57 protein-coding genes, 1 tRNA gene, 1 rRNA gene and 1 pseudogene (1 of these 60 running past the window's edge) are annotated in these 55,424 nt (G+C 60.0%); 20 read left to right on the top strand and 40 right to left on the bottom strand.

Annotation, left to right across the window (positions count from 1 at the left end; genetic code table 11):
* The first annotated feature begins 28 nt into the window (after positions 1-28).
* Positions 29-144: ribosomal RNA gene (gene rrf, locus ACWKV4_RS09015) — 5S ribosomal RNA — on the top strand.
* 181 nt (positions 145-325) lie between these two features.
* Here the strand turns inward: rrf and queD are convergent.
* Entirely contained in the window at positions 326-682 is a 357-nt protein-coding gene (gene queD / locus ACWKV4_RS09020; protein ID WP_483831738.1) for a 6-carboxytetrahydropterin synthase QueD, read from the bottom strand.
* Between the two features lie 167 nt (positions 683-849).
* On the opposite strand from queD, the gene ACWKV4_RS09025 reads away from it, so the two are divergent.
* The 9 genes and pseudogenes from ACWKV4_RS09025 to ACWKV4_RS09065 all read left to right on the top strand — a co-directional run bounded on the left by ACWKV4_RS09025 (position 850) and on the right by ACWKV4_RS09065 (position 9,185).
* A complete protein-coding gene (locus ACWKV4_RS09025; protein WP_483831739.1) occupies positions 850-1,155 on the top strand; it encodes a PepSY domain-containing protein in 306 nt (101 codons plus the stop codon).
* Positions 1,156-1,824 (top strand): response regulator transcription factor, encoded by a 669-nt coding sequence (locus tag ACWKV4_RS09030; RefSeq protein WP_483831740.1) that lies wholly within the window; start codon positions 1,156-1,158, stop codon positions 1,822-1,824. It begins immediately after the preceding gene.
* A complete protein-coding gene (locus ACWKV4_RS09035) occupies positions 1,821-3,134 on the top strand; it encodes an ATP-binding protein (RefSeq protein WP_483831741.1) in 1,314 nt (437 codons plus the stop codon). The genes ACWKV4_RS09030 and ACWKV4_RS09035 overlap by 4 nt, the downstream gene beginning before the upstream one ends.
* Before the next feature lie 75 nt (positions 3,135-3,209).
* A pseudogene (locus tag ACWKV4_RS09040) lies at positions 3,210-4,031 on the top strand (cache domain-containing protein); the annotation flags it as partial.
* A 102-nt stretch (positions 4,032-4,133) separates the two neighbouring features.
* On the top strand, positions 4,134-4,889 hold the full coding sequence (locus tag ACWKV4_RS09045; protein ID WP_483831924.1) for a methyl-accepting chemotaxis protein: 756 nt from the start codon (positions 4,134-4,136) through the stop codon (positions 4,887-4,889).
* Between the two features lie 93 nt (positions 4,890-4,982).
* Entirely contained in the window at positions 4,983-6,059 is a 1,077-nt protein-coding gene (locus ACWKV4_RS09050) for an AI-2E family transporter (protein WP_483831742.1), read from the top strand.
* A 68-nt stretch (positions 6,060-6,127) separates the two neighbouring features.
* Complete coding sequence (gene mrdA, locus ACWKV4_RS09055; RefSeq protein ID WP_483831743.1) at positions 6,128-8,020, top strand: penicillin-binding protein 2; 1,893 nt, start codon at positions 6,128-6,130, stop codon at positions 8,018-8,020.
* Positions 8,021-8,167: 147 nt separating this feature from the next.
* Positions 8,168-8,767: an NAD(P)H:quinone oxidoreductase gene (wrbA, locus tag ACWKV4_RS09060; RefSeq protein ID WP_483831744.1), complete on the top strand. Its 600-nt coding sequence runs from the start codon at positions 8,168-8,170 to the stop codon at positions 8,765-8,767.
* Positions 8,768-8,786: 19 nt separating this feature from the next.
* Positions 8,787-9,185 carry a VOC family protein gene (locus tag ACWKV4_RS09065; RefSeq protein WP_483831745.1) on the top strand — a complete coding sequence of 133 codons (399 nt, stop codon included), beginning with the start codon at positions 8,787-8,789 and terminating at the stop codon, positions 9,183-9,185.
* 103 nt (positions 9,186-9,288) lie between these two features.
* On the opposite strand, the gene nuoN is transcribed toward ACWKV4_RS09065, so the two are convergent.
* The 22 genes from nuoN to cspD form a co-directional block, all read right to left on the bottom strand.
* Complete coding sequence (gene nuoN / locus ACWKV4_RS09070) at positions 9,289-10,758, bottom strand: NADH-quinone oxidoreductase subunit NuoN (protein ID WP_483831746.1); 1,470 nt, start codon at positions 10,756-10,758, stop codon at positions 9,289-9,291.
* 6 nt (positions 10,759-10,764) lie between these two features.
* Positions 10,765-12,297: an NADH-quinone oxidoreductase subunit M gene (gene nuoM / locus ACWKV4_RS09075; protein ID WP_483831747.1), complete on the bottom strand. Its 1,533-nt coding sequence runs from the start codon at positions 12,295-12,297 to the stop codon at positions 10,765-10,767.
* Positions 12,298-12,337: 40 nt separating this feature from the next.
* Positions 12,338-14,188, bottom strand: coding sequence for an NADH-quinone oxidoreductase subunit L (nuoL, locus tag ACWKV4_RS09080; RefSeq protein WP_483831748.1), 1,851 nt, complete (start codon positions 14,186-14,188; stop codon positions 12,338-12,340).
* Positions 14,185-14,493 carry an NADH-quinone oxidoreductase subunit NuoK gene (nuoK, locus tag ACWKV4_RS09085; RefSeq protein ID WP_483831749.1) on the bottom strand — a complete coding sequence of 103 codons (309 nt, stop codon included), beginning with the start codon at positions 14,491-14,493 and terminating at the stop codon, positions 14,185-14,187. Before nuoK ends, nuoL begins: the two co-directional genes overlap by 4 nt.
* 3 nt (positions 14,494-14,496) lie before the next feature.
* On the bottom strand, positions 14,497-14,997 hold the full coding sequence (gene nuoJ / locus ACWKV4_RS09090; RefSeq protein ID WP_483831750.1) for an NADH-quinone oxidoreductase subunit J: 501 nt from the start codon (positions 14,995-14,997) through the stop codon (positions 14,497-14,499).
* A gap of 9 nt (positions 14,998-15,006) precedes the next feature.
* Positions 15,007-15,555, bottom strand: a complete 549-nt coding sequence (gene nuoI / locus ACWKV4_RS09095; RefSeq protein ID WP_483831751.1) for an NADH-quinone oxidoreductase subunit NuoI — start codon at positions 15,553-15,555, stop codon at positions 15,007-15,009.
* Positions 15,556-15,565: 10 nt separating this feature from the next.
* Entirely contained in the window at positions 15,566-16,567 is a 1,002-nt protein-coding gene (nuoH, locus tag ACWKV4_RS09100; protein ID WP_483831752.1) for an NADH-quinone oxidoreductase subunit NuoH, read from the bottom strand.
* Positions 16,564-19,281 carry an NADH-quinone oxidoreductase subunit NuoG gene (gene nuoG, locus ACWKV4_RS09105; RefSeq protein WP_483831753.1) on the bottom strand — a complete coding sequence of 906 codons (2,718 nt, stop codon included), beginning with the start codon at positions 19,279-19,281 and terminating at the stop codon, positions 16,564-16,566. The genes nuoH and nuoG overlap by 4 nt, the downstream gene beginning before the upstream one ends.
* Positions 19,282-19,391: 110 nt before the next feature.
* The gene (gene nuoF / locus ACWKV4_RS09110; RefSeq protein ID WP_483831754.1) at positions 19,392-20,759 is read right to left on the bottom strand and encodes an NADH-quinone oxidoreductase subunit NuoF; all 1,368 of its coding nucleotides are present in this window, start codon (positions 20,757-20,759) and stop codon (positions 19,392-19,394) included.
* Positions 20,756-21,253 carry an NADH-quinone oxidoreductase subunit NuoE gene (gene nuoE, locus ACWKV4_RS09115; RefSeq protein ID WP_483831755.1) on the bottom strand — a complete coding sequence of 166 codons (498 nt, stop codon included), beginning with the start codon at positions 21,251-21,253 and terminating at the stop codon, positions 20,756-20,758. Before nuoE ends, nuoF begins: the two co-directional genes overlap by 4 nt.
* Before the next feature lie 2 nt (positions 21,254-21,255).
* A complete protein-coding gene (nuoC, locus tag ACWKV4_RS09120; protein ID WP_483831756.1) occupies positions 21,256-23,040 on the bottom strand; it encodes an NADH-quinone oxidoreductase subunit C/D in 1,785 nt (594 codons plus the stop codon).
* Between the two features lie 86 nt (positions 23,041-23,126).
* Positions 23,127-23,813, bottom strand: coding sequence for an NADH-quinone oxidoreductase subunit B (locus ACWKV4_RS09125; protein WP_040263806.1), 687 nt, complete (start codon positions 23,811-23,813; stop codon positions 23,127-23,129).
* Between the two features lie 10 nt (positions 23,814-23,823).
* A complete protein-coding gene (locus tag ACWKV4_RS09130) occupies positions 23,824-24,237 on the bottom strand; it encodes an NADH-quinone oxidoreductase subunit A (RefSeq protein ID WP_483831757.1) in 414 nt (137 codons plus the stop codon).
* 514 nt (positions 24,238-24,751) lie between these two features.
* Complete coding sequence (locus tag ACWKV4_RS09135) at positions 24,752-25,492, bottom strand: secretin N-terminal domain-containing protein (protein ID WP_483831758.1); 741 nt, start codon at positions 25,490-25,492, stop codon at positions 24,752-24,754.
* 162 nt (positions 25,493-25,654) lie between these two features.
* Positions 25,655-26,080: a GNAT family N-acetyltransferase gene (locus tag ACWKV4_RS09140; protein WP_483831759.1), complete on the bottom strand. Its 426-nt coding sequence runs from the start codon at positions 26,078-26,080 to the stop codon at positions 25,655-25,657.
* A complete protein-coding gene (locus ACWKV4_RS09145) occupies positions 26,073-27,239 on the bottom strand; it encodes a ribosomal protein uL16 3-hydroxylase (protein WP_483831760.1) in 1,167 nt (388 codons plus the stop codon). The genes ACWKV4_RS09140 and ACWKV4_RS09145 overlap by 8 nt, the downstream gene beginning before the upstream one ends.
* A 76-nt stretch (positions 27,240-27,315) precedes the next feature.
* Entirely contained in the window at positions 27,316-28,686 is a 1,371-nt protein-coding gene (gene purB, locus ACWKV4_RS09150; RefSeq protein WP_483831761.1) for an adenylosuccinate lyase, read from the bottom strand.
* A 65-nt stretch (positions 28,687-28,751) separates the two neighbouring features.
* Positions 28,752-29,372 carry a high frequency lysogenization protein HflD gene (gene hflD, locus ACWKV4_RS09155; RefSeq protein WP_483831762.1) on the bottom strand — a complete coding sequence of 207 codons (621 nt, stop codon included), beginning with the start codon at positions 29,370-29,372 and terminating at the stop codon, positions 28,752-28,754.
* On the bottom strand, positions 29,369-30,517 hold the full coding sequence (gene mnmA, locus ACWKV4_RS09160) for a tRNA 2-thiouridine(34) synthase MnmA (RefSeq protein WP_483831763.1): 1,149 nt from the start codon (positions 30,515-30,517) through the stop codon (positions 29,369-29,371). Before mnmA ends, hflD begins: the two co-directional genes overlap by 4 nt.
* A gap of 68 nt (positions 30,518-30,585) precedes the next feature.
* Positions 30,586-31,023: an NUDIX hydrolase gene (locus ACWKV4_RS09165; protein ID WP_483831764.1), complete on the bottom strand. Its 438-nt coding sequence runs from the start codon at positions 31,021-31,023 to the stop codon at positions 30,586-30,588.
* 54 nt (positions 31,024-31,077) lie between these two features.
* Complete coding sequence (locus ACWKV4_RS09170) at positions 31,078-33,303, bottom strand: NADP-dependent isocitrate dehydrogenase (protein ID WP_483831765.1); 2,226 nt, start codon at positions 33,301-33,303, stop codon at positions 31,078-31,080.
* Between the two features lie 387 nt (positions 33,304-33,690).
* Positions 33,691-33,954: a cold shock domain-containing protein CspD gene (gene cspD, locus ACWKV4_RS09175; protein WP_483831766.1), complete on the bottom strand. Its 264-nt coding sequence runs from the start codon at positions 33,952-33,954 to the stop codon at positions 33,691-33,693.
* 220 nt (positions 33,955-34,174) lie between these two features.
* Here cspD and clpS point away from each other — a divergent pair, with 220 nt between their 5' ends.
* Together clpS and clpA are read left to right on the top strand one after the other, a co-directional pair.
* A complete protein-coding gene (gene clpS / locus ACWKV4_RS09180) occupies positions 34,175-34,582 on the top strand; it encodes an ATP-dependent Clp protease adapter ClpS (protein ID WP_483831925.1) in 408 nt (135 codons plus the stop codon).
* 31 nt (positions 34,583-34,613) lie between these two features.
* Complete coding sequence (clpA, locus tag ACWKV4_RS09185) at positions 34,614-36,884, top strand: ATP-dependent Clp protease ATP-binding subunit ClpA (RefSeq protein ID WP_483831767.1); 2,271 nt, start codon at positions 34,614-34,616, stop codon at positions 36,882-36,884.
* Between the two features lie 96 nt (positions 36,885-36,980).
* On the opposite strand, the gene infA is transcribed toward clpA, so the two are convergent.
* The 3 genes from infA to aat all read right to left on the bottom strand — a co-directional run bounded on the left by infA (position 36,981) and on the right by aat (position 38,744).
* Entirely contained in the window at positions 36,981-37,199 is a 219-nt protein-coding gene (gene infA, locus ACWKV4_RS09190) for a translation initiation factor IF-1 (protein WP_002553999.1), read from the bottom strand.
* A gap of 99 nt (positions 37,200-37,298) precedes the next feature.
* A complete protein-coding gene (locus tag ACWKV4_RS09195) occupies positions 37,299-38,006 on the bottom strand; it encodes an arginyltransferase (protein WP_483831768.1) in 708 nt (235 codons plus the stop codon).
* Between the two features lie 57 nt (positions 38,007-38,063).
* Positions 38,064-38,744, bottom strand: a complete 681-nt coding sequence (aat, locus tag ACWKV4_RS09200; RefSeq protein ID WP_483831769.1) for a leucyl/phenylalanyl-tRNA--protein transferase — start codon at positions 38,742-38,744, stop codon at positions 38,064-38,066.
* A 441-nt stretch (positions 38,745-39,185) separates the two neighbouring features.
* On the opposite strand from aat, the gene ACWKV4_RS09205 reads away from it, so the two are divergent.
* From ACWKV4_RS09205 to cysG, 6 genes are read left to right on the top strand one after another with little or no spacing between them, the layout of a single operon-like run.
* Positions 39,186-41,828 carry a DNA translocase FtsK gene (locus ACWKV4_RS09205; RefSeq protein WP_483831770.1) on the top strand — a complete coding sequence of 881 codons (2,643 nt, stop codon included), beginning with the start codon at positions 39,186-39,188 and terminating at the stop codon, positions 41,826-41,828.
* Between the two features lie 50 nt (positions 41,829-41,878).
* Positions 41,879-42,502 carry an outer membrane lipoprotein periplasmic chaperone LolA gene (lolA, locus tag ACWKV4_RS09210; RefSeq protein ID WP_483831771.1) on the top strand — a complete coding sequence of 208 codons (624 nt, stop codon included), beginning with the start codon at positions 41,879-41,881 and terminating at the stop codon, positions 42,500-42,502.
* A 15-nt stretch (positions 42,503-42,517) separates the two neighbouring features.
* Positions 42,518-43,843 (top strand): replication-associated recombination protein A, encoded by a 1,326-nt coding sequence (locus tag ACWKV4_RS09215; protein WP_483831772.1) that lies wholly within the window; start codon positions 42,518-42,520, stop codon positions 43,841-43,843.
* Positions 43,840-44,214: a fluoride efflux transporter CrcB gene (crcB, locus tag ACWKV4_RS09220; protein ID WP_483831773.1), complete on the top strand. Its 375-nt coding sequence runs from the start codon at positions 43,840-43,842 to the stop codon at positions 44,212-44,214. The genes ACWKV4_RS09215 and crcB overlap by 4 nt, the downstream gene beginning before the upstream one ends.
* A gap of 16 nt (positions 44,215-44,230) precedes the next feature.
* Entirely contained in the window at positions 44,231-45,511 is a 1,281-nt protein-coding gene (gene serS, locus ACWKV4_RS09225; RefSeq protein ID WP_483831774.1) for a serine--tRNA ligase, read from the top strand.
* The gene (cysG, locus tag ACWKV4_RS09230) at positions 45,512-46,897 is read left to right on the top strand and encodes a siroheme synthase CysG (RefSeq protein WP_483831775.1); all 1,386 of its coding nucleotides are present in this window, start codon (positions 45,512-45,514) and stop codon (positions 46,895-46,897) included.
* Here cysG and ACWKV4_RS09235 read toward each other — a convergent pair.
* The 6 genes from ACWKV4_RS09235 to ACWKV4_RS09260 form a co-directional block, all read right to left on the bottom strand.
* Positions 46,894-47,895 carry a glycosyl transferase family protein gene (locus ACWKV4_RS09235; RefSeq protein WP_483831926.1) on the bottom strand — a complete coding sequence of 334 codons (1,002 nt, stop codon included), beginning with the start codon at positions 47,893-47,895 and terminating at the stop codon, positions 46,894-46,896. The two genes, cysG and ACWKV4_RS09235, sit on opposite strands and share 4 nt — an antisense overlap.
* A complete protein-coding gene (locus ACWKV4_RS09240; protein WP_483831776.1) occupies positions 47,895-48,236 on the bottom strand; it encodes a TusE/DsrC/DsvC family sulfur relay protein in 342 nt (113 codons plus the stop codon). The genes ACWKV4_RS09235 and ACWKV4_RS09240 overlap by 1 nt, the downstream gene beginning before the upstream one ends.
* Entirely contained in the window at positions 48,227-48,520 is a 294-nt protein-coding gene (gene tusB, locus ACWKV4_RS09245; RefSeq protein WP_483831777.1) for a sulfurtransferase complex subunit TusB, read from the bottom strand. Before tusB ends, ACWKV4_RS09240 begins: the two co-directional genes overlap by 10 nt.
* Entirely contained in the window at positions 48,520-48,879 is a 360-nt protein-coding gene (gene tusC, locus ACWKV4_RS09250) for a sulfurtransferase complex subunit TusC (RefSeq protein ID WP_483831778.1), read from the bottom strand. The genes tusB and tusC overlap by 1 nt, the downstream gene beginning before the upstream one ends.
* A gap of 1 nt (position 48,880) precedes the next feature.
* Positions 48,881-49,273, bottom strand: coding sequence for a sulfurtransferase complex subunit TusD (tusD, locus tag ACWKV4_RS09255; protein WP_483831779.1), 393 nt, complete (start codon positions 49,271-49,273; stop codon positions 48,881-48,883).
* 86 nt (positions 49,274-49,359) lie between these two features.
* On the bottom strand, positions 49,360-50,028 hold the full coding sequence (locus ACWKV4_RS09260) for a Bax inhibitor-1/YccA family protein (protein ID WP_483831780.1): 669 nt from the start codon (positions 50,026-50,028) through the stop codon (positions 49,360-49,362).
* A gap of 181 nt (positions 50,029-50,209) precedes the next feature.
* On the opposite strand from ACWKV4_RS09260, the gene ACWKV4_RS09265 reads away from it, so the two are divergent.
* Positions 50,210-50,297: transfer RNA gene (locus tag ACWKV4_RS09265), tRNA-Ser, on the top strand.
* 431 nt (positions 50,298-50,728) lie between these two features.
* Here the strand turns inward: ACWKV4_RS09265 and ACWKV4_RS09270 are convergent.
* From ACWKV4_RS09270 to ACWKV4_RS09305, 8 genes are all read right to left on the bottom strand, one after another.
* Positions 50,729-51,643: an Abi family protein gene (locus ACWKV4_RS09270; RefSeq protein WP_483831781.1), complete on the bottom strand. Its 915-nt coding sequence runs from the start codon at positions 51,641-51,643 to the stop codon at positions 50,729-50,731.
* 214 nt (positions 51,644-51,857) lie between these two features.
* On the bottom strand, positions 51,858-52,910 hold the full coding sequence (locus ACWKV4_RS09275; RefSeq protein ID WP_483831782.1) for a tyrosine-type recombinase/integrase: 1,053 nt from the start codon (positions 52,908-52,910) through the stop codon (positions 51,858-51,860).
* A 2-nt stretch (positions 52,911-52,912) separates the two neighbouring features.
* Positions 52,913-53,155, bottom strand: a complete 243-nt coding sequence (locus tag ACWKV4_RS09280) for a DUF4224 domain-containing protein (RefSeq protein ID WP_483831783.1) — start codon at positions 53,153-53,155, stop codon at positions 52,913-52,915.
* Positions 53,156-53,322: 167 nt separating this feature from the next.
* Entirely contained in the window at positions 53,323-53,898 is a 576-nt protein-coding gene (locus ACWKV4_RS09285; protein WP_483831784.1) for a phosphohydrolase, read from the bottom strand.
* A 77-nt stretch (positions 53,899-53,975) separates the two neighbouring features.
* Positions 53,976-54,221 carry a pyocin activator PrtN family protein gene (locus tag ACWKV4_RS09290; RefSeq protein WP_483831785.1) on the bottom strand — a complete coding sequence of 82 codons (246 nt, stop codon included), beginning with the start codon at positions 54,219-54,221 and terminating at the stop codon, positions 53,976-53,978.
* Positions 54,218-54,601 (bottom strand): hypothetical protein, encoded by a 384-nt coding sequence (locus ACWKV4_RS09295; protein WP_483831786.1) that lies wholly within the window; start codon positions 54,599-54,601, stop codon positions 54,218-54,220. The genes ACWKV4_RS09290 and ACWKV4_RS09295 overlap by 4 nt, the downstream gene beginning before the upstream one ends.
* Positions 54,598-54,873 carry a hypothetical protein gene (locus tag ACWKV4_RS09300; RefSeq protein WP_483831787.1) on the bottom strand — a complete coding sequence of 92 codons (276 nt, stop codon included), beginning with the start codon at positions 54,871-54,873 and terminating at the stop codon, positions 54,598-54,600. The genes ACWKV4_RS09295 and ACWKV4_RS09300 overlap by 4 nt, the downstream gene beginning before the upstream one ends.
* Before the next feature lie 10 nt (positions 54,874-54,883).
* Positions 54,884-55,207 carry a deoxynucleotide monophosphate kinase family protein gene (locus ACWKV4_RS09305; protein WP_483831788.1) on the bottom strand — a complete coding sequence of 108 codons (324 nt, stop codon included), beginning with the start codon at positions 55,205-55,207 and terminating at the stop codon, positions 54,884-54,886.
* Between the two features lie 56 nt (positions 55,208-55,263).
* Here ACWKV4_RS09305 and ACWKV4_RS09310 point away from each other — a divergent pair, with 56 nt between their 5' ends.
* A protein-coding gene (locus ACWKV4_RS09310) for a hypothetical protein (RefSeq protein WP_483831789.1) crosses the window boundary here: on the top strand, positions 55,264-55,424 show its 5' portion. It continues 796 nt past the right edge of the window; 161 of the gene's 957 nt are visible here — the first part of the coding sequence; the start codon lies at positions 55,264-55,266; its stop codon lies beyond the right edge, outside the window.

Raw genomic sequence — 55,424 nt, forward strand, 5'->3', positions numbered from 1 at the left:
TGTGTGACACGAGGCGGCTACCGAATTTCTTGACGACCATAGAGCATTGGAACCACCTGATCCCTTCCCGAACTCAGTAGTGAAACGATGCATCGCCGATGGTAGTGTGGGGTTTCCCCATGTGAGAGTAGGTCATCGTCAAGATTCAAACCCCAAAACCCCTGATCGCTCCGCGGTCAGGGGTTTTGTCTGTGTGGCCTGAAAACACTCGAGCCCCTGTGTAGGAGCCAGCGGAGCTGGCGAACATTCGCGAGCTTGCGCTCGCTCCTACAGTAATCCCACTTATGCGGTGAAGATTAAAACGGTGTCCACGAAGCGGTTTCCCTTAGTCTCCTTCGTACTCACACCCACTGGTGCAGGTTTCGTGAATCCTCACCTTGCTTAGCTCTGGCAACAGCGGTTTAAGCGCTCCCCAAATCCACACTGCAAGGTTTTCGCTGGTGGGGTTCTCCAGCCCTGGGATGTCATTCAGGTAATTGTGGTCCAGGCGCTCATAGATCGGCTTGAAGATGGCTTTGATCTCTGAAAAATCACGTATCCAGCCCGTATGAGGATCTACTGCTCCGGTCAGGTGCAAACCTACCCTGAAGGAGTGCCCATGAAGCCGCCCACATTTGTGGCCCTCGGGTACGTTCGGCAGTTTATGTGCCGATTCAAACGTAAACTCTTTGAAAATTTCCACGCTGCAAATACTCATTCATAAGGCAAAGAGGAATGTTACCAGCATCGTTATTGTCAGGCGCGCCTGAAGGCTTCAGGTTCACTTAAGGGCATGTCGTTAACATGCCAGGCAAATGGCATATGCCCGCTATACCACTGGCAAAGGCCCACACCGACGGAGGTGCCTCAATGATTACGGTGCGTGCTTTGTGCCTGCTCCTAGCGATGTTCACTGTCGACCTTAGCAGTGCCCATGACCTCACCCAGGACGAAGCCCTTCGCCTGCGTCAACAAGGTGTGATTTTGCCGCTGGAGCAACTGACTGCCAAGGCCCTGGCGCGCTATGAGGCAGCGCAGTTTCTAGAGGCGGAGCTGGAACGCGAAGACAACCGTTATGTCTACGAAATCGAAATCTTGCTGCCAAGCGGGCAGGTGCGTGAATTAGAGTTCGACGCGGCTACAGGCGACCTGCTGGAAGACAAGGAAGACGATTGAATGCGTTTGTTATTGGTTGAAGACTCAGTTCCGCTGGCAGATGAATTGATGACGTTGCTGGCTACCCACAGCTATGCGGTGGACTGGCGCAGCGACGGTCGCGATGGGTTGACCCAAGGGCAGATCGAACCTTACGACTGCTTTATCCTGGACCTGGGTCTACCAGGCCTACCTGGCCTAGAGGTATTGGCACAATGGCGCGCGTCCGGGGTGAACACACCCGTATTGGTGCTTACGGCCCGTGGCTCTTGGGCAGAGCGTATCGAAGGGCTCAAGGCTGGCGCGGACGACTACCTGAGCAAACCGTTCCACCCTGAAGAACTGGTACTGCGTATCCAGTCACTGCTGCGCCGGTCCAAAGGGCTACCTAATCAACCGCATTTGCAAGCCGGCGGGCTGACATTGGATGAAGCTACGCAAACGGTCCAGAACGATGGGCAGTCCATTGCCCTGACCGCCGTGGAGTTTCGCCTGTTGCGCTACTTTATGCTGCATCCAGGCCAGATTCTGTCCAAAGGGCACCTGGCGGACCACGTGTACGATGGTGAAACCGAGCGAGACTCCAATGTACTGGAAGTGCACGTTAACCATTTGAGAAGAAAACTGGGCAAAACGGTAATTGAAACACGGCGCGGGCAGGGTTACTGCTTTGGCGTAACAGCCGCGTGAAGTCTCTACAGGCACGGTTGAGCGTAGGCCTGCTCAGTGTTCTCTTACTAGGGGGGCTGGCATTTGCTCAGGCAGGCCTATGGCTGTTTGAAAGCGGCGTAAAGCGTTACCTGGAGAGCAATCTGCGCAGTCAAAGCGAGACTCTACTACTGGCGCTGGCCCGTACGCCTACCGGCATCGAACTGCTCCCTGATCGCGTACTGCCCGCTTACGACCGCGCATTTTCAGGGTACTACTATCAAATTGATCTGCCTGAACGCCACCTACGTTCGCGCTCTTTATGGGATGTAGAGCTTCCCTCGCTGGCCACCCCTGGAAGGGCAGAGGTACAGGCGACCGGCCTGGATGGGCAAGAAGTCATCCTGTTGCGCGCCGACTACCGCCGGTTGGGTAACGTAATATCCATCACCGTCGCCCAAGACTACACTCCCATTCACCAAAGCTTTGCCAGGCTTCGCCGGTGGGGGTTGGCTTTTGGGGCACTCTTGCTGTTGGCAGTGCTTGCGCTGCAGCGGTTGATCGTCACCCGTGCCTTGCGCCCCTTGGAGGCCGCTCGGGTGCAGCTGACACAGCTTCAGCAAGGCAAGCGAGAGCAACTGCAACTAGAAGTGCCTTTGGAGCTTGAGCCGCTGATTACGCAGATCAATCATCTGCAGGCCCATACCGAAGACAGCCTGAAAAAGGCACGTACTGCGCTGGGTAACCTGGGGCACGCCTTGAAAACCCCTTTGGCAGTGCTCTTCAGCCAGGTCAAAGGCCCGCGCCTGGAAGGTAACCCAGCGTTACGCGCCGCGCTGCTGGAGCAACTGGGTCAGATACAGGCCAGGCTTGATAAAGAACTGGCACGGGCACGCTTGGCGGGCGACGCCATGACCGGTACCCGCTTCAACTGCGCAAGTGAAGTGCCTAACTTGCTGGCGACCCTGACCACCCTCCATGGCACGCACCTTGAGCTCGATGCGCACTGCCCTCCAGGTTTGGTATTGCCTTGGGACCGGGAGGACATGCTCGAGCTGCTGGGCAACCTGTTGGATAACGCTTGCAAGTGGGCTGATAGCCACGTGCGCTTGAGCATCGGCACGTCTGACGCGGGCTACCAGATAGAGGTGGAAGATGATGGTCCAGGTATCCCGATGCAGGCCCGACAGCAAGTATTTACTCGGGGGGAGCGGCTGGACGAGCAGACTCAAGGGCATGGGCTAGGCTTGGGAATAGTGCGAGATATCATCGAGGCCTGTCACGGGACCATGGCCCTGGCCGATAGCCCGCTGGGAGGATTGCGGATCAGCATCGCACTCCCTCGCCGCTGATGTCAGCCCGTCGCTCAACTTCACGGCAAGAAGGCCGATAACCGGGCATTACTTTTCTGCCAATGAGAATTTTCTATGCGCCTTAGCTTGAAGAGCAAGGTCCTATCCCTCGCCATCGTGCCTGTAGTGCTATTTGCGCTGGTCATCAGCCTCTTCTCCCTGTGGCTGCTGCATCAGCAGGCAGATCAGGAGATCCGGGATACCCGCGAACGCTTCATGTCTGCCGCCAAGGCCTCCTTACAGGATTACGTGGCGGTGGCCCTGGGTACGGTGAAGCCGATCTACGACGCCGCTGGCGCCGACGATGACGTTGCACGCGCGCAAGTGATTAAAATGCTGTCCCAAGTCACCTATGGCAAGGACGGCTATTTCTTCGGCTATGACTCCAAAGCGGTGCGGCTATTTAAAGGCAATAGCAGCGAAGGCGTAGGTAAAAGCTTTATCGATGCGCGGGACCCTAATGGCGTATACGTGAACCGGGACTTGGTAAGCGTGGGCAAAGATGGCACCCACTACGTCAGCTACTCCTCCAGCCTGCCAGGTACGCAAACACTGGTGCCTAAGCTTGCGTACACCGAATACCTACCGAAATGGGACATGGTCATAGGCACTGCGGTCAACCTCGACGGTATCGATGCTCAGTTGGCCCAAGTACGCGAGGCGGTTCATGCACGTACTGTAGACATGCTTACCAGCATCATTGGCATCGCCACTGCCGTGCTGGTGGTGATCGCATTGCTGGGCTGGGCGCTGGCACGCAATATCGTGCGGCCGCTAGAGTTGATGAAGCACAGCCTGGACGACATCGCCGCTGGTGAAGGCGACCTGACCCGTCGCCTGCCGGTGACCAGCCAGGACGAACTGGGTCAACTGGCCGGTTCCTTTAACCGCTTTGCCGATAAGATCCACGGGCTGGTTCGGCAGATCGCCAATATGACGGGCGAGCTGACCGGGTTGGTCAGTGAAGTGGCTGACCAGGCCCAGCGTTCCGAGCAGGCCATGGAACGTCAACGCCAGGAAACCGACCAGGTAGCCACGGCGGTCAACGAAATGTCTGGCGCCGCTCAAGAAGTGGCCCGTAGTGCCCAAGGCGCCGCCACCGCGGCTCAAGAAACGGACGAAGAAGGCAGGCAGGCTAAACAGGTGGTCGACGGCAGCGTGGCGCAGATCCACTCGCTGGTGGCCGATATTCGCCTGAGCGGCAACTCCCTGGATACACTGCAAAATGATGTGCGCGCTATCGTCGGTGTGCTGGGTGTGATTCGCTCCATCGCCGAACAAACCAACCTATTGGCGCTTAACGCCGCTATTGAAGCCGCGCGAGCCGGTGAAGCGGGTCGGGGCTTTGCGGTAGTCGCCGATGAGGTACGCGCGCTGGCCAGCCGTACCCAGCAGAGCACCCAGGAAATCCAGGGTATGATTGCTCGCTTGGAAAACGGCACCCGCGATGCTGTGGAAGCCATGCGCCGCTCCAGCGAGGCAGGCGAGGGTACTAGCGTACGGGCCAACGAAGCCGGCCGTTCCCTAGACGCCATTGGCCAGTTGATCGAGACTATTCGTAACATGAACGCCCAGATCGCCACCGCCGCCGAGGAACAAACCGCTGTGGTGGAAGAGATCAACCGTAGCGTGCACCACATTGCCAGTGCCGTGGATCAAGTGGCCGATGAAACCCGTCATGGCGCCGAGACCTCCCGCAAGCTCGCGGCACTGGGGCAAGGCCTGGGGCGGCTGGTGGCACAATTCAAAATCTGACCAATCGCTCAGGGCACTTTAGCGCCTCGCTGTCGGACTAAGCATCAGGCACCCCACCAGGGGTGTCGAAGGCCTAGCTGACATGGAATGCGCATGAACGAAAATAACCTCCATTACAAGTGCCTTCTGGTGTTACTTGTATTGGTAACAGTGGCATTTATCTGGATTCTTTTGCCGTATTACGGTGCTGTGTTCTGGGCGGTGATCCTGAGCATTCTGTTTACCCCGCTGCAACGCAAGATGATCCAGCGCTACAAGTGGTCCCGCAATACCACCTCGGTGGTCACCCTGTCCATCTGCATTCTGGTGGCTGTGCTGCCGGTGATTATCATCAGTGGGCTGCTGGTGCAGGAAGGCACGACTGTCTATAAAAACATTCAAAGCGGGCAGTTGGATGTGGCGGCCTATGCCAGCCACTTCAAGCACGCCTTGCCCGACCCCCTGCAACACCTGCTCGACCGCCTGGGCATGGGTAACCTGGATGGGCTGCGGGAGAAGGTGACAGCACGCGCCATGCAGGGTAGCGAGGCCTTGACGTCTCAAGCGTTCAGCTTTGGCCAGGGTACCCTGGACTTTATTGTCAGCTTTGGCGTGATGCTCTACCTGGTGTTCTTCTTTTTGCGTGACGGGCCGGAACTGGTGCGTAAAATGCGCATGGCCGTGCCTTTGGCCGAGCAACAAAAGCGCCGCTTGCAGTTAAAGTTCACCCGTGTGGTACGAGCAACGGTGAAGGGCAATATGCTGGTAGCCATTTCCCAAGGTGCGTTGGGCGGCTTCATCTTTTGGGCACTGGATATCCCCAGCGCGCTGCTTTGGGCCGTGTTGATGGCATTTCTTTCATTATTGCCCGCGGTAGGGGCCGGGGTAGTATGGGCGCCGGTGGCGGCGTACTTCTTCCTCGATGACCAGATGTGGCGTGGCGTGATACTTACCCTGTTCGGCATTTTCGTGATCGGGCTGGTAGACAACGTGTTGCGGCCCATCCTGGTAGGCAAGGACACCAAATTGCCGGACTACTTGGTGTTGATTTCTACCCTGGGTGGCTTAGCGGTGTTTGGCCTCAACGGTTTCGTCATAGGGCCCTTGGTAGCGGCATTGTTCGTTTCCAGTTGGAGCATCTTTGCCAGTAACCGCCCCACCATACAACTGCCCCCAGACCTACAGCGTTGACCGCGTGATTTACGGATCGAGCGCTTCGCCCCTGGCGGGCGCTTCGATCTGTAGACACGAGCGGTGCCATGCCAGAACCCATTCCTCTTAAAGACCACGATAAGGAACAGGGCCTGGTCAATGGGCGGCTGGTGGCCTGTGCACTCTTAGTGGTGGGGCTGGCGCTGGCATTGGTTGGGCGGCTGTATTTCCTCCAAGTGATTCAGTACGCGTACCACTCCACCATTTCTGAAAACAACCGCGTGCACGTGCTGCCCATTGCACCGGAGCGCGGGCTGATCTACGACCGCAATGGAGTGGTACTGGCTAATAACCGACCCAGTTTCAACCTCACGCTTACCCGCGAGCGCGCCGGGGATACCGCCCAGGTGCTCGATACCTTGGCCCGGCTGTTGCAACTGCCCGAAGAGCAGCGGCACCAGTTCGACAAAGACTTGCGTCGCGCCCGCCACCCCTTTGAGCCTGTAACCCTGATGTATGAGCTGAGCGAGGAGCAGATCGCCCTGATCGCGGTGAACCAGTTCTTGCTGCCGGGGTTGGACGTAGAGGCACAATTTGTTCGTGAATACCCCCTGGGCGAGCAGTTCGCCCATTCACTGGGCTATGTAGGGCGGATCAACGAAAGCGAAGCCAAGGTGCTGGACCCTATCGAGTACCGCGGTACGCAGTCGGTGGGCAAGACCGGGGTGGAGCGTTTTTATGAAGGTGCCTTGCATGGCCACGTGGGCTTCGAAGAGGTGGAAACCAATGCCCAGGGCCGGGTGATGCGCGTGCTGCGCCATACCGACCCAGTAGCAGGCAAGAACATTACGCTTACCCTGGATGCCAACCTGCAGCAGGCGGCAGAAAAAGCCCTGGCCGGCCGGCGGGGCGCGATCGTGGCCTTGGACCCGCAAACCGGGGAAGTGCTGGCCATGGTCAGTGAGCCGAGCTTTGACCCGAATCTGTTCGTGACTGGCATCAGCTACAAGGAATACACAGCCCTGCGTGACTCCATCGACCGGCCGCTATTTAATCGGGTGCTGCGCGGGCTCTACGCACCTGGCTCCACCATCAAGCCAGAAGTTGCCGTAGCGGGCTTGGACAGCGGGGTTATCACTGGCGGCACGCGGGTGTTCGACCCTGGCTACTATGAGCTGCCCAACTATGATCATAAATACCGTAACTGGAACCGCAGTGGCGACGGCTGGGTAGACCTGTACGCGGCCATCATGCGCTCCAACGATACCTACTTCTACGAAACCGCTCACCGCCTGGGCATTGACCGCTTGCACGATTACCTGAGCCGTTTCGGCATCGGCCAAAAAGTGTCTTTGGACATGTTCGAAGAGGCCCCAGGGCTGATGCCCTCAGAGCAATGGAAGCGGGCAACCCGTCGCCAGCCCTGGTTCCCAGGGGAAACCCTGATTCTTGGTATCGGCCAGGGTTATATGCAGGTCACCCCGCTGCAACTGGCGCAGGCCACTTCGCTGATTGCCAGCAAAGGCGTATGGCACCGGCCGCGCCTGGCCGAATCCGTGGGCGGGCAGCCGCCAGTGGACACCAACCCCATGCCGAACATCGTATTGCGCGATGCCGGGGAGTGGGAGCAAGTCAACCGTGGAATGCAGGCTGTGATGCACGACGCCCGGGGCATCGCTCGACAGTCCGCCGCTGGCGCGCAGTACCGCATCGCGGGCAAAAGCGGTACCGCTCAGGTGGTCGCCATTCGCCAGGGTGAGCGCTACAACCGCGCAAAGACCCTGGAGCGAAATCGAGATAACGCGTTGTTCGTGGGCTTTGCTCCAGCGGAAAACCCGAAGATCGTGGTGGCGGTGATGATCGAGAATGGGGAGGCCGGTGGCAGGGTCGCCGGCCCGGTGGTGCGAGAGGTCCTCGATGCCTGGCTGCTGGACCCGGATGGGCATCTTAAACCCCAATACGCCAGCCCGTCGGCTTCGCCAAAGGCCCCGGCAACCTGAGGCTGCCCAGGCATTGGCTACACTGGTAAAAGGTTACATCTGGCGGATCGATGAAACCGTTCGAATCCCCGCGTTATCTTCGTGCTTCAAGGTATGCGAACTTCATGGGCTCGCGCCCTTCTGGCGTGACCTTTCAAGGAGCGTTCTATGGCTAAAGTTCTTGTTCTCTATTACTCCTCCTACGGGCATATCGAAACCATGGCTGATGCGGTCGCCGAAGGCGCGCGCGCCGCCGGTGCCACTGTGGATGTTAAACGTGTGCCGGAAACCGCCCCTCTAGAAGTAGCGCAGGCCGCGCATTTCAAGCTCGATCAGGCCGCGCCTGTTGCCACCGTGCAAGACCTGGCCGAATACGACGCCATCATCCTGGGCAGCCCGACTCGTTTCGGCAGGGTAAGCAGCCAAATGGCCGCCTTCCTGGACCAAGCCGGTGGCCTGTGGGCCAAGGGCGTGCTCAACGGCAAGGTAGGCGCGGCTTTCACGTCCACCGCCTCCCAGCACGGCGGCCAGGAAACCACGCTGTTCTCTTTGATCACCAACCTGCTGCACTTTGGGATGGTCATCGTGGGCCTGCCCTACAGCCACCAAGGCATGATGAGCATGGACGAGATCGTCGGCGGCACGCCTTACGGCGCCAGTACCCTGGCCGGCGGTGACGGCTCTCGTCAACCTAGTGAAATCGACCTGGCAGGCGCCCGTCACCAAGGCGAGCTGGTGGCCAAAACCGCGGCTAAGCTGTTTAGCTGATCGAAGCCGAGGGGGCCTTATGTATTCGCATATCATCGTAGGCGCGCGGGACCTGGCCGTTATGGCCGGGTTCTATGAAAAGGTACTGGCCGAACTGGGCTTGGAGCTGATGCCCGACGAGAATGATGGCGGGCCTCCCGGCAAAGGCTGGCAACGCCCAGGGCAGCGTTGGCCGCAGTTCTTCGTGCAGGCGCCATTCAACGGCGAGCCTGCGGCGCCTGGCAATGGCAATCAGGTCAGCTTTGCCTGTGCATCCAACGAGCAGGTGGATGCCGCTTGGGCCATTGCCATGGCCAATGGAGGTAGCGACGAGGGTAGGCCAGGCATACGTGCCCACTACGCGCCGGATTACTACGGTGCCTACTGCCGGGACCCAGAGGGCAATAAGCTGTGTTTCGTCCACGCGCAAGGGATGTAGGCTAAAACCGCTTATAGCTGTGCATGGTCTGCCAAACTATCGGCAATAAAAAACCCCCGCTTGGCAATGCGCCAAGCGGGGGTTTTTTATTAGCGGTGGGCCATTAGCCCATCAGTTGCAGCCCCGCGTGTTGCACCAAGTCTATCAGTGGCTGCGGGTATACCCCAAGCACGAAAGCCAGGATGGCGATGGCCAGCAGCATCACGCCACCAGTACGCTGCTCCCAGTTCAACGGCGCGTCCTGGCGAGGAATGCTCGATTCCATCAGGTAAAGGGTAACCATCACCCGCAGGTAGTAGAACAGGCCAATGGCGCTGCCCAATACCAAGGCACCGACCAGCCACCACAGCCCAGATTCCACGCCAGCGGCCATGATGTAGAACTTGCCGATAAAGCCTGCGGTAAGCGGAATCCCGGCCAAGGACAGCATCATCACCGTCAGTACGGCCGTAAGGTATGGCCTGCGCCAGAATAGCCCACGGTATTCGAACATCGCATCGGCGTCGCGGCCTTTGAAAGGCGAGGACATCAAGGTGATAACGCCAAAGGCACCCAGGCTGGTGATCACGTAGGTCGCGAGGTAAACACCGATGGCTTCTACCGCCAGGCCCTTGCTGGCCACCAGGGCGATTAGCAGGTAACCAAAGTGGGCAATGGACGAATACCCCAGCAAGCGCTTGAGGTTGGTCTGGTTCAACGCCAGTAGGTTACCTACCAAGATGGACGCGACGGCAATCACGCTCAGAACAGTGTTCAATGCGCCGCTGCTAGCCACTGGTGAAAGCTGGAACAAGCGCACGATCACCGCAAACACCGCCACCTTGCTTGCAGTGGCCAGGAACGCCGCTACCGGTGCCGGGGCGCCTTCGTATACGTCTGGGGTCCAGAGGTGGAAGGGCACCAGGGACAGTTTGAACGCCAGGCCTACCAACATCATGCCCAAGCCCAATTGCGCCAGCTGGCTCGGCATGCCAGTGGCCGCCAAGGCCGCGCCGATGCCACTGAAACTCAGGGTACCAGCGTCGGCGTACAGCAAGGCCATGCCGAACAGCAAGAAGGCAGAGCCAGCGGCTGACAGCACCATGTACTTGATACCGGCTTCCAACGACCGTTTGTTGAAGTAGGCATAAGCCACCAGCCCGTAGACCGGTACGGATAGCAGCTCCAGGCCGATGAACAGTGCGGCCAGTTGCTGTGCGCACACCAATACCATGCCGCCCGCCGCTGCCAACAGGATCAACAGGTACAGCTCTTCACGGTTGCCTGGGTAGCCGGAGCCAGCATCCCCCAGGTAGGCATGGGCCAGGGTCACGCAGGCCAGGGTGGCAATCAGGATCAGCGCCATGTACAGGCAGGCAAAGTTGTCCACCTGCAACAGGCTGGTCACGCTTAAGGGGGTGATCTTGAGCACCGGCAGGATTGACAGCAACGCCAGGTTCAAACCCGCGCAGGACAACAAAAAGGTTTGGGAGTGATTACGGCGCCAAGCGATGGCCAGCATCACCACCACGATGGTGACGCTGGTAATCAGCAACGGCGCCAATGCCAGAAAGTGTGTAGAGGTCAGTTCCATTGCAGGTTACCGGGCCGATGCAAGTTGAGAGAAAGCCGAGCCTAACCAGCTTTGAACGCCAGCCATGGTAGCGGCCGAGGTGTCCAAAATCGGTTGGGGATACACGCCCAGCAATACCAGCAGTACGCCCAGCAGCAGAATCATCGCAAGCTCGCGGCCGTCCATGCCATGCAGCACGGCATCGGATTTGGCCGGGCCAAAGTAGGCGCGGTGGATCATGATCAGCGAGTACACCGAACCTACTACCAACCCGAAGGTGGCAATGCTGGTGACCCAAGGCGCGGAAGCGAAGCTGCCCAGCAGGATCAGAAACTCACCCACGAAGTTACCCGTACCTGGCAAGCCTAGAGACGCGGCGGCAAAGAACAGGCTAATCGCCGGCAGGTAAGCGATGCGCGACCATAGGCCACCCATTTCGCGCATGTCCCGAGTATGCAGGCGTTCGTACAACTGGCCGCTCAGGATGAACAGCGCGGCCGCCGACAAACCGTGAGCCACCATTTGCACCACGGCGCCTTGTAGGGCCTGCAGGCTGCCGGAGTAAATGCCGATCAACACGAAGCCCATGTGGGACACGCTCGAATAGGCGATCAGGCGCTTGATGTCAGTCTGTGCGAACGCCAGGAAGGCACCGTAGAAGATCCCGACCAACCCAAGGCCCATGGCGATGGGTGCAAACTCGGCCGAAGCATTGGGGAACAGCGGCAAGGCGAAGCGCAGCAGCCCATAGGCAGCGGTTTTCAGCAGGATACCGGCCAGGTCCACGGAACCTGCGGTAGGCGCCTGTGCGTGGGCATCTGGCAGCCAGGAGTGTACCGGCACTACAGGAAGCTTCACGGCGAAAGCCACGAAGAAGCCCAGCATCAGCAGGTACTCGGTACCGGCAGGCAGGTTGGCCTTGAGCAGGTCGCTATAGTTGAAGGTAATGACCCCGGTCGCATTGAAGTTCACCAGCACCAGGCCAAGGATGGCCACCAGCATGATCAGGCCGCTGGCTTGGGTGAAGATAAAGAACTTGGTCGCGGCGTAGATACGGGTCCGTTTGCCGTCTGCCGAGCTGTGACCCCAGAGTGCGATGAGGAAGTACATCGGCACCAGCATCATTTCCCAGAAGAAGAAGAACAGGAACAGGTCCAGCGCCAGGAACACGCCGATCACCCCGCCCAGAATCCACATCAGGTTCAGGTGGAAGAAGCCCACATGGCGCTGGATTTCTTTCCACGAGCACAGCACCGAGAGTACGCCCAACAGGCCGGTGAGCAGGATCATCAGCAAGGACAGGCCATCGAGCGCCAAATGCACGCTGATGCCGAAGCGCTGAATCCAGGCCAGCTTGAATTCAACAGCCCAAACCGGGTCCGCGCCTGGGGCCGGTGCCAGTGAGTAATCGCCCTGGGACCAGAGCCAAAGCCCCAGTGCCAATTCCAGGGACATGGTCAGCAATGCGATCCAGCGGGGAAGGGTGGCGCTTGAGCGCTCAGCCATCCAGCACAGAAGGCCGCCGATGAAGGGAATCAGGATCAGCCAAGGCAGAATCATGACGGGTTCGTTTCCTTTCGCAAATTCGCAAGGTTCATGATCAGGCAGCCATTATCACAGCGCCCAGCACCAGTACGGCGCCGAAAGCAATGGATGCGGCATACCAGCGCAGCTGGCCGTTCTCGGTCCGGCTCATGACGGTGTTGCCGCCTTTCACCAGCCGAGGCACCAGGCCGATGCCGCGATCCATCGGATCCTTGCGCAGCATATGGCTGATCCACAGATAAGGTTTGACGAAGAGCTTGTCATAGATCCAGTCAAAGCCCCAGGCCGCATACCACCAGGCCGACAGCAACCGCCCTGGGCCACTGTTGGCGATCGCGGTCGCGACCCGACGCTTGCCCAGGAACAACAGCGCCGACAGCAAAATGCCCGCCAAGGCGATGGCGCTGGAGGCGATTTCCAGGCTGTGCTTGGCTTCGCCACCCGCATGGCCCGCGCTTTCTGGCAGTACACCAGCCAGCGGTGGATGAATCCAGGCGCCGATGAAGGTGGACAGCACCAGCAGCACACCCAAGGGCAGCCAATGGGCAATGCCGTGGCCTGCATGAGCTTCGGTCTTGGCTTCGCCGTGGAAGGCAATGAAGATCAAGCGGAAGGTGTACAGCGAGGTCATGAAGGCCCCTGCCAGGCCTGCGTACAGCAAGCCGGTATGACCACTGGCGAAGGCTTCCCAGAGGATCTCATCCTTGGAGTAGAAGCCGGCGGTGAGAATCGGCAAGGCTGACAGCGCCGCGCCGCCCACGATGAAGCTGGCATAGGCCAGCGGTAGCTTCTTCCACAAACCGCCCATCTTGAAGATGTTCTGTTCGTGATGGCAGGCCACGATCACTGCCCCCGATGCCAGGAACAGCAGCGCCTTGAAGAAGGCGTGAGTCATCAGGTGGAAGATCGCGCCGTCCCACGCGCCCACGCCCAGGGCCAGAAACATATAGCCGATCTGGCTCATGGTGGAGTAGGCCAGAATGCGCTTGATGTCTGTTTGCACCAGGGCCGCGAAGCCTGCCAGCACCAGGGTCACGCCACCGACGATGCCCACCAGGTGCAGGATGTCCGGCGCCAGGGTGAACAGGCCGTGGGTACGGGCAATCAGGTAAACGCCCGCGGTCACCATGGTAGCGGCGTGGATCAATGCCGATACCGGAGTGGGGCCGGCCATGGCGTCAGCCAGCCAGGTTTGCAACGGCAACTGGGCCGATTTACCCACCGCGCCACCGAGCAGCATCAGGGTCGCCAGCACAATCCAGAAATCACCTACCTTGAAATGCTCCGGCGCGCGTACCAGCAACTCTTGCACGTTCAACGTGCCCAGTTGGTGGAACAGGATGAACATGCCAATGGCCATGAACACGTCACCGATACGGGTAACGATAAAGGCCTTGAGTGCGGCGTTACCGTTGTTGCGATTGCCGTAGTAGAAGCCGATCAGCAGGTAGCTGCACAGCCCCACGCCTTCCCAACCAAAGTAAATGAACAGCAGGTTGTCACCCAGGATCAGGAACAACATGCTGGCAATAAACAGGTTGGTGTAGGAGAAGAAGCGCGAGTAGCCCTCTTCACCCCGCATGTACCAACTGGCGAACAGGTGAATCAAGAAGCCCACACCCACGACCACACCCAACATGGTGACCGACAGGCCGTCCAGGTACAGGGTGAAGCTTGGGGTAAAGCCATCCACTGACATCCAGGTCCAGAGTACCTGGGTGAACACCCCACCCGCGGGCGGCGCGACGTTGAACTGCCAGATGGCGAAGGCCGCCACCAGGGCCGCCAGCCCGATGGAGCCCACACCGATCAGCGCCGAGGTATTCTCTGAAAGGCGGCCCCGCGAGAACGACAGCAGAAAGTACCCCAATAGGGGAAAGACGAAAGTCAGAAAGAGTAGGTTCATCCGCGCATCTCACTGGCAGCGTCGATATCGAGCGTATGGAAGCGGCGATACAACTGGATCAGAATCGCCAGGCCAATGCTGGCCTCCGCGGCAGCCAGGGTGATCACCAGAATGAACATGATCTGCCCATCCGGTTGCGCCCAACGGCTGCCGGCCACCACGAACGCCAAGGCCGAGGCGTTCATCATGATTTCCAGGCTCATCAGCACGAAAAGAATGTTGCGGCGAACCAACAGGCCCACCAGGCCGAGCACGAACAGCACGCCCGCGACGGCCAAGCCGTGTTCTAGAGGAATGGCAGGCATGGGTTACTCCTTCGCCTCGTTGCGGCCAATATGGAAGGCCGTGATGGCCGCTGCCAGCAACAGCATCGACGCCAGCTCCACCGCCAGCAGGTACGGGCCGAACAGGCTGATACCCACGGCCTTGGGGCCGATGCTGGTGTGGCCGACAGGAATGTCGCCAGGGCCAGAGAACAGCACGTACATCAGCTCCAGCAGCAGCAGGGCGGCGAGCAACATGGGGCCAGCCCAAATGCCCGGCTTGAACCATTCCCGCTCCTGATGGGACGACTCGGTGCCCAGGTTGAGCATCATCACCACGAACACGAACAGCACCATAATGGCACCGGCGTAGGCGATGACCTCCAGAATGCCCGCGAAGGGCGCTCCCAGGGCGAAGAAGGTCATGGCCACGGCGATCAACGAGATGATCAGGTACAGCAGGGCATGGACCGGGTTGGTGCCGGTGATAACCCGGAGGGTTGCCAGCACCGCGACGCCAGAGGCGAAATAGAACGCGAATTCCATTGTTGTTCCTTAGGGCAGCAGGCTCTTCACGTTGATCGGCTCGGCTTCGTTCTGCGCGGCGCCCTTGGGCTTGCCGGCGACCGCCATGCCTGCAACGCGATAGAAGTTGTAGTCCGGGTTCTTGCCGGGGCCCGAGATCAGCAGGTCATGCTTCTCGTACACCAGGTCCTGACGCTTGTAGTCCGCCATCTCGAAATCCGGCGTGAGCTGGATCGCCGTAGTGGGGCAGGCTTCCTCGCACAGGCCGCAGAAGATGCAACGCGAGAAGTTGATCCGGAAGAACTCCGGGTACCAGCGACCGTCGTCGGTTTCAGCTTTTTGCAAGGAGATGCAGCCCACTGGGCAAGCGACCGCGCACAGGTTGCAGGCCACGCAGCGCTCTTCGCCGTCAGGGTCCCGGGTGAGTACGATGCGGCCGCGGAAGCGCGGCGTCAGGTACACCGGCTCTTCCGGGTACTGGAGGGTGTCACGCTTGCGGAAGCCATGACCGAACACCATGATCAGGCTGCGCAACTGGGTATAGGTGCCATGGGCGATATGGCCGATATATTTGAACATCACGCGTTCCTCAAGCACCCGCCGGCGTGTTCAACAACACGATGGCGGCGGTTACCAGCAAATTGATCAGGGTCAGCGGGAGGCAGAACTTCCAGCTGAAGTCCATCACCTGGTCATAACGCGGCCGTGGGATCGAGGCCCGCAGCAAGATGAACAGCATGATGAAGAAGGCGGTCTTGAGGGCGAACCACAGGAACGGTACTTGCGGCAAGATATCGAACGGGCCATGCCAGCCGCCAAAGAACAGGGTCACCAGCAGCGCGGAAATCAGCACAATGCCGATGTACTCGCCCACGAAGAACATGCCCCATTTCATGCCGGCATACTCGATGTGGTAACCGTCGGCCAGTTCCTGTTCCGCTTCGGGCTGGTCGAAGGGATGACGATGGGTCACCGCTACGCCGGCGATAAAGAAGGTACAGAAGCCGAAGAACTGCGGAATGATGAACCACAGGTGCTGGGCCTGGTACTCAACAATATCGCGCATGTTGAACGAGCCGGCCTGCACGATGATGCCCATCAGCGCCAGGCCCATGAACACCTCGTAAGACACGGTCTGGGCAGACGCCCGCAGGCTACCGAGCAACGCGTACTTGTTGTTGCTGGACCAGCCGGCGAATAGCACCGCGTACACCGACAACCCCGCCATGGCGAAGAAGAACAGCACGCCGATGTTCAGATCCGCCACACCCCAGGTAGGGGTGATCGGGATGACCGAGAAGGCGATCAGCAGGGCGCTCATGGCCACCACCGGCGCCAGGGTAAAGATCACCCGGTCCACGAAAGGTGGGTTCCAGTCTTCCTTGAAGAACATCTTCAGCATGTCGGCTGCGATCTGGAACATGCCGAACGGGCCCACGCGGTTGGGGCCGTACCGGTCCTGCCACCAACCCAGCAGACGCCGCTCGACGAAACTGAGTAGCGCGCCGCACACCACCACGGCCAGCAGGATGACGATGGACTTGACCACCGACACGATCACGTCGATCACTTCAGGGGTGAACCAAGTCATAGCGCGGCCTCCTGCAAGCGTTCCACGGCCTGCCCACCAAAGGCTGGAGGAATGCCCGCCAGCCCCTTGGGCAGTGCCACCAGGCCAGCGGCCAGTTGTTCATCGACCCGTAACGGCAAGCGCAGCTCAACGCCGCCAAGGCTTACGCTCAGTAGCGCGCCATCGTTGACGCCCAGGCGGTCAGCCTCGGCTTTGGCCAAGGCCACATAAGGCGCGGGGATGCGAGTGTGTACCGGTGCGGCCTTGGACGAGGTTTCTTCACTACCGAACAGGTGGTAGTAGGGCACCGCCGTCCAAGTACCCTGGGCCGGGGCGAAGGCCGCGGGGATGCCGGTGAACCAGCCCAAGCTGTCGCCACGGGGCTCGATCAGGCGCACGCCAGGGTCGCCCGCGCGCAAGTGACCGCCTACTTCGTCTTGGAATTTGTTCCACGCTTGGGGTGAGTTCCAGCCTGGGGACCACGCGAATGGCACCTGTTGGCGGGGCTCTTTGCTGCCCGAATAGCCTTCCATGGAGAAGGCGAAGGGGCTGTCCACGTCCTGGCTGGTGCGCGGCTCATGTACGCTGATGTTGGCGCGCATGGAAGTACGCCCTGAATAACGCAGTGGTTCGCGAGCCATTTTCTGACCCTTGATGCGGAAGGCCGCCGAGGGGGCGGCTTCAACGATACCCGTCAGTTGCGCGGTGCTTGCGGCGCAGGCAGCGGTAACCTGGTCCAGTTGGGTCCAGTCCACCTTGCGTTCGAGCAGGGTCGCGCGCAGGGCGTGCAGCCAGCGCCAGCCTTCATGGGTGAAGTTCTGCGGGTCAAGGTAGTGCGGGTCGAACACTTGGAAGAAGCGCTGGGCGCGGCCTTCCTGGCTCACCAGCGTGCCATCGCCTTCGGCGAAGCTGGCCGCCGGCAGAATCAAATCAGCGCGTTCGGTGGTGGCAGTGTGTTGATGGTCGGCGACGATCAATACCTTGGCCGCGGCCAGGGCGGCATCCACCTTGGCTTTCGGCAAACGGGTATACAGGTCGTTTTCCAGCACCACGATAGCGTCGGCGCGGCCTTCGATCACCGCATCCAGCGCGGCATCCAGAGAACCGCCGCCGAGCATGGCCAGGCCCAGGCTGTTGGCCTCGGGCACGATCAGGCTCAGCGAACCGGCCTTGGCGCGCAGGGCCAGGGCCTTGGCGATGTTGGCGGCGGCTTCGATCAGCGCGTTGCAGCCCAGGGACGTGCCGGACACCACCAGTGGCCGCTTGGCCTCGACCAAGGCATCGGCGATGCGCTGCACCAAGCCCTGGGTTTCTTCATCCAGGCCGGTGACCGCAGGGGCGCTGGCGTCGATGGCGTGAGCCACGGCGAAACCCAGGCGAGCCAGGTCTTCAGGGGCGGCGTGCACGCATTCCTCGGCCACGTCGTCCAGGCGAGTGTCGGTCAGGCTGGCGATAAACAGCGGGTACATTTCATGTTGCCCGATGTTCTTCACCGCCGCGTCCAGCCACGGCTGTACCCGCATGGCTTCGGCCATGGCTTCGGCCTTGCCCTTGACCGACTGGCGCAGCGACAAGGCCATGCGCGCGGCGGTCTGGGTCAGGTCTTCACCCAGCACGAACACGGCGTCATGGTCTTCGATGTCACGCAGGGTAGGGATGGGCAGCGGGCTGTTATTGAGTACGTCCAGCGCCAGGCGGATACGGGCCCACTCACCGGCTTCAATACCGGTGTAGTACCACTCGCTGCCTACCAGCTCACGCAGCGCGTAGTTGCTTTCAAGGCTGGCCCGGGGCGAGCCGATGCCCACGATGGTACGGCCACGCAGCAGCTGCGCGGCCTGGTCCAAGGCCGCATCCACGCTCAGCATGGCGCGGTTCTGACCCAGCATCGGGTGCTTGGGGCGGTCCTTGCGGTTCACGTAGCCGTAGCCGAAACGGCCGCGGTCGCAGAGGAAATACTGGTTCACCGAGCCGTTGAAGCGATTCTCGATACGGCGCAGTTCGCCGTAGCGCTCGCCGGGGCTGATGTTGCAGCCGCTGGAGCAGCCATGGCAAATGCTCGGCGCGAACTGCATGTCCCACTTGCGGTTGTAGCGCTCGGAGTGGGTTTTGTCGGTGAACACCCCGGTGGGGCAGACTTCGGTCAGGTTGCCGGAGAACTCGCTCTCCAGCACGCCGTCTTCGACGCGGCCGAAATACACATTGTCGTGGGCGCCGAATACGCCCAGGTCGGTACCGCCGGCGTAGTCCTTGTAGAAGCGCACGCAACGATAGCAGGCGATGCAGCGGTTCATCTCATGGGCAATGAACGGGCCGAGGTCCTGATTCTGGTGGGTACGCTTGGTGAAGCGATAACGGCGCTCGTTGTGGCCGGTCATCACCGTCATGTCTTGCAGGTGGCAATGGCCGCCTTCTTCGCACACCGGGCAGTCATGCGGATGGTTGGTCATCAGCCACTCGACCACGCTGGCGCGGAACAGCTTCGCCTCTTCGTCGTCGATGGAGATCCAGCTGTTGTCGGTCGCCGGGGTCATGCAGGACATGACCAAGCGTCCACGCTTGTCGTTTTCGTCGTTGTACTGCTTTACCGCGCATTGGCGGCAGGCGCCGACGCTGCCCAGCGCCGGGTGCCAGCAGAAATAAGGGATGTCGAGGCCGAGGGACAGACACGCCTGTAGCAGGTTGTCTGCGCCATCGACTTCGAGCGCTTTGCCGTCTACGTGGATAGTGGCCATGGTTCAGAGGTCTTCGTTGGCCCGGTTGCCCGGGCTTGGCTAATGGAAATCTTGTTCTGTGCCTGGTGCCGGAACCCCGAGGCAGGGGCGGGTCGCCGCCCTCGCATCAATCAGGCTCCAGCAGGGACTGGCCGTGGCTGGCCAAAGCCCGGAGCAGGGCTCGCCGCTCCCAGGGGGGCGATGCCAGCTTCGAACTCTTCCCGGAAATACTTGATCGCGCTGCCCAGCGGTTCTACGGCGCCCGGCGCATGCGCACAGAAGGTCTTGCCTGGGCCGAGGAAGCCCACCAGGCCCAACAGGGTTTCGATATCTCCCTGGCTGCCTTGGCCATTTTCCAGGGCGCGCAGCAGCTTGACCGACCACGGCAGGCCATCTCGGCAAGGGGTGCAGAAGCCACAGGATTCACGGGCGAAGAACTCTTCCATATTGCGCAGCAGCGAGACCATGTTCACGGTGTGGTCCACCGCCATGGCCAGGCCTGTACCCATACGGGTACCGACCTTGGCGATGCCGCCGGCGTACATTTGCGCTTCCAAGTGTTCCGGCAGCAGGAAGCCGGTGCCGGCCCCGCCAGGTTGCCAGCACTTGAGGGTAAAGCCGTCGCGCATGCCGCCAGCGTAATCCTCGAATAGCTCACGAGCGGTTACGCCGAAGGGCAGTTCCCACAGGCCAGGGTTTTTCACCTTGCCCGAGAAGCCCATCAGCTTGGTGCCATGGTCTTCGCTGCCTTCACGCGCCAGGCCTTTGTACCAGTCCACGCCGTTGGCCACGATGGCAGGCACGTTGCACAGGGTTTCGACATTGTTCACACAGGTAGGCTTGCCCCATACACCCACCGCGGCGGGGAAGGGCGGCTTCGAACGGGGATTGGCGCGGCGGCCTTCCAGGGAGTTGATCAACGCGGTTTCTTCACCGCAGATATAACGCCCGGCACCGGTATGCACAAACAGCTCGAAATCAAAACCGCTGCCCAGGATATTCTTGCCCAGCAGGCCAGCGGCCTTGGCTTCTTCCACGGCGCGGTTCAGGTGCTTGGCTGCGGTAGTGTATTCGCCACGCAGGAAGATATAGCCACGGTAGGCTTTCAACGCCCGAGCGCTGATCAGCATGCCTTCGATTAGCAAGTGTGGCTGCTGCTCCATGAGCATGCGGTCTTTCCAGGTATTGGGTTCCATTTCATCGGCGTTACACAACAGGTAACGGATGTTCATGGATTCATCTTTTGGCATCAGGCCCCATTTCACCCCGGTGGGGAAGCCTGCGCCACCACGGCCCTTGAGGCCGGCGTCCTTCACGGTTTGCACGATATCGTCTTGCGCCATCTGCGCCAGGGCCTTACGGGCAGCGGTGTAGCCGTCCTTGCGCTGATACTCGTCGAGCCACACAGGCTCTGCGTCGTCGCGCAGGCGCCAGGTGAGCGGGTGAGTTTCAGGGGCGCGGGCAATACGGTTGGCAGGGCCGAACGAGGTGAGGGTCATACGTAGGCCTCCAGCAAGGCGCTGACGCCGTCGGGGTTAACGTCGCCAAAGGTATCGTCGTCGATCATCAAGGCAGGGGCCTTGTCGCAGTTGCCCAGGCAGCACACCGGCAGCAGGGTGAAGCGCCCGTCCTCGGTGGTTTGCCCCAGGCCTATGCCCAAGGTTTGCCGCAGCTTGGCGACCACTGACTCGTGGCCGCCGATGTAGCAGACCATGCTGTCGCACACGCGAATGATGTGGCGGCCTACAGGCTGGCGGAAAATCTGGCTGTAGAACGTTGCCACACCCTCTACGTCGCTGGCGGGAATGCCCAGGATCTCGCCAATGGCGTAAAGCGCGCCGTCTGGTACCCAACCACGCTCCTTCTGGACGATCTTCAGCGCCTCGATGGACGCCGCGCGCGGGTCTTCGTAATGGTGCAGTTCGTGCTCGATGGCCGAACGCTCGGTTTCGCTCAAGGCAAAACGATCAGTTTGGATCAGCGTAGTGTTCATGCTTAGCGGTCCACATCGGCCATGACGAAGTCGATACTGCCCAGGTACGCAATCAGGTCGGCGACCATGCTGCCGCGGATCACCGAAGGGATCTGCTGCAAGTGCGGGTAGCTAGGGGTACGGATACGGGTGCGGTAGCTCATGGTGCCGCCGTCGCTCGTCAGGTAATAACTGTTGATGCCCTTGGTCGCTTCGATCATCTGGAAGGATTCGTTGGCCGGCATCACCGGGCCCCACGACACTTGCAGGAAGTGAGTGATCAGGGTTTCGATATGTTGCAGCGTGCGCTCCTTCGGCGGCGGCGTGGTCAGCGGGTGATCCGCCTTGTACGGGCCGGCCGGCATGTTGCGCATGCACTGGTCGATGATGCGCAGGCTCTGGCGCATTTCTTCCACGCGCACCATGCAGCGGTCGTAGGCGTCCCCGTTATGGGCCAAGGGCACTTCGAATTCAAAGTTCTCGTAACCCGAATACGGCCGCGCCTTGCGCAGGTCGAAGTCGCAGCCGGTGGAACGAAGGCCCGCCCCGGTTACGCCCCACTCCAAGGCTTCACGGGTGTTGTACGCCGCCACGCCCACGGTACGCCCTTTGAGAATGCTGTTCTGCAAGGCGGCCTTGGTGTACTCGTCCAGGCGCTTTGGCATCCAGTCGAGGAAGTCCTTGACCAGTTTTTCCCAGCCACGCGGCAAGTCGTGGGCCACGCCGCCGATCCGGTACCAGGCCGGGTGCAGGCGGAAACCAGTGACCGCTTCGATCACGGTGTAGGCGCGCTGGCGGTCGGTGAAGGTGAAGAACACCGGGGTCATGGCGCCCACGTCCTGGATGTAGGTACCCAGGAACAGCAGGTGGCTGGTGATGCGGAAGAACTCGGCCATCATGATGCGAATGGTGTTGACCCGGTCCGGCACCGTGATGCCGGCGAGTTTTTCCACCGCCAGCACGTAGGGCAAGTTGTTCATAACCCCACCGAGGTAGTCGATACGGTCGGTGTAGGGGATAAAACTATGCCAGGACTGGCGCTCGGCCATTTTCTCTGCGCCACGGTGGTGGTAGCCGATGTCGGGCACGCAGTCGACGATCTCTTCGCCGTCCAGCTGCAGAATGATACGGAACGCACCGTGAGCCGAAGGGTGGTTAGGGCCCAGGTTGAGGAACATGAAGTCCTCGTTGGCGGTGCCACGCTTCATGCCCCAGTCTTCGGGGCGGAAGCGCGCGGCTTCTTCCTCGATGGCTTGTTTGGCCAGGGTCAGGCTGTAGGGGTCGAACTCGGTGGCCCGAGCAGGGTAGTCCTTGCGCAGCGGGTGGCCTTCCCAGGTAGGCGGCATGAGGATACGGCCAAGGTTCGGGTGCCCGCTGAAGCTAATCCCCAACATGTCCCACACTTCACGTTCATACCAGTTGGCGTTGGGCCACAGGCCGGTGATGCTGGGCAGGTTCAGGTCGCCTTCGCTCAACGCCACCTTAAGCATCACGTCGCTGTTACGCTCGACGGACATCAAATGGTAGAAAACGGTGAAGTCCGACTCTGGCAGGCTGCGGCGCTGGGTGCGCAGGCGTTCGTCCACGCCGTGCAGGTCGTAGAGCATCGAATAGGGCTTGGGTACGCCGCGCAGGAAACTCAGCACCTCCTTGATTTGCGCGCGCGGTACCCAGAGCACGGGCATGCCGGTGCGCGTGTGCTGCGCGGTAAAGCTATCAGGGCCGAAGCGGTTGTTCAGTTCGACGACCACATCCTGGTCGTCAGCCTTGTAAGGCGGGATATACAGAGCGGTGTCCGCTGTTGTCATGGTGTCGGTCGCTTTCGCTTTCGGTCAACGTAAAGGATGAGCCCCAGCCGCGCGCCCACCCGTTCGCCAGGTAGGCGCGCCCTGGGTCACACTTCGTCTGGGCTGCGCAGGTTGGTGACCTGGATGCGCTGTTCGCGACGCAGGTCTTTCTGGGACGGCATCTCGGCGCGGTAAACGCCTTGATCGCCCACCACCCAGGACAGCGGCCGCCGTTCCTTACCGATCGATTCCTGCAACAGCATCAAGCCTTGCAGGAACGCTTCAGGGCGAGGCGGGCAGCCAGGCACGTAAACGTCCACGGGGAGGAATTTGTCCACGCCCTGTACCACCGAGTAGATGTCGTACATCCCACCGGAATTGGCACAGGCGCCCATGGAAATGACCCACTTCGGTTCGAGCATCTGCTCGTACAGGCGCTGAATGATCGGCGCCATCTTGATGAAGGGGGTACCGGCGATCACCATGAAGTCCGCCTGACGCGGCGATGCCCGGATCACTTCCGCGCCAAAGCGGGCGATGTCGTGGGGCGCGGTGAACGCGGTGGTCATTTCCACGTAGCAGCAGGAAAGGCCGAAGTTGTAAGGCCACAAGGAATTTTTGCGGCCCCAGTTGACCGCACCGCTTAGAACGTCCTCGAGCTTGCCCATGAAGACGCTGCGATGCACTTGGTCTTCGAGCATCTTGTCGTCAACGATGCCCTGTTTGCCAAGGGGATAACGCTGTTCCGGATCCTGAGGAGCATCCGGGTCGATCTTGGTGAGATTGTATTGCATTGCCAAAGCCTCATTGTTTCAGCTTCGCTTGCCGCTTCCGACGACCTTCAGGCGCCCAATCGAGAGCCCCCACTCGCCAAAGGTAAACAAGACCTGCCAACAGAATTGCTATGAAAATGAGCGCTTCGGCAAAGCCTGCCCAGCCGCTTTCACGGACGGACACAGACCAGGCGAACAAAAAGAGGGCCTCGATATCGAAAATCACGAACAGCATCGCGACCAGATAGAATTTTGCGGAGAGGCGCAGCCGGGCAGTGCCCACGGGCAGCATCCCAGACTCGAAGGGATCGTTCTTGCTGCGGCCCCAGGCCTTGCCACCGAGCAGGCTCGAAACGCCCAGCATGAAGGCACAGAGCCCTACGACACCCAGGAGGAAGATGGCAAAGCCCCAGTTGTGGGCGATGAGTCCTGTTGATGGGGTCATGCTGGCAGTCCTTAACAGAGAGGCAAAGCTCTGAATCTAAAGAAAGGTAAAAGCAGTGACGAAATGTCGCAGCCATAGGATCGGCGGATTTTATGGGCAAACCCGCGGCAAGTAAATTTATAGGATCAAATTAATTCCTGCGATCCATTAAATAGACGCTGACTATACGCCTGTAGACCCCAGCCTACGGCCATTTAAGCCATTTCGTTCAACGCTGTTTCGTTATTTAAGCAACACACTAAGTTGCAAATGATAATTGATCTCATATGAGAGCCGCTAAATGTTAAGGTGACCACCCTAACTGCTGTTTCCACAACTCACTATAGTCCCGGTTTGAGCTTACGCCTGGGGGATTTTCCACTTATGGATTTAGATCAATGAAGTGGCGGGGCAGCGCTGATTACGCAACCAGGATTGTTGTAGGAGCCAGCGAAGCTGGCGAAGAATTGGGCACTGCCCGTGCCGCATGTTCGCGAGCTTGCGCTCACTCCTGCAGGCGGTGGTTAAGGCGCGCTTAAGGCAGCGCATCTACCCGCACGCGCAGGGTCATATCGTCCCGGCCTTGGGTGCCATAATAACGGCTAGTGCCGCTTCGCTCCGACTGGCTTTGGCTGTTGATGCCAGCCACGGTGATCCATTGCCCGAGCGGGCCGCTTACTTGGGTATCCGTGCTTTGCACGTTGACCACGTCTGGCCGCTCCTGACTCATGCGGTCGTTGTTGGTGCTGATGGCCAAATGCACGGTGCTGCCGGTCACGCTAGCGGTGACATAGAAGCCTTGGGTAACATTACGGTACTCGGTCTGGGTTTGTAGGCGCCCATAGCTGTCGGTCTGCGCGCTGGTCAGCGGAACGCTCTGGCCCACCTGAATCAACGCCGGGGTACCCTCACTGGCCTGTACCTGTTGCACGCCGCCGGTGCGGTTGGCGGTACCGTAGCGAATCACCCGGCCACTGCCCGCGCCCGCGCCTGTGCTGTGATTGCTGTCGGTGGTATCGACGCTGATCAACAATCGCCGCGCAGGCGCATCCAGACGCTCAAGGAGGGCCGCCAGCTCATCGAGCTTGCCGGGTTCGGCATTCACCACCAACTGGTTGCCCAGCGCGCTGATACTGCCCTGATTCCCGAGGAAGGCGCGCAGCGTGGGTAGTAGTTCGTCACTGGTGCGGTAATGCAGGTCCAGCACCTGGGTGGCGGCATGGGCGAAGGAAGTGAAGGCGAGCAGCAGGAAGAGGATATAGGGGCGCAGCGGCATGGCAGGTTACTCCGCAAGGTCGAGCCCCTAGTATGAACCAGCCCTTGAACGAAAACTGACGACGCGCGCCCATCCCGCGTTAAAAGCCTGCCTAGGCGCTTGTCTGGTGTAAATTGCTTACACCTGGTGGCCTGACCGGCAGGCCCACCAGGCCTATGGGCGTCAGGCCGCGCGGCGGAGCATTTCCACATGAGGCAGGCCTGCCTCCAGAAACTCTTCGCTGACCACCTCGAAGGCGAACCGCTGGTAGAACGCGGTGGCATGCACTTGGGCGGTAAGCTTGAGCTCACCGATCCCGCGCGCCTGAGCTTCCTCGATCACCGCTTTCATCAGCGCGTCACCCACGCGTAAGCCACGCCAGTCCTTGAGAACAGACAGCCGCCCCACGTAGCCGTCTGGCAGCAAGCGGGCGGTGCCGATGGCGAAGCCGGCCTGTTCGGCCAGGAAATGAACAGCGATATCGTCTTCCGAATCCCATTCCTGCTCCGGGGTCACGGCCTGTTCAGCCACGAATACCGATTCACGGATACGATGGATCTGGGCGTAATCCCTATGCCAGTCCGCCAGACGAATCCGCAGGTCATTCATCGGCGAAGCCCAGGCTACCCTGGATCACCAACTGGCACAGCAGGGTGACCACTTCATCATCCTCCAGCCAAGGCGCCAGGTTGGTCTGGTGCAGGGCGTCGGCCGAGCACACCAGTTGTAATAGGCCGCGCAGGTTGCCCGGTAGCAGGCGGCTCTGGCCACTGGCAAACAGCATCAGTTCGCTGCCCATCTCCGACCAGGCCATGCGCGCGCTTGGATTACGGACTACAACAGCGCCCTGGCCCAGTGCATCGAGCAGTTCTTCTTCGCTCACTTCGGTGCCCGCCACGCGCTCGGCATAGCGCGGCTCGGTCATAAACTGGCCAAACCAGGTCAGCAGCAGGCGATCATCGCTCATGTGCTCGGCCAATAGCCCCTTGAGCCGCGCCAGCGCATCATGCTGGATTTGGTTAGGGTCGTTGGCCGCCTGGATGTCCGGGTCGCTGTAGCGCTCTTCATCCGGAATGAACTGGCTAAGGAAGTCAGTAAAGTGCGTCAGTACCTCAGTGGCGCTCGGCGCCCTGAAACCGATGCTGTAGGTCATGCAGTCGTCCACGGCGGTACCGAAGTGGGCTAGCCGGGGCGGCAGGTAAAGCATGTCGCCAGGCTCCAGCGTCCACTCCTGGGTGTGCTCGAACTCAGCCAGGATGCGCAGATCGGCGTGTTCAAGCAGCGGGCTGTCGCTGTTGCACATCTGCCCAACGCGCCAGGTACGCTGGCCATGGCCTTGGAGCAGGAACACGTCGTAATGGTCGAAGTGCGGGCCCACGCCGCCACCCGGCGCCGCGTAGCTGATCATTACGTCGTCGATGCGCCAGGTGGGCAGGAAGCGGAAGGGCTCGAGCAGCGCGCTGACTTCCGGCACGAACTGGTCGACCGCTTGCACCAGCAGGGTCCAGTCTTTGGGCGGCAGTTGAGCGAAGGCATCTTCAGCGAAGGGGCCTCGACGCAGTTCCCAGGGGTGCTCGCCATGCTCAAGCACGAGGCGCGATTCGATTTCTTCTTCCAATGCCAGGCCGGCCAGTTCGTCAGGGCTGATAGGGTTTTCGAAATCAGGGAAGGCCTGGCGTACCAGTAGCGGCTTCTTCTGCCAGTAGTCACGAAGAAATTCTTGCGCAGTCAAGCCGCCGAGCAGTTGAAGTGGTTTATCGGAAGACATCGTTAACTCTTTGAATTTTGATGAAGTACAAAATGAGAAACGCCCGGCAATGCCGGGCGCCTGTACGAAGGTAAGGTTAGACTCGGCGGGCTTGATCGGCTGCGTTACCGATGTAGCTCGCAGGGGTGAGACGGGCAAGCTCCGCCTTGGCCGCCTCTGGCATGTCAAGGCCATCGATGAATTCTTTCAAGGCCTGGGCGGTGATGCCCTTGCCACGGGTCAGCTCCTTGAGCTTCTCGTAGGGGTTCTCGATGTTGTAGCGGCGCATGACGGTCTGGATCGGCTCGGCCAACACTTCCCAGCAAGCGTCCAGGTCGGCGGCGATGCGCTGAGCGTTGATTTCCAACTTGCCGATGCCCTTGAGGCTGGCTTCATAGGCGATCACGCTGTGAGCAACGCCCACGCCCAGGTTGCGCAGCACGGTCGAGTCGGTCAGGTCCCGCTGCCAGCGTGAGACCGGCAACTTGCTGGCCAGGTGTTGGAACAGTGCGTTGGCGATCCCCAGGTTGCCCTCGGAGTTCTCGAAATCGATGGGGTTGACCTTGTGCGGCATGGTAGACGAGCCGATTTCACCGGCAACGGTGCGCTGCTTGAAGTACCCCAGGGAGATGTAGCCCCACACATCGCGATCGAAGTCGATCAGGATGGTGTTAAACCGGGCAATAGCGTCGAACAATTCGGCGATGTAATCGTGGGGCTCGATCTGAGTGGTGTAAGGGTTGAACTCAAGGCCTAGCTCATCCTCGATAAAGGCGCGGGCGTTGGCTTCCCAATCTACGCTCGGGTAGGCGGACAAATGGGCATTGTAGTTGCCGACCGCGCCGTTGATCTTGCCCAGCAGCGGCACCGCGGCTACCTGGCTGATCTGCCGTTCCAGGCGGTAAACCACGTTAGCCAGTTCCTTGCCCAGGGTGGTGGGGGAGGCTGGCTGCCCATGGGTGCGCGAGAGCATGGGCACGTCCGCGAAGCGCACGGCCAGTTCGCGGATAGACCCGGCCAGTTGGCGCATCAGCGGCAGCAACACAGTGTCGCGGCCTTCGCGCAGCATCAGGGCGTGGGAAAGGTTGTTGATGTCTTCACTGGTGCAAGCAAAATGAATGAACTCGCTCACCTTGGCCAGCTCTGGCAACCGCGCGGCCTGTTCCTTGAGCAGGTATTCGATGGCCTTGACGTCATGGTTGGTAGTGCGCTCGATCTCTTTCACGCGCTCGGCGTGCTCCAGCGCAAAGCCGGTGGCCAGCTCGTTGAGCAGCGCGTTGGCGCCTTCGGAGAAGGGCGGCACTTCCGGAATTTGCGGGTGGGCAGCCAGCCGCTGCAACCAGCGTACTTCTACCATGGCGCGGAAACGGATCAGCCCGTATTCGCTGAAAATGGGGCGCAGGGCCTCGGTTTTGCCGGCGTAGCGGCCATCAACAGGGGAAACCGCAGTGAGCGAAGAAAGCTGCATGGGGTGTTCTCGGCAGTCGGGCAACGAAAAGGGCGCGTATCATACATGAAAAACCCTAGGCTGGCTTAGCTACGCATCATGGGGTACAACTCTCGCAGCAGCTTGCGGCGGCTTACCAGTAGCTGCCAGCGGTGGCCGCCCAACTGGCGCCACAGCCGCGCGCAGCGGATCCCCGCCAGCAGTAGCGCGCGGATTTTCGACGCATTGCTGGGCTGTTGCAGGTGGCGCATGTCCCCATGCACCTGGATACGCTGGCGCAGGGTGCTAAGGGTGTCTTGGTACAGGCTGCCGCTGGCCGCCACCACGTTTTCGTGAGCCGGGCCGAAGTGCTCTACCTGGGCCTGGAGCTGCGGCAGCCGCTTACCGATGGCTTCAAGCATGGCCGGGCGTTTCTCCAACTGGCGTTCCAGGGTGACCATGGACAACGCATAGCGCAGCGGTTCGCGCTGCAAGCTGGCAGGGTCGCGTTCCAGGGCAGCGGCCAGGGCGCGATAGCCTTCGCGCAATTGCTCGTCACTGCCACCGAACACCTCAAGGGTGTTCTTCGGGTCGCGCACCAGCAGCGTGCCCAGCATGCCCCCCAGGGCCGCCTCGCTGATCTGGCCGGTCTTGGCGATCTGATCTACCAGTACCGCGGCCTGGAACACCCCGGCCAACGCCATGAGTTGATCGCGAAGGTCGCTCATGCCGAGGCCGCCTGGTTCAGGTGTACCGGTTCGGCGGCTTCGATCACGCCGCCCCCCAGGCATACCTCGCCGTCATAGAACACCACCGATTGCCCGGGGGTTACAGCCCGTTGCGGTTCGTCGAAGGTCACTTGATACCCGCTGGGTGTAAGGGTGAGGGTGCAAGGCTGGTCGGCCTGGCGATAACGTACTTTTGCAGTGAGCCGGCGCGGGTTGGAGAGGTCCACAGGGTTCACCCAGAACACCTGCGAGGCGTGCAGGGCTTCAGCGAACAGCCAAGGGTGGTTATTGCCTTGGCCAACGATCAGCTCGTTGCGGGAAAGATCCTTGGCCAGCACGTACCAAGGCTCTTCTCCAGCGCCGTGAAGGCCGCCAATACCCAGCCCCTGGCGCTGACCAAGGGTGTGATACATCAAACCATGGTGGCGGCCGATGACCTGGCCGTCGGTGGTTTTGATTTCGCCGGGCTGGGCCGGCAGGTACTGCTTGAGAAAATCGCTGAAGCGGCGTTCGCCGATAAAGCAGATGCCGGTGGAATCCTTTTTCTTGGCGGTGGCCAACCCGTGAAGGTCCGCGATGGCCCGCACTTCGGGTTTTTCCAGCTCGCCTACGGGGAACAGGGTGCGAGCGATCTGCTCCCCGCCCACCGCGTGCAGGAAGTAACTCTGGTCTTTGTTCGGGTCTAACCCTTTGAGCAGCTGGGTCACGCTGTGTTGATCCCTGCGGCGCACATAGTGGCCGGTGGCGATCAGGTCCGCGCCCAGGCTCAGCGCATAGTCCAGGAAGGCTTTGAACTTGATTTCCCGGTTGCAGAGGATATCCGGGTTGGGTGTGCGACCGGCCTTGTATTCGGCCAGGAAGTGCTCGAACACGTTGTCCCAATACTCAGCGGCGAAATTGGCCGTGTGCAGCTTGACGCCGATGCGGTCGCATACGGCCTGCGCGTCGGCCAGGTCTTCCCGGGCCGTGCAGTATTCGGTGCCGTCGTCTTCTTCCCAGTTCTTCATGAACAGGCCTTCGACCTGAAAGCCTTGTTGCAACAGGAGCAGGGCGGACACGGAGGAGTCGACGCCGCCGGACATGCCGACGATCACGCGCGTGTTACGGGGATCCTTGTAGGGATCGAGAGGGGTAGGCTCACGCATGGGCTTGAAAAAGGTTCTGGTGAAAAACGCAGCATTCTAACAGGCCCATGGCGCGCTGGGGTAAACCCCTAGTCGCGAATCACGTCCAGGCTGTGCAGCGGCCCTGCAAGATAGTCGTCGATGCAACGCATCACCAGCTCGCTGCGCCAGCGTTTCGGTTCGGCGGCCAGTGCTTCGCGGGTGAGCCAGTGGGTCGCGGTAATGTCACGGTCCAGGGGGTGATCCTTGCGGCGCAGTGGGCGAGCGGCGAAGCAGACCCGCTGGTAGGTCACGCCATTGGAGGGCGCGGTGTAGAGGTAAATGCCCACCACGGCGGTGAGCTCGACCTCCCAGGCGGTTTCCTCCAGCGTTTCACGGCGCGCGGCCTCGCGCAGGGTTTCGCCACGCTCGAAGTGGCCGGCGGGCTGGTTGAGGACCAGCCGGCCCTCTTTATGTTCTTCGACGAACAGAAAGCGGCCATCGTCTTCGATCACGGTAGCGACGGTAATGTGGGGGTGCCAGGTCATGCAAAGGTACTCAGGGTGAAAGAAAAACCCCGGCCTGGGCCGGGGTTTCTGGGCTTACTTCAGCGAAGCGATGGCTTCATTGAGGGTGTTGCTGGGGCGCATGGCCTGGCTGGCCAGGCGAGCAGTGGCGAAGTAGTAACCGCCAATGTCCACAGGCTTGCCTTGGGCGCCGTTGAGTTCGGCAATGATGGTGGCCTCGCCTTGGGTCAAGGCATCGGCCAACGGCCTGAAGCGGGCTTGCAGCTCGCTGTCGGTGGTTTGCGCGGCCAGGGCCTGCGCCCAGTAGGTTGCCAGGTAGTAATGGCTGCCACGGTTATCGATCCCACCCACTTGGCGGGAAGGCGATTTGTTGGTGTCCAGGAACTTGCCGGTGGCTTGGTCCAGGGTATCGGCCAACACTTGCGCCTTGCTGTTCTGGGTAGTGGTTGCCAGGTGCTCGAGCGAGGCAGCCAGGGCCAGGAACTCGCCCAGCGAATCCCAGCGCAGGAAGCCTTCTTCGTTGAACTGCTGAACGTGCTTGGGTGCCGAGCCGCCTGCGCCGGTCTCGAACAGGCCGCCACCATTCATCAGCGGTACGATCGAAAGCATCTTGGCGCTGGTGCCCAGCTCCATGATCGGGAACAGGTCGGTCAGGTAGTCGCGCAGTACGTTGCCGGTCACCGAAATGGTGTCCTGGCCGGCGCGGATACGCTCCAGGGAAACCTTCATGGCCTCTACGGGCGAAAGCACGCGGATGTCCAGGCCGTTGGTGTCGTGTTCCTTGAGGTAGCGCTGCACTTTTTCGATAAGCGCGGCGTCGTGGGCGCGGGCTTGGTCCAGCCAGAAGATCGCGGGCGTGCCGCTGGCGCGAGCACGGTTCACGGCCAGCTTGACCCAGTCACGGATCGGCGCGTCCTTGGTTTGGCACATGCGGAAGATATCGCCAGCGTCTACCGGCTGCTTCATCAGCACCTTGCCGTCGGCGGCTACAACGCGTACCACGCCGGCGCTCTTCACTTGGAAGGTCTTGTCATGGGAGCCGTATTCTTCGGCCTTCTGAGCCATCAGGCCTACGTTCGGCACGCTGCCCATGGTGGTGGGGTCGAAGGCGCCATTGCGCTTGCAGTCTTCGATCACTGCCTGATAGATGGTGGCGTAGCAACGATCAGGAATCACTGCCTTTGCGTCTTGCAGCTTGCCTTCGGCATCCCACATCTTGCCCGAGTCACGAATCATCGCCGGCATCGAGGCGTCGACGATCACGTCGCTTGGTACGTGCAGGTTGGTGATACCTTTATCGGAGTTGACCATGGCTACTGCCGCGCGGGTGGCGTATACCGCTTGTACATCCGCCTCGATCTCGGCCTGCTTGTCCGCGGGCAGGGATTTGATCCGCGCATACAGGTCACCAATACCGTTGCTGCTGTTGAAGCCGGCTTCGGCCAAGGCGTCGGCATGCTTGCTCAAGGCGCTCTGGTAATACTCTTCCACGAACTGGCCAAACATGATCGGGTCCGAGACCTTCATCATGGTGGCTTTGAGGTGTACCGAGAACAGTACCCCTTGGGCCTTGGCATCTTCGATCTGGGCTGCGACGAATGCGCGCAGGGCCTTGCGGCTCATCACCGCGGTGTCGATGATTTCGGCGGCCTTTACCTGGGTTTGCTCCTTGAGCACGCTGGTGGTGCCGTCCGCGCCAACCAGCTCGATGCGTACAGCGCCATCGGCGTCGATTATCGCGGCCTTCTCGCTGCCGTAGAAGTCACCGTCATCCATGTGTGCCACATGGGCTTTGGAGTCGCTGGCCCAGGCGCCCATTTTATGCGGGTGCTTGCGGGCGTAGTTCTTGACCGACAAGGGCGCGCGGCGGTCAGAGTTGCCTTCGCGCAGCACTGGGTTTACGGCGCTACCCTTGATTTTGTCGTAGCGGCCGCGGGTGTCCTTGGCTTCGTCGGTATCTGCGGTGTCTGGGTAGTCCGGAACGTCGAAGCCCTTGGCTTGAAGTTCCTTGATCGCGGCCTTGAGCTGCGGTACCGAGGCACTGATGTTGGGCAGCTTGATGATGTTGGCTTGCGGTGTGGTCGCCAACTCGCCCAATTCGGCCAGGTCATCGGCTACGGCTTTGTTGCCCAGGCGCTCCGGGAAGGCGGCCAGGATGCGGCCAGCCAGGGAGATGTCGCGAGTTTCGACGGCAATATCGGCTGTTTTGGTGAACGCTTCGATGATGGGCAGGAGGGAGTAGGTGGCGAGGGCAGGGGCTTCGTCGGTGAAGGTATAGATGATCTTGGATCGGGTGGGCATGTCGGGTTAACTCTCTGTTTTGCTGAGCAGGCTAGGCATCTCGGTGCGCAAAGTAGGCGCTTTCGACGCGTTCGCCACCAGGGGCGGGCGTCGGAAGTCGAGAGGCCTCGCGGTGATGTTGGGTGCATCAGTCGAGCGTCAAGCGGCCGGGCCAAGGTGCCGGCCCCAGCAGTTACAAGATGTTGCTCGCGGCGCCCCATGCGGGGGGTTGGCCGCTATGACCCGATGGTCACCTGGCCAAGTATATCAAACCAGCGTCGGTGCGCATCAAGGCTTTGAGGAGGGCTCTGAAAAGCCCAACGCCGGGCCTGGTGAATTGGCAGCGGCATTGGGTTATTGCCCGCCGTCCCAGGATGGGGCAGCGGGTGGGGGCAAGCGGGGGGCGCTTCAGGCGGAGGCGGTGTCGGACGTATGAAGATTGACTGCCTGGGTGACGTTATCGGTGACGGCTGAAATGCCCACGGCGTGCAAGCCTTTGGGCCCTTGAATGATGTTGAAATGTACGGGTTGCCCAGCCTTGAGCGTTTTGTAACCATCCATGGTGATGGCGGAATAATGAGCGAACAAATCCTCATCTTTTCCGTCTTCTATGATGAACCCATAGCCCTTGGCATTGTTGAACCACTTGACTTTACCGCTCGGCATGCTCATATCCCTCTGCAAAGGACTCCATCGCTGGAGTATCATCCACCACGTTCGCGCACTGGCCTAAAATTTATTTTGACTGTGCGGACCTTTCTTCCCCAATGTGGGTTCTACTGTTTGTAACACCGTTTTGCCGATAGTCAAGGTCATGCGGCGGCCGAGTATCAATACTGGACACACGTCTCACCTCAACCTTCAAAATCGCTCAACGATGATCACTTCCGAAATGCACGCACTCAACCACATTCGTCTAACCTTCAAGCAAGATCAGCCTGGCCAGGATCGGCCCGGCCACGCTCGGCTTGGTCCGGATACCCCGAGCCCTCTGGAAGATGATGCTTCCGGATTGGCGGTGGAAGAATCCCGGCCCGCGCTACAGGCGCCACCGATGTACAAGGTGGTGCTGTTCAACGATGACTACACCCCGATGGACTTCGTGGTGGAAATCCTGGAATTGTTCTTCAACCTAAACCGCGAACTCGCGACCAAGGTCATGCTGGCGGTACACACGGAAGGGCGTGCGGTCTGCGGGCTGTACACACGGGACATCGCGGAGACGAAGGCAATGCAGGTGAACCAATACGCCAGGGAAAGCCAGCATCCGCTACTCTGTGAAATCGAGAAGGACGGTTGAAATCCGGCCACTTGGGTTATGAGGTGAAGCAATGTTAAACCGCGAGCTCGAAGTCACCCTCAATCTGGCCTTCAAGGAGGCTCGATCTAAGCGTCATGAGTTTATGACCGTCGAGCATCTCCTGCTGGCCCTATTGGACAATGAGGCTGCCGCCACGGTACTCCGTGCGTGTGGCGCCAACCTTGACAAGCTCAAGCACGACCTCCAGGAATTCATAGACTCCACCACTCCGCTCATTCCAGTGCATGACGAGGATCGCGAAACCCAACCTACACTGGGCTTCCAGCGCGTGTTGCAACGCGCCGTATTCCACGTTCAAAGCTCGGGCAAGCGTGAGGTGACTGGGGCCAACGTCCTCGTGGCCATCTTCAGCGAGCAAGAAAGCCAAGCCGTGTTTCTGCTCAAGCAGCAGAGCGTGGCGCGCATCGATGTGGTGAATTACATCGCCCATGGCATCTCCAAGGTGCCCGGGCATGGCGATCATTCCGAGGGAGAGCAAGACATGCAGGATGACGAGGGCGGCGAGTCTTCATCTTCTAGCAACCCTCTGGATGCCTATGCCAGCAACCTGAACGAGCTGGCGCGTCAAGGCCGAATCGACCCCTTGGTGGGCCGTGAAAGCGAAGTCGAGCGTGTGGCGCAGATCCTCGCCCGTCGGCGCAAGAATAATCCGCTGCTGGTAGGAGAGGCTGGGGTGGGTAAAACCGCCATCGCCGAAGGCTTGGCCAAGCGCATCGTAGATAGCCAGGTGCCTGACCTGCTGGCCAACAGCGTGGTCTATTCCCTGGACCTGGGTGCGTTGCTGGCGGGCACCAAGTACCGTGGCGACTTCGAAAAACGTTTCAAGGCGTTGCTGGGCGAGCTGCGCAAGCGCCCCCATGCCATTTTGTTTATTGACGAGATCCACACCATTATTGGTGCGGGCGCTGCGTCAGGCGGGGTAATGGATGCCTCTAACCTGCTCAAGCCGCTGCTGTCGTCGGGCGAGATCCGCTGCATTGGGTCGACCACCTTCCAGGAGTTTCGTGGCATCTTCGAGAAGGACCGGGCCTTGGCCAGGCGCTTCCAGAAGGTCGATGTGACCGAGCCTTCTGTGGAAGACACCATTGGCATCCTGCGAGGCCTGAAGAATCGTTTCGAGCAGCACCACAGCATCGAGTACAGCGACGAAGCCTTGCGCGCGGCCGCCGAGCTGGCGTCGCGCTATATCAACGACCGTCATATGCCAGATAAAGCCATTGACGTTATTGACGAAGCAGGGGCCTATCAGCGCCTGCAGCCAGTAGAAGCGCGGGTCAAGCGCATTGAAGTGCCTCAGGTTGAGGACATCATCGCCAAAATCGCACGCATCCCCCCAAAACACGTCAGCACCTCGGACAAAGAACTGCTGCGTAATCTGGAGCGTGACCTGAAACTGACCGTGTTCGGTCAGGACGCGGCCATCGACTCACTGTCCACGGCCATCAAGCTGTCCAGGGCAGGGTTGAAGGCGCCCGACAAGCCAGTGGGTTCATTCCTGTTTGCAGGCCCAACCGGGGTTGGTAAAACAGAAGCCGCTCGGCAGTTGGCCAAGGCGCTGGGCATTGAGCTGGTGCGGTTCGATATGTCTGAGTACATGGAGCGCCATACCGTGTCTCGTCTTATCGGCGCCCCTCCAGGGTACGTTGGGTTCGATCAGGGCGGTCTGCTGACCGAGGCCATCACCAAGCAGCCCCATTGCGTACTGCTGCTCGATGAAATCGAAAAGGCACACCCGGAAGTCTTCAACCTGTTGTTGCAGGTGATGGACCATGGCACCCTGACCGACAATAACGGGCGCAAGGCGGACTTCCGCAACGTGATTCTCATCATGACCACAAACGCCGGGGCAGAAACTGCTTCGCGGGCCTCCATTGGCTTCACGCATCAGGATCACTCCTCCGATGCGATGGAAGTGATCAAGAAGAGCTTCACGCCAGAGTTCCGCAACCGCCTGGATACCATCATTCAGTTTAGCCGCCTCAACCACGAAGTCATCAAGAGTGTGGTGGACAAGTTCCTTACCGAGCTTCAGGCCCAGCTGGAAGACAAGCGGGTACTGCTGGAAGTTACAGACGCAGCGCGTAGCTGGCTGGCCGGCAGCGGTTACGATGCACAGATGGGCGCACGGCCTATGGCCAGGCTTATCCAGGACAAGATCAAGCGGCCCCTGGCTGAGGAAATCCTGTTCGGGGAGCTGGCAGAACACGGCGGTGTGGTGCATATCGATGTCAAAGATGGCGAGATCACCTTCGACTTCGAAACCACGGCTGAAATGGCTTAAACCCGGCGTGGTGGGGGAAGCCCTGCCGCGTTTGGCGAATTACGTACAAACGAAAAAGCCCGGCTTCCATAGCCGGGCTTTTTCGTATGCGTGCCGTTAGCGAGCGCGGTAGGTAATGCGGCCCTTGCTCAGGTCGTAAGGGGTCAGCTCGACGCGCACCTTGTCGCCGGTCAGGATTCGGATGTAGTTCTTGCGCATTTTTCCAGAAATATGCGCGGTAACGACGTGCCCGTTTTCCAACTCCACGCGGAACATGGTGTTGGGCAGGGTGTCGACGACAGTGCCTTCCATTTCGAAGCTGTCTTCTTTCGACATGCAGTAAAGCCCTCGGTATCCAGTATGTGGCCCGGTGCAACTGCGCCAGGCAAAAGCGGCGCATATTGTGCCCGAAAAAAGGACCACGCGCCAAGGGCTTCAGTTCAGCCCAACCCACCTTTGATTGATTAAAAGTTCGATAGGGCGGTATTGGGTCTTGTAATTCATCTTCTGGCAGTTCTTTATCCAGTACCCCAAGTAAATCGCCTTCAACCCTAGTCGCACGGCTTCGCTTATCTGCCAGAGGATGGCGAAGCGCCCGAGGCTGCGCCGTTCTTCGTCTGGATCATAGAAGGTGTACACCGCCGAAAGCCCATTGGGTAGCACATCGGTAACTGCTACCGCCAGCAGGCGCCCCTGGGCCCTGAATTCATAAAACTTCGAAAAAGGCAGTTCCCGAACCAAAAAGCTAGAGAACTGCTCACGGCTCGGCGGATACATATCGCCATCAGCGTGGCGCTGCTCGATATAACGGCGGTACAGGTCGAAATATTCTTCGGTATAGCGCGGGCTGTGAGCCGTAACACTGATATCGACGTTACGTTTGAAAATCCGCTTGTGCTGCCGACCGGGCTCGAAGCGGGCCGCCGGAATTCGAGCAGGCACACACGCATTGCATCGCTGGCAATGGGGGCGGTAAAGGTGATCGCCACTACGGCGAAAACCTAATTCCGACAGGTCAGCGTACATGCTGGTATCCATCGGTTGGCTCGGGTCCAGAAAGAGCGTGGTGGCTTGCTCATCCGGCAGATAACTGCAGGAGTGGGGTTGAGTGGCATAAAACTTCAAACGCGCCAACTCGGTCATGATCAACCCTCGATCGAAACGTACCCATTGAGTGTATGCCACTGCGGCGCTGCTCGCCTAGCCAGCCCATTTCGCCGTGTTAGGCGCGTCCAAGTGCTGTTCGAGGTAGTGCCCGAACGCCTCGCGGCTGATCTCGCGCGCGCCTAGGCTTTCAAGGTGGCGAGTATGCATCTGACAGTCGATCAGTACGAAGCCTGCGTTTAGCAGATAGTCCGCCAGCGTGGCAAAAGCCACCTTGGAGGCATCGGCGGCACGGCTGAACATGGATTCGCCAAAGAACAAACGCCCCATGGCGATCCCATACAGCCCGCCTACCAGCTCGCTGCCTTGCCAGGCTTCTACGCTATGGGCAATGCCACGCTCATGCAGGGCTACGTAGGCCGCTTCGATGGCAGGGGTGATCCAGGTGCCCTGAGCGTACGCACGCGGCCCTGCACAAGCTCTGATGACTTCGGCGAAGGCAGTATCCAGGGTCACGTTAAAGCGCCCCTGGCGCATCACCTTGCGAAGGCTGCGAGACACCTTCAGCTCGGTTGGCGGCAGCACCATGCGCGGGTCGGGGGACCACCAGAGAATCGGTTGACCTTGTTCATACCAAGGGAAGCAGCCATGACGGTACGCGGCGATCAGCCGTTCAGGGCTAAGGTCGCCACCTGCCGCCAGCAGGCCATTGGGTTCGCGCATGGCACGGCCCACGGGTGGGAAGGTGAGGTCATCGCGGTTGAGCCAAGTAAGCATGAGCGGGCTGCTAGGTTGATCGGTGATAGGGGAGGGCAGTATTGCGCTCGCGTCGTGCTGCGTCGAGCATGGCGTTTGGCCTTTGACTCGGGAATCACTTCCAGACACCGGGTCGCGGCGGCGTCTGGAACTCAGACCTGTCAAGGCAACTCCATGAAGCTTCGCGCAGTTAGCTAAATTATTCGCTTAACCCTTTGTCATGCCTAGCAAAGCATGGTGAAATCGAAGCCATTTCACGGTTGTCGCGTTACGTTGCGGAGTGTGCATCAGCGCCTGTGCCGGGGGATAAAGCTTCCGCTATCAGCAGCCAGCAAGCTGGCATCATGCCACCCTATGACACCGATACTGTAAATCCGTACAATAGTCACCCATGAACGGAACCCGCCGCGATACAACCTTTTTAGTTATGCATCGCGCGCACCGCGCAGGAAAGAATGCGTTTTGAAGAAGTCCACCATTAAACCCGTCCCCGTACCCCTTTGGCGGCAGCAGTTGCACTACCGTCTCAAGGAAGGTGCGCTTATTGCCATGGCCGCTTTGTGCCTTTACCTCTGGATGGCCCTGCTCAGTTATGACCAGGGCGACCCCGGCTGGAGCCACACCGGTACCAGCGTTGGCCAAGTGCAGAATGCCGCCGGCCGCGCGGGCGCCTACGCCGCCGATATTCTTTTCATGGTGCTGGGCTATTTCGCCTACATCTTCCCGTTGTTGCTGGGCGTAAAGGCCTGGCAGATCTTCCGTGAGCGTCATCAGGCGTGGCAGTGGAGCGGCTGGCTATTTTCCTGGCGGCTCATTGGCTTGGTGTTCCTGGTGCTCTCCGGCGCGGCCCTGGCGCATTTGCACTTCCATTCCGCCGCAAGCCTGCCAGCTTCGGCCGGTGGCGCCCTTGGCGAGAGCCTGGGGGACCTGGCGCGCAATGGGCTCAACGTGCAGGGCAGCACCCTGCTGTTCATCGCCTTGTTCCTGTTCGGGCTGACCGTGTTCACAGACCTGTCCTGGTTCACGGTGATGGACATGACTGGCAAGATCACCCTAGACCTGGTGGAGCTTGTCACGGGCGCCGCCAGCCGCTGGTGGGCTGCCCGTACCGAACAGCGCCAGTTGGTCGCCAGCCTGCGAGTGCAGGAGCCTGCCTACGCAGCCCCAACGCCCCGGCGAGAAAGCCGCGCCGAGCCCAAGGTAGAGCCCGAAACCGAAGCCAAGCCTCAGCCTCCCGTGATCGTGCGCCAGGAGCCTTCCTTTGAGCCACGGCCAGCGGTAGTGGTGCCTGCTGTTGTAACGTCGGCAGCGGCCTCGGCCAGCACTGTCGTTTCACGTGCACGAGTGCCCGAAGTTGCTTTGCGCATGCCGTGGGACGACGAAGACGAGGAAGCACTCGAGCACTTCTCCGCTAACGACCGTGAGCCGTTACTGGATGCGCCACGTGCTGTGTCTGAGCGTACGACTCAGGTCAGCGCGCCTGCCATGCCGCCCATCATCGCGCCCGCTGCTCAGCCGCCGGCTGTGCCTGCACCTGCGCCCAAGGTGGAAGCACCCCGTCGCATGTTCCCGGAAAAGCCGGAGCCACCCCAAGTGGATGCCGCGCTCGAAGGCACCATTCCTCCGCTGTCGATTCTCGACCCGGTGCAAAAGAAGCAGGTGCAATACTCACCTGAATCCCTGGCCGGTGTAGGCCAGCTGCTGCAGATCAAGCTCAAGGAATTCGGCGTGGAAGTCACGGTGGACTCGATCCACCCGGGGCCGGTGATCACCCGCTATGAAATCCAGCCCGCGCCGGGGGTAAAGGTCAGTCGTATTTCGAACCTGGCCAAGGATTTGGCCCGCTCCCTGGCTGTTACTAGCGTTCGCGTGGTGGAAGTGATCCCTGGCAAAACCACCGTGGGTATCGAAATCCCCAACGAGGACCGGCAGATCGTTCGCTTTTCCGAGGTGTTGTCCACGCCACAATACGATGACGCTCAATCCCCGGTAACCCTTGCCCTAGGTCACGATATCGGCGGCAAGCCGGTCATTACCGACCTGGCCAAGATGCCCCACCTGCTGGTGGCCGGTACCACCGGTTCGGGTAAGTCGGTGGGTGTAAACGCGATGATCCTCTCAATCCTGTTCAAGTCCACGCCTCAAGATGCGCGCTTGATCATGATCGACCCCAAGATGCTGGAGCTTTCGATCTACGAAGGCATTCCACACCTGCTGTGCCCGGTGGTAACGGACATGAAGGACGCGGCCAATGCCTTGCGTTGGAGCGTGGCCGAAATGGAGCGGCGCTATAAACTGATGGCCGCCATGGGCGTTCGCAACCTGGCAGGCTTCAACCGCAAGGTGAAGGACGCAGAGGAGGCCGGCCATCCGCTGGGCGACCCGTTGTACCGCCGCGAAAGCATGGAAGACGAAGCCCCCTTGCTCAAAACCCTTCCAACCATCGTGGTGGTGGTGGACGAGTTCGCGGACATGATGATGATCGTGGGCAAGAAGGTCGAAGAGCTCATTGCCCGTATCGCCCAAAAGGCGCGGGCGGCGGGCATTCACCTGATCCTCGCCACCCAGCGGCCATCGGTGGACGTGATCACTGGCCTGATCAAGGCCAACATTCCTACCCGTATGGCCTTCCAGGTGTCCAGCAAGATCGACTCCCGCACCATTATCGACCAAGGCGGCGCCGAGCAGTTGCTGGGCCACGGGGATATGCTCTACATGCCCCCCGGTACCAGCCTGCCTATCCGTGTACACGGCGCCTTTGTGTCTGACGATGAAGTACATCGCGTGGTTGAAGCCTGGAAAATGCGTGGCACGCCGGATTACAACGACGACATCCTCAATGGTATCGAGGAAGGTGCCGGTAGCTTCGAGGGCGCGGGCAGTGGCGATAGCGACGACAGCGAAAGCGATGCGCTGTACGACGAGGCGGTGGCCTTTGTGCTGGAAAGCCGTCGGGCGTCCATTTCTTCTGTGCAGCGTAAGCTCAAAATCGGCTATAACCGGGCTGCGCGCATGATCGAAGCCATGGAAATGGCCGGCGTGGTTACCCCCATGAATACGAACGGCAGCCGCGACGTGATCGCGCCGGGCCCATCACGAGACTGACTTGCCGGCACCAAAGGGTGCCGGTTCGCTCACCTGACAAGAGGATTACCATGCGCCTGATTCGCATGCTGTTAGTGTCTGCCCTGGCCCTGACCAGCATCTCCGCGAACGCGGATGACCGAGCTGTGAAGTCATTGACCCAATTGCTGGAGAAGTCCCAAACCTTAACCGGGCGCTTTTCTCAGCTAACCCTGGATGGCGGCGGTACCCAACTGCAAGAAACCAGCGGTGAAATGGCGTTGCAGCGCCCTGGGCTGTTCAACTGGCATACGGATGCACCGCAAGAGCAACTGATGGTCTCTGACGGCAAAAAGGTCTCCCTGTGGGACCCGGATCTTGAGCAGGTCACCATTAAAACCCTGGACCAGCGCCTGACCCAAACCCCAGCGCTATTACTCTCCGGCGACGTATCGAAAATCAGCCAGAGCTTCGATATCACCTCCAAGGAAGCGGGTGATGTGGTGGACTTCGTGCTCAAGCCCAAAACCAAAGACACCCTATTCGACTCTCTGCGCTTGTCTTTCCGTCGTGGGCTAATCAACGATATGCAGTTGATCGACAGCGTAGGCCAGCGCACCAACATTCTATTCATGGGCGTTAAAGCCAATGAACCGGTTCCGGCCAGCAAGTTTACGTTCGTCATCCCCAAGGGTGCCGACGTAATCCAGGAATAGGGCGGCACGCCCTCTATGGACCTGTTCAGCTCGCCGCCGCCTGCCCAGCCACTGGCGGCGCGCTTGCGCGCGAGCACGCTGGATGAGTATGTAGGGCAGGACCACCTACTTGGCCGTGGTAAGCCGCTGCGCGAAGCCTTGGAACAGGGCGCCCTGCACTCGATGATTTTCTGGGGCCCGCCCGGTGTAGGCAAAACTACCCTGGCGCGTTTGCTGGCGAAGGTATCCGACGCCCACTTCGAAACAGTATCCGCGGTACTGGCGGGGGTGAAGGAAATTCGCCAGGCGGTGGAAATCGCCCGGCAGCAGGCTGCCCAGTACGGCCGGCGCACGCTGTTGTTCGTGGATGAAGTCCACCGCTTCAACAAGTCTCAACAGGATGCCTTTCTGCCCTATGTCGAAGACGGCACCTTGATCTTCGTTGGGGCAACCACGGAAAACCCGTCCTTCGAGCTCAATAACGCCTTGCTCTCCAGGGCCCGGGTGTATGTACTCAAAAGCCTGGACGAGGCGGCCATGCGTCAATTGGCCCAACGCGCGTTGACCGAAGCCAAAGGCCTGGGGGAGCGCAAACTCACCTTGGCCGAAAGCGCCTTCACCATGCTACTGGCGGCCGCCGATGGCGACGGGCGTCGTTTTCTCAATTTGATCGAAAATGCGTCCGACCTTGTGGAGGACGGTGAGGCAATCACCCAAACGTTATTGCAAGGCTTGTTGGGTGACAGCCTGCGGCGCTTCGATAAAGGCGGTGAGGCCTTTTACGACCAGATATCAGCACTGCATAAATCCGTGAGAGGCTCCAGCCCAGACGGCGCCTTGTACTGGTACGCGCGCATGCTCGATGGCGGTTGCGACCCATTGTATATTGCCCGCCGCGTGGTGCGCATGGCCAGTGAAGACATCGGCAATGCGGACCCGCGCGCCCTGGGGCTTTGCTTGGCAGCCTGGGATGTACAGGAGCGCCTTGGCAGCCCCGAAGGTGAGCTGGCCGTGGCCCAGGCCATCGTGTATCTGGCATGTGCCCCTAAAAGCAACGCAGTGTACACCGCCTTCAAGGCCGCCAAGGCCGATGTTACAGGGCTGGGCTCCCAAGAAGTGCCGCTGCACCTGCGTAATGCCCCCACCAAGCTGATGAAGCAGCTAGGTTATGGCGAGCAGTATCGATACGCCCATGACGAACCAGATGCGTACGCCGCCGGGGAGGATTACTTCCCTGAAGGCATGGCACCTCGGCATTATTACCAGCCAGTGCCTCGAGGCCTGGAATTCAAGATTGGTGAAAAGCTTCGTCACCTGGCCGACCTGGACCAGGCTAGCCCCCTGCAACGGAGAAAGACGTGATCCCTGTTGTAGTTTCAGTCGCACTGTTCGGTATTGTCGGCGGACTGCTGCGGTTCGCGACGGGTACCTGGGTAACGGCGCATTACCCTCGGTATTTCTTCGTAGCCACCTTGGCGGTTAATATCGTCGGCTGCCTGATCATTGGCTATCTTTACGGGGCATTTTTAGGGCGGCCAGACGCGCCTCTGTACCTCAAAGCCGGGTTGCTGGTAGGTTTCGTCGGTGGCTTGACCACCTTTTCTTCGTTTTCGCTGGATACCCTGCGCCTGCTGGAAAGCGGGCAGGCCTTCTTGGCCATCGGCTACGCGGCCGCCAGTGTGTTCGGTGGCCTGCTCGCTACTTGGGCGGGTTTGTACCTGACAAAAATCTGATCAACGAGAGAACCCCATGCTCGACTCCAAACTGTTACGCGGCCAATTGCAAGATGTTGCCGAGCGCCTGGCGACTCGAGGCTTTACCCTCGACGTCAGCCGCATCGAGGCCCTGGAGGCCCAGCGCAAAGTGGTGCAAACCCGCACCGAGCAACTGCAAGCCGAGCGCAACAGTCGTTCCAAGTCCATTGGCCAGGCCAAGGCCCGTGGTGAGGACATCGCCCCCCTGATGGCCGATGTGGAACGCATGGCCCAGGAACTGGCCCAAGGCAAAGCCGAACTGGACGACATCCAGGCGCAGCTGGACGCCATACTGCTAGGGCTGCCCAACCTGCCAGATGCGTCGGTACCTATTGGCAAGGATGAAGAGCAGAACGTAGAGGTTCGCCGTTGGGGAACGCCTGCGCAGTTCAGCTTCGAGATCAAGGACCACGTAGCCCTGGGCGAGCGCTTTGGCTGGCTGGATTTTGAAAGCGCCGCGCGCCTGTCCGGTGCCCGCTTTGCCGTGCTGCGTGGCCCGATCGCTCGACTGCACCGTGCCCTGGCCCAGTTCATGATCAACCTGCACGTGGCCGAGCACGGCTACGAAGAAGCCTACACCCCCTACCTGGTGCAAGCCCCAGCGCTGCAGGGTACCGGGCAATTACCAAAATTCGAGGAAGACCTGTTCAAGATCGCCCGCGAAGGCGAGGCGGACCTGTACCTGATCCCTACCGCCGAAGTGTCTCTGACCAACCTGGTGGCCGATCAGATCCTCGACGCCAAGGCGCTGCCGGTCAAGCTCGTGGCCCACACTCCATGCTTTCGCAGTGAAGCCGGTGCGTCCGGGCGCGATACTCGCGGCATGATTCGCCAGCACCAGTTCGACAAGGTCGAGATGGTGCAGGTGGTAGAACCTGCCAAATCCATGGACGCGCTGGAAAGCCTTACCGCCAATGCCGAGCGCGTACTACAACTGCTTGAATTGCCCTACCGGGTACTGGCGCTTTGCACCGGCGACATGGGGTTCAGCGCTGTTAAAACCTATGACCTGGAAGTGTGGGTGCCTAGCCAGGATAAGTATCGGGAAATTTCTTCCTGCTCCAATACCGGGGATTTCCAGGCGCGGCGCATGCAGGCCCGCTGGCGTAACCCGGAAACCGGCAAGCCAGAGTTGGTACATACCTTGAATGGTTCTGGCCTGGCGGTAGGGCGTACCCTGGTCGCCATCCTTGAAAACTACCAGCAGGCCGACGGCTCCATCCGGGTGCCCGAAGTGCTTAAACCTTACATGGCTGGCCTTGAGGTCATCGGCTGAATGGATTATCTGCCTCTGTTTCACAAGCTCACTGGGCGTAACGTACTGGTGGTGGGCGGTGGGGAGATCGCGTTGCGCAAGTCTCGCCTGCTGTTCAGCGCCGGGGCTCGCCTTCGGGTCGTTGCCCATGCCGTGGACAGCCACCTGGCCGAGCTGGTGCGGCAGAGCGGAGGTGAGATCCATGAGCGCGACTATGTCAGTTCCGACCTGGAAGGCTGCGTATTGGTCATCGCGGCCACCGATGACACGCCCCTCAACGCTCAGGTATCCGCCGACGCCCAGCACCGTTGCATAGCGGTGAACGTGGTGGACGCCCCATCATTGTGCACGGTGATCTTCCCGGCCATCGTGGACCGCTCGCCTTTGGTGGTAGCTGTATCCAGTGGCGGCGATGCGCCGGTGCTGGCGCGGTTGATCCGGGCACGGCTGGAAGCCTGGATACCCTCGGCCTATGGTGAGCTGGCCAGGCTGGCGGCGGGTTTTCGAGACCGGGTCAAGGAGCGGTTCCCCCTGGTGAACCAGCGCAGGGCCTTTTGGGAAGAAGTGTTCCAAGGGCCCATCGCGGAGCGCCAGCTAGCGGGGAGGGCGAGCGAGGCAGCGGCCATGTTGGCCGAGCGCGTGGAGGGTGCGCCGCCCCATGCCCCTGGCGAGGTATATCTGGTCGGTGCCGGCCCAGGCGACCCGGATTTGCTGACCTTCAAGGCGCTACGCTTGATGCAGCAGGCGGATGTGGTGCTGTACGACCGCCTTGTGGCACCGGCTATCTTGGATCTATGCCGCAGGGACGCCGAGCGTATCTATGTGGGCAAGCGGCGCGCTGACCATGCATTGCCGCAAGACATGATCAACCGCCAATTGGTGGACCTCGCCAAAGCAGGCAACCGCGTTGTTCGCCTCAAAGGCGGGGATCCGTTTATCTTCGGCCGTGGCGGCGAAGAAATCGAAGAGCTGGCCGCCAACGGTATTCCTTTCCAAGTGGTGCCGGGCATTACCGCGGCCAGTGGCTGCGCGGCTTATGCAGGCATTCCGCTGACTCACCGGGACTACGCCCAATCGGTGCGTTTCGTTACCGGGCACTTGAAGGACGGCAGTACCGATCTCCCGTGGGCAGACCTGGTCGCGCCCGCGCAAACCGTAGTCTTCTACATGGGGTTGGTAGGCTTGCCAGTGATTTGCGAAGGCATGATCCGCCATGGCCGCTCACCAGACACCCCTGCGGCGCTGGTGCAGCAAGGCACCACGGCGCAACAGCGGGTATTCACGGGCACCTTGGTGGACCTGCCAGCGTTGGTCGCGCGCCATGACGTTCACGCGCCGACCTTGGTGATCGTCGGCGAAGTGGTACGCCTGCGGGAGAAGCTAGCCTGGTTCGAAGGCAGCGCTTAAACCGCCCTATCACGCCCAGCCCACCAGGCCCTCGCGGTCTCGAAGGCCTCATCCTGAGGCTTGCCGAGGCCGCGCAAGGCCAAAGCCATGGTAGCGATGGCCGCCAGCTCACCATAACGGTCCTGGGTTTCTCCACGCCAAACCGCGTTTAGCTGAGCCGGGTCTAAGAAACCAGGTTTCAAATGCCGCTGCGCCGACATCTGCGGCCACTCCTCATCCCAGGCTTCGCCACCCGTAGCACCGTACAAGTGGCACGCTGCATCCGGGTTCACCTCCAGCTCACCGCCGTCGCCCTTGATCACAATGGACGTGTCTCCCAGCAAGCGGCTGGCTTCACGATGAACCGGCTGATAGCCCGGGTGGAAGATACTCTGCAACCCACAGCGGGCTTGCAATGGGTTCAGCACCCGCGCCAAAGAGTGAATCGGCGAGCGCAGCCCCAAGGTATTTCGCATGTCGATCATCCGCTGCAACGGGCCCGCCCAGTCACTGAGTGGGGCAAAGGCCACGCCATGGCTGTCCAGGCCCGCGGCTACCTCATCCCAGCCACGGCACAGTGGTATGCCGAGGGTATCCAAGAGGTGTTCGGTGTACATCCGGCCCGCGGTATGCGCACCACCACCGTGCATAAAAATCTTAAGCCCGTTCAGGCCCAGGCACTTCACTGCCAGCATGTACCAAGGCAAATGGCGTTTCTTGCCAGCATAAGAGGGCCAGTCCAAGTCCACATTCAAGGCGGGCGCACGGACTCGCGCGCGCACAGCCTCTGTGAAGCCCGCCAACTCTTCCGCGCTTTCCTCCTTGTGACGCAACAGCATCAAAAAAGCACCCAGCTGGGCATCTTCCACCTGCTCATCGAGCACCATACCCATGGCTCGTGCCGCTTCCTCACGGGTCAGGGGGCGTGCACCACGCTTACCCTTGCCAAGGATGCGTACGAATTCAGCGAAGGGATGCTCCGGGGGCGTGGTAAGGCGCAGAGGTTCGAGGGTGGTCATCATATGCAATTCGCCGGTTTGGGCAGGCCCGCCAGCTTGGCTGCCAGCTTGGCGGGGGTGCCTTTGAAAAGTTGATTAAGGTAAGCGCTATTGCCTTTGTCCGGGCCCACTTGAGCCGCGACGTATTTCACCAGCGGCCGAGTAGCGGGGGATAGCTGAAACTCATCATAAAAATGGCGCAATACCGTCAGCACTTCGGCATGAGCCGGCGTGAGTGTCAGGCCTTCTCGCTCCGCCAAGGCTTCAGCAACCACCGGCGACCAATCGCCCAGGTTGACCAAGAAGCCGTCTTTGTCCAACAGCACAGCTCGCCCGTCTACCAACAACGGCCCTACATCCATGTGTTGACCCGCTGGTACGCCAAGGACAATTCAACGAAGGCTGAATAGTCGACCTGTTTAGCCTCCACCTCGCCCAGCCCACGGGCCTGACAATCCTCACTCAGTGCATACAACCGTGACGTGGGCACTTGCTGCAAACGCTGTGCCCAGGCGGTGCCAACGCGCAGGCCTTGCACAGCCTCACCACACAACAGCAGACCGTCGTCAGGGCCGAGAGTACGCAGGCAGCTGCTCAGGCGGCTGTCGGTAAACGGGGAACTCGATACAACATGCAGGGTGGCCATTAGAGCGTGATCGCCTCATCAAAGCGGTTAAACACAAGGGGCAGCTCTGTCTCTAGCACCACCACGGCCTCCAAGGCCAGCTCGCCGGTGCTGATGCCCCGCGCCTCAAGGCTGGAAGCACACACGAAGAGCTCACTTACCCCGAACAAAGGCAGCGCCTTGAGGTTCGCGCCTTGGTCCTTCAGCTCAAGGGCCTTAGGCTGTTGATCGCGCAGCAGTTGGTACACCCCGTCGTCCATAAACAACATGGCCAAGGGCAAGTCATAAGCGCCGCCGGCCAATGTAATGTCCAAGGCTTCCCGAGCATCCAGCCCGTTCCAAGGTGCCGCGCGGCTAACGATAAGTACAGACCTGGCCAATTCAGTCACCTCCAAAGCACATCAAGCGGTCCGCGCCCTGGATGGCCTCATGCAACTGGCCTAGCCCAGACAGCTCCAGTGGCGGCAGCACATTCGCCGCTGGGCGCTCCCAACGCTGGGCTTCTTCGGCGTTCAAGGTGCCGCGTCGTAGCGCGGCCGCGATGCACACCACCGCATCCAGGTTGTGGACAATCACAAGCTGCCGCCAGGCCGCCGCAATGTCCGATTCATCTTGCGGCGCCACTACATTGGAGGACGCGTTGTATACGCCGTCTTGGTAGAAGAATACCCGCACCACCTCATGGCCAGCCGCCAGGGCAGCTTCGGTAAAGCGCAACGCCCGCCGAGTGGCCGGCGCATGGGGAGGGGAAAACACGGCTATAGCGAATTTCATGGGGCATCCGGAACGCGAAAACTGCTTGATTCTAATGCCTCGCCCAAAAAAAAGCCCGCCGAAGCGGGCTTGGGGTAACTAAAGGATCAGTCGTCCCGGCTCATCAAGCCGAACAGCTGCAATAGGCTAACGAACAGGTTGTAGATCGAAACGTACAGGCTCACGGTCGCCATGATGTAGTTCCGCTCACCGCCATGGATGATGGCGCTGGTTTGGAACAGGATACACACCGACGAGAACAGCACAAAGCCCGCGCTGATTGCCAAGTGCAGGCCGCTGATCTGGAAGAAGAACCCAGCGATGGTCGCGCCCAGCAGTACGAAGAAGCCAGCGGTGATGAAGCCCGACAGGAAAGACATGTCCTTACGGGTGATCAACACATAGGCCGACAGGCCGCCAAACACCAGTGCGGTCATGGCAAAGGCCGAGCTTACTATTTCAGCGCCACCGGCCATGCCCAGGTAACGGTTGAGGATTGGCCCGAGGATGTAACCCATAAAGCCGGTGAGGGCGAAGGTAGAGACAATGCCCCATACCGAATCCTGCAGTTTGTTGGTGAGGAAGAACAGGCCATAGAAGCCGATCAACACCACGAACACGTTCGGGTAGCGGACGTTCATTTGCTGGGCCACGAAAGCCATGACCGCGCTGAACGCCAGGGTAAGGGCCAATAGGCCATAGGTATTGCGCAGAACGCGGCTGACTTCCAGCTCCGCCCCCTTCGCTTGGCTGAGTACGTAATCTTGTTCGCGCATTGCGAAACTCCTTAAAGGCTCGTTGATGAGGCGATTGAACAGGCCTTTTGACCCCGGGGCAAGCGCCATATCCGCCCCTGTAACCTATAGTTGCAAATGATCATAGCAAAGCGGGCCGGGAAGGGTAGCAGTAGTGTTTGACAGCTTGTTTCATTCGGGTATTATGGCGCCCGCAAGACGAGGAGGTGTGGCCGAGTGGTTTAAGGCAGCGGTCTTGAAAACCGCCGATGGGCGACTATCCTAGAGTTCGAATCTCTACGCCTCCGCCATATTTAAACCCCTGAGAAATCAGGGGTTTTTTGCATTTTGGGGTAGCGTAAGTAATAAGCTTTCAGAGCATGTGTTCCACAATAAAACTGGAACCGTTCCAGAACTCCCCTATTTTGAAGGCTTCGCGGTGCCCCCTAGCCGCCGATAAACTATCTTCGTAATGTGGCTTTCAGTGTGGCCAGGCAGCTAGCTGGCGTCTTCCATTTTCTTGATTTACGAGGCTGCCTTTGGTCGATTCTCTGAATTGAAAGGCTGCGATACGTGCGTGCAGGGTGGTATCGCCTGCTAGGTAGGCCAGGAGCATGGCTTCCTGAAGCTCAGAAGGGAGTGGGGTGAAGGTCGGGGAGTTGGTATATTTCAGTTTTTGGAGCCGACGCTATAGTGCGGAGGGGCCTAATGCGGCCCTTCCATCGCCTATGAGTCAGTTGCCTTACCAGCCCACAGCAGTGGTTTTCCAGTCGTTCGGGAAGCCTAAGAGGGCAAACAGAGCATCACCATACTTCGATTCGATAGCCGCTAATTTAGCTTTGAAGCCGTCGCCGAACCCAATAGCGTTCAACAATACATTGATCATCGTCAGGGACGCATAAGCTGTCTTGTTGTCTTTGAAGACAATCTTTTTGACTTTGAGGTTGGTGGGCGATACTCCAATGCTCGCGCCTAGAAAGCGGTCGTGATGAGCGGCCATGTTTCTGAGCACGGTCAGTGTATGGAGCCAACTTTCGAACACTTCGACCTGGGTAATTCCGAACTTGGATGAGATCGCCTTTTTATCGGCCGGGTCTCCCAGGATCGCAAAGATTTTAGACCAGAGGCCCAACGTCACGCATTCCATCATCGCCCAGCTGGGCGGAAGGTAAGGCTCGTCGTGGTTGGCGTAGTACGACGCAATGTAGGGCCTGGCGTTTGCGCGCTCTACCTCTGACTCTATCTTGGCCAGTATCGCGCCCAGCCCATGTCGTCTCGTAGGCTTGAGCACAGTGGGATCTAAGTACCAGTGTGGCGAGTACTTGAGGCTCAGATGATTGCCGATGGCGCACCGCACCGCGACTTCCAGCCGCTCCACCGCCTCCATGATGAGGGTGCGAATTTCTCGGTCGCATTCGTAACGCTGGCAAATGTCGGTAAACGTCGTGCCGGGGACGAACTGCTTGGTCTCGGCATCCTGTAGAGGATACCAATAACCCTTAAGCCGGAAATGGCCGACGAACGATAGGTATTGGATAGCCTTGCGTTCGTCTTCGATGTGCAGGGCGTGGCTCTGTAGCTTTGACACCAACGCCCTAGGCGTGAGGGCGGGCTTTGCGAACGACTGCTTTGACGGGGTTGCAGGCTTCTTGCCCATGAACACTCCACGCATAAAAAACTCGCCTTTTGCACGCCTGCAATTAAGCAGGTCCCTACCCGTTGGGTAGGACGTGTGGCGAGTGTGTTGAGGCAAAGGTTAAGGGGTGAAGGCGTTAACGTCAACTCAAATAGCCGGGGCCCCTAGCTATAAACACACCTGTACCTTTTTTGGAAAGTGTTCCAAATAAAACCGGAGCCGTTCCTGAATTTCCCTATTTCGAAGGCTTCGTGGTGACCCCTATCCGCCGGTAAACTTTCTTCGTAATGTCGCTTTTGGTGTGGCCAAGCAGCAGGCTGGCATCTTCCAGATTCTTGATTTCCGAGGCTGCCTTGGGTCGAATATCCCTGAATTGAAAGGCTGCAATCCGCGCATGCAGGGCAGTGTCGCCAGCTACCTCAGCCACCTTACACGCTCTGGCCCTCGCTTCATCCCAGCGGCGGCGGAGCATAGAGGCGGAGAGGCGTTTGCCGTGCTTACTGATCAGCAGGTATTGAGTGGCATGTTCGAACGTCCGCTTGTCGATCATTGCTATGAGACGACCTAGGCTGTTCAACGAGCCGTCCTCATTGCGCATCATGATCCGTAGCTTCTGGCTGGTCTTGCTCTGCTGCACCAGCAAATAATCGTCTTCGATATCGTCCCGGCGCATCAGCAGAACGTCAGCCGGTCGCTGCCCTGTGAGGTAGGCCAGGTCCATGGCTTCCTGAAGCTCAGGCGCTGCGGATTTATACACGGCGGCCCAAACGGCTTCGTTCGCGTAATAGTCACGCGGGGCTTCTTTGTTCTTGCGCACGCCCTGGCAGGGGTTTTCCCTTATGGTCAGGCCCCACTCCCGGGCCATATTGAAAACGTGAGATAGCGTGGCGATCTCGCGATTAGCGCGCACCTTGGCGGTGCGTGCATCTCGGTATTGGGCGATCATGGAGGGGGTAAGCGCGTCTATGGGGGCAGTATCGAACACTGCTCGTAAATGCTTTAGCTCGGCGCGATTGTCCTTTTGAGTGCGTGCTGCCTTTTTGGGGATGATGTCGCGTTCGTATCGGTCGAAGATCGACCTCATTACTTTCAAGTCCGCTGGCTTGTCCTTGGCCTCAAGTTCGGCCCATCTCATGCGGGCCTGGTCTAAATCCTTCCCTAGGGGAATGTCCTTCCCCGTCTGGTCGCGGTAGTAGTACGCGATCCAGGTCTTCCCGTTTTTTCGCGTCCTGGTGCGCTGGTACATCCTTGGTGGCAAATGACGGTGTTCCATATTCCTGGGGCGCATGTTTAGTTGATCCCCGAAAAGTCTGGTATCCAAGTGGGCTCGGGAAGTGGTCTAGGGCTTAGCAGCGTAGGTGGTGGCGCCAAGCCAAGCATAAGGCGCATATAAGCCCGGCCGACCAGGGGCCTACCGCCACGGCTTTCAACGAAGTGCCAATTGCGCTCGCGAAGCCAGCGACGCTGATAGTGGCGCTGCTTGTAGCCGGTGACTTCGGCCAGCTCCTTCTCAGAGAGGATTTCCTGCTCCATAACGTGTTCTCCGAGCCGCCCGGTGGCGGCGGTTGATAGTAAATGCGGATGCAGCGCGCCCACTGCCCACTGCTACGGGGCCATCGTGTGTACGGAGTGCCCATTGAAGAACCATTCGGGACTGGGTGAATCGGGCGCTTATCTGCTACACCAGCAAAATGTCGTCATTAGTTGGCAGCACCCCGTCTATGCACCCTACGCACCTGAGCCTGCATCTCCTCCAGCAACCGATTGAGGTAGCGGACCCTGGCTTCCTCGGGGCACCAGGGGTACAGCGGGCCGTCGAGCGGCTGGACGCCTTCCAGGCAGCCCCACTTGGGGGTGTGCTCGTGGAGCAGGTCCATGCGTTCGGTGGCCATCGCAATCTGCTTGGCGGCCTCCACAGAGTCGGGTAGGGCGATATCGATGCCGAAGTGGTCGCAGATGGCGAGCCAAACGCTGCGCTCGAGGACTGTGTACTGGGGCAGCAGTTGCTGGACGGGGCGGATGACTTCCCCCAGGTAGGCCGAGGGCGCTGCGTGCAGCAACGCGGCCAGCCGGTCCTCAGCGGGCACCAGGTCAGCGACCATGCAGCAATGTTGCGCCACGCTGTAGAAGTGCAGCGCGTGACCGCCGTAGCGGGAGATCTGAGAAAGCCCATGAGCGATATCGATGACGTCGATCGAATCACTGTGCGGGTCAACCAGGTCGATAACGCGGCCGTTGCTGGTGACGAGTGACGTGCTGTTGTGTTGTGTATGCATGACAAGTTCCTTGTCGTGCCCGCCGCCGGTGGTTTTGGTGAGAGGACGGCGGCGGGTGTGCTCCCGGAACTGCCGGGTCAGGGGCATTGGGTAGCGCTGGTTTGCGCGTCCAGGTAAGCCGCTAGGTCGTGCAGGTACACCACGGGCTTGGCCCGTGATGAGTTGTGCAGCCTGGTGACCTTGATCCGAATCTGGCCGGTACGGATCTGGTGCAGCAGGTAGCGATCCGTTTTGATGTGCGCAAAGTAGTGCTCGCGAATCGTCGTCAAGCTGGGGCAGGGGTCTGCCCACTGCCGGCGTAGTTGGTTGAGGGTGTCGCTCACGCGGCAACCTCCCCGGCCCCCACTGCTGGGGCGCCCAACTTCTGACGGATCAACTCGGCCAGCCCTTCTTTGTTTTTGCCTATGCCAACGGCGCAAACGTGGCCCTGGGCGTCGGCGATCACGGCGCCAAAGGGGCACTCGGGCGAGTTTGTTGGGGTGACGTAGGCCACCTGATCGTCGTGGATCACCTTGTCGACGCAGCGGAAAACTTCGACGAGCTCGTGGTAGCGGCGAGGCGTGCCGCTCCATCGTTCAGCGTCCTCTCGTGTGGCGCCGATGAGTGTGGCGCGGCTAACGATGCTAGTTCTGTCCAGAGAAAGCGGAACCAATCCAAGGGAGAAGAGGGCTTGTGCGTGAGCATTTATGTACTTGCTGTTCATGCGGCGGCGTCCTTTCTGGTAATGGTGATGCCGAGTTTCTTGGCCAGCCAGTCCACGCCTTCCTCTTTCACCATCACCACCGAGTAGTGACGGTAGGTGTTGATCGACGGGATCAACGCGCTACGCGAGTCCGAGTACAGGTGCCCGCGGTCACGGTGCTGGCTTGCAAGGTCGCCGCTGCTGTTCAAGATGCCTAACTCGCGCAATCTGATGCGGAAGGCGCGGGGCTTGAGCCCGAGCACTGCGGCGGTTTCGTCCAGGGTGCGGTTCATGACATTGACCTCAGGCGATGGCCGCGTGGGTGTGCAGCGTGTCCACGATCTTGTCGAGATGGCTTTTTAGGTCGTCGATGGTTCCGTCATTGGGTAGAAACCAGTCTCCCTGTACGCCCTTAATCCCACCTTCACTGCGGTGTGGCTGCACGCTCTTCGCTTCACTGCGGTGAAGGTGGATTACAACGCCACCTTGCTGGCGGATGAACGCTGCCTCGTTTTCGAACCTCACGTCGCTTACAACGAAGCCGTGGGCGGTGTCATAGGTGCGGGCCAGCAGGTCGAGGTTTTGTGCGGCTAGCAGTAGCCACAGCTCAGCCCCTTGAGCAGGCATTACGCACCGGGGACATTTTCGCAGACATGCAGGTGAAGGCTGCGCTTACGGCGTACATGGCTAACAAAGCCCTGTACCAGCAACTCAAGGCCGACACCGGCAAAGCCTCGGGCATATTGGAAAAGAACCTGGCCGAGCGCCGCGACGCATCGGCGCAGAAATGGCAGGAAACGGCCAATGCCTTCAACGATGCGCTACGCAGCGTAGGCGATGCCAT

It is taken from the genome of Pseudomonas artemisiae, from assembly GCF_057128685.1.

What these genes read in the sequence shown, in the direction of transcription:
- wrbA (WP_483831744.1), top strand. Translation starts at nt 8,168, where the DNA reads ATGGCTAAAGTTCTTGTTCTCTATTACTCCTCCTACGGGCATATCGAA.
- ACWKV4_RS09025 (WP_483831739.1), top strand. Translation starts at nt 850, where the DNA reads ATGATTACGGTGCGTGCTTTGTGCCTGCTCCTAGCGATGTTCACTGTC.
- nuoC (WP_483831756.1), bottom strand. Translation starts at nt 23,040, where the DNA reads ATGACAACAGCGGACACCGCTCTGTATATCCCGCCTTACAAGGCTGAC.
- clpS (WP_483831925.1), top strand. Translation starts at nt 34,175, where the DNA reads ATGCACGCACTCAACCACATTCGTCTAACCTTCAAGCAAGATCAGCCT.
- ACWKV4_RS09270 (WP_483831781.1), bottom strand. Translation starts at nt 51,643, where the DNA reads ATGGGCAAGAAGCCTGCAACCCCGTCAAAGCAGTCGTTCGCAAAGCCC.
- serS (WP_483831774.1), top strand. Translation starts at nt 44,231, where the DNA reads ATGCTCGACTCCAAACTGTTACGCGGCCAATTGCAAGATGTTGCCGAG.
- nuoH (WP_483831752.1), bottom strand. Translation starts at nt 16,567, where the DNA reads ATGACTTGGTTCACCCCTGAAGTGATCGACGTGATCGTGTCGGTGGTC.
- ACWKV4_RS09140 (WP_483831759.1), bottom strand. Translation starts at nt 26,080, where the DNA reads ATGAATGACCTGCGGATTCGTCTGGCGGACTGGCATAGGGATTACGCC.
- ACWKV4_RS09170 (WP_483831765.1), bottom strand. Translation starts at nt 33,303, where the DNA reads ATGCCCACCCGATCCAAGATCATCTATACCTTCACCGACGAAGCCCCT.
- lolA (WP_483831771.1), top strand. Translation starts at nt 41,879, where the DNA reads ATGCGCCTGATTCGCATGCTGTTAGTGTCTGCCCTGGCCCTGACCAGC.
- ACWKV4_RS09285 (WP_483831784.1), bottom strand. Translation starts at nt 53,898, where the DNA reads ATGCATACACAACACAACAGCACGTCACTCGTCACCAGCAACGGCCGC.
- clpA (WP_483831767.1), top strand. Translation starts at nt 34,614, where the DNA reads ATGTTAAACCGCGAGCTCGAAGTCACCCTCAATCTGGCCTTCAAGGAG.
- ACWKV4_RS09130 (WP_483831757.1), bottom strand. Translation starts at nt 24,237, where the DNA reads ATGACCCCATCAACAGGACTCATCGCCCACAACTGGGGCTTTGCCATC.
- purB (WP_483831761.1), bottom strand. Translation starts at nt 28,686, where the DNA reads ATGCAGCTTTCTTCGCTCACTGCGGTTTCCCCTGTTGATGGCCGCTAC.
- nuoJ (WP_483831750.1), bottom strand. Translation starts at nt 14,997, where the DNA reads ATGGAATTCGCGTTCTATTTCGCCTCTGGCGTCGCGGTGCTGGCAACC.
- infA (WP_002553999.1), bottom strand. Translation starts at nt 37,199, where the DNA reads ATGTCGAAAGAAGACAGCTTCGAAATGGAAGGCACTGTCGTCGACACC.
- ACWKV4_RS09275 (WP_483831782.1), bottom strand. Translation starts at nt 52,910, where the DNA reads ATGCGCCCCAGGAATATGGAACACCGTCATTTGCCACCAAGGATGTAC.
- ACWKV4_RS09295 (WP_483831786.1), bottom strand. Translation starts at nt 54,601, where the DNA reads ATGAACAGCAAGTACATAAATGCTCACGCACAAGCCCTCTTCTCCCTT.
- nuoE (WP_483831755.1), bottom strand. Translation starts at nt 21,253, where the DNA reads ATGAACACTACGCTGATCCAAACTGATCGTTTTGCCTTGAGCGAAACC.
- ACWKV4_RS09135 (WP_483831758.1), bottom strand. Translation starts at nt 25,492, where the DNA reads ATGCCGCTGCGCCCCTATATCCTCTTCCTGCTGCTCGCCTTCACTTCC.
- ACWKV4_RS09215 (WP_483831772.1), top strand. Translation starts at nt 42,518, where the DNA reads ATGGACCTGTTCAGCTCGCCGCCGCCTGCCCAGCCACTGGCGGCGCGC.
- ACWKV4_RS09195 (WP_483831768.1), bottom strand. Translation starts at nt 38,006, where the DNA reads ATGACCGAGTTGGCGCGTTTGAAGTTTTATGCCACTCAACCCCACTCC.
- ACWKV4_RS09165 (WP_483831764.1), bottom strand. Translation starts at nt 31,023, where the DNA reads ATGACCTGGCACCCCCACATTACCGTCGCTACCGTGATCGAAGACGAT.
- ACWKV4_RS09045 (WP_483831924.1), top strand. Translation starts at nt 4,134, where the DNA reads ATGGAACGTCAACGCCAGGAAACCGACCAGGTAGCCACGGCGGTCAAC.
- ACWKV4_RS09260 (WP_483831780.1), bottom strand. Translation starts at nt 50,028, where the DNA reads ATGCGCGAACAAGATTACGTACTCAGCCAAGCGAAGGGGGCGGAGCTG.
- nuoK (WP_483831749.1), bottom strand. Translation starts at nt 14,493, where the DNA reads ATGCCTGCCATTCCTCTAGAACACGGCTTGGCCGTCGCGGGCGTGCTG.
- hflD (WP_483831762.1), bottom strand. Translation starts at nt 29,372, where the DNA reads ATGAGCGACCTTCGCGATCAACTCATGGCGTTGGCCGGGGTGTTCCAG.
- ACWKV4_RS09305 (WP_483831788.1), bottom strand. Translation starts at nt 55,207, where the DNA reads ATGCCTGCTCAAGGGGCTGAGCTGTGGCTACTGCTAGCCGCACAAAAC.
- ACWKV4_RS09280 (WP_483831783.1), bottom strand. Translation starts at nt 53,155, where the DNA reads ATGGAGCAGGAAATCCTCTCTGAGAAGGAGCTGGCCGAAGTCACCGGC.
- ACWKV4_RS09240 (WP_483831776.1), bottom strand. Translation starts at nt 48,236, where the DNA reads ATGGATGTAGGGCCGTTGTTGGTAGACGGGCGAGCTGTGCTGTTGGAC.
- nuoI (WP_483831751.1), bottom strand. Translation starts at nt 15,555, where the DNA reads ATGTTCAAATATATCGGCCATATCGCCCATGGCACCTATACCCAGTTG.
- cspD (WP_483831766.1), bottom strand. Translation starts at nt 33,954, where the DNA reads ATGAGCATGCCGAGCGGTAAAGTCAAGTGGTTCAACAATGCCAAGGGC.
- nuoL (WP_483831748.1), bottom strand. Translation starts at nt 14,188, where the DNA reads ATGAACCTACTCTTTCTGACTTTCGTCTTTCCCCTATTGGGGTACTTT.
- nuoM (WP_483831747.1), bottom strand. Translation starts at nt 12,297, where the DNA reads ATGATTCTGCCTTGGCTGATCCTGATTCCCTTCATCGGCGGCCTTCTG.
- ACWKV4_RS09050 (WP_483831742.1), top strand. Translation starts at nt 4,983, where the DNA reads ATGAACGAAAATAACCTCCATTACAAGTGCCTTCTGGTGTTACTTGTA.
- mrdA (WP_483831743.1), top strand. Translation starts at nt 6,128, where the DNA reads ATGCCAGAACCCATTCCTCTTAAAGACCACGATAAGGAACAGGGCCTG.
- cysG (WP_483831775.1), top strand. Translation starts at nt 45,512, where the DNA reads ATGGATTATCTGCCTCTGTTTCACAAGCTCACTGGGCGTAACGTACTG.
- ACWKV4_RS09030 (WP_483831740.1), top strand. Translation starts at nt 1,156, where the DNA reads ATGCGTTTGTTATTGGTTGAAGACTCAGTTCCGCTGGCAGATGAATTG.
- aat (WP_483831769.1), bottom strand. Translation starts at nt 38,744, where the DNA reads ATGCTTACTTGGCTCAACCGCGATGACCTCACCTTCCCACCCGTGGGC.
- tusB (WP_483831777.1), bottom strand. Translation starts at nt 48,520, where the DNA reads ATGGCCACCCTGCATGTTGTATCGAGTTCCCCGTTTACCGACAGCCGC.
- nuoF (WP_483831754.1), bottom strand. Translation starts at nt 20,759, where the DNA reads ATGACCCTCACCTCGTTCGGCCCTGCCAACCGTATTGCCCGCGCCCCT.
- mnmA (WP_483831763.1), bottom strand. Translation starts at nt 30,517, where the DNA reads ATGCGTGAGCCTACCCCTCTCGATCCCTACAAGGATCCCCGTAACACG.
- ACWKV4_RS09145 (WP_483831760.1), bottom strand. Translation starts at nt 27,239, where the DNA reads ATGTCTTCCGATAAACCACTTCAACTGCTCGGCGGCTTGACTGCGCAA.
- ACWKV4_RS09065 (WP_483831745.1), top strand. Translation starts at nt 8,787, where the DNA reads ATGTATTCGCATATCATCGTAGGCGCGCGGGACCTGGCCGTTATGGCC.
- ACWKV4_RS09125 (WP_040263806.1), bottom strand. Translation starts at nt 23,813, where the DNA reads ATGCAATACAATCTCACCAAGATCGACCCGGATGCTCCTCAGGATCCG.
- ACWKV4_RS09300 (WP_483831787.1), bottom strand. Translation starts at nt 54,873, where the DNA reads ATGAACCGCACCCTGGACGAAACCGCCGCAGTGCTCGGGCTCAAGCCC.
- tusD (WP_483831779.1), bottom strand. Translation starts at nt 49,273, where the DNA reads ATGAAATTCGCTATAGCCGTGTTTTCCCCTCCCCATGCGCCGGCCACT.
- nuoN (WP_483831746.1), bottom strand. Translation starts at nt 10,758, where the DNA reads ATGGAACTGACCTCTACACACTTTCTGGCATTGGCGCCGTTGCTGATT.
- ACWKV4_RS09235 (WP_483831926.1), bottom strand. Translation starts at nt 47,895, where the DNA reads ATGACCACCCTCGAACCTCTGCGCCTTACCACGCCCCCGGAGCATCCC.
- nuoG (WP_483831753.1), bottom strand. Translation starts at nt 19,281, where the DNA reads ATGGCCACTATCCACGTAGACGGCAAAGCGCTCGAAGTCGATGGCGCA.